General features: G+C 70.9%; 43 protein-coding genes, 1 tRNA gene and 1 pseudogene (1 of these 45 running past the window's edge). 29 read left to right on the forward strand and 16 right to left on the reverse strand.

Translation table 11 applies throughout. From position 1 onward, the window contains the following. Positions 1–47 precede the first annotated feature (47 nt). From lysS to cls, 3 genes are all read left to right on the forward strand, one after another. Positions 48–1562, forward strand: a complete 1515-nt coding sequence (gene lysS, locus ACR9ZG_RS00005; RefSeq protein WP_481282763.1) for a lysine--tRNA ligase — start codon at positions 48–50, stop codon at positions 1560–1562. Positions 1563–1622: 60 nt separating this feature from the next. After that, positions 1623–1796, forward strand: coding sequence for a hypothetical protein (locus ACR9ZG_RS00010; RefSeq protein WP_481282764.1), 174 nt, complete (start codon positions 1623–1625; stop codon positions 1794–1796). Positions 1797–1880: 84 nt separating this feature from the next. Further along, positions 1881–3344: a cardiolipin synthase gene (cls, locus tag ACR9ZG_RS00015; protein WP_481282765.1), complete on the forward strand. Its 1464-nt coding sequence runs from the start codon at positions 1881–1883 to the stop codon at positions 3342–3344. 32 nt (positions 3345–3376) lie between these two features. Here cls and ACR9ZG_RS00020 read toward each other — a convergent pair whose 3' ends face one another. Continuing rightward, positions 3377–4360 (reverse strand): pirin family protein, encoded by a 984-nt coding sequence (locus ACR9ZG_RS00020; protein ID WP_481282766.1) that lies wholly within the window; start codon positions 4358–4360, stop codon positions 3377–3379. Between the two features lie 44 nt (positions 4361–4404). On the opposite strand from ACR9ZG_RS00020, the gene ACR9ZG_RS00025 reads away from it, so the two are divergent. The 4 genes from ACR9ZG_RS00025 (at position 4405) to ACR9ZG_RS00040 (ending at position 8805) form a co-directional block, all read left to right on the forward strand. Beyond that, positions 4405–4842, forward strand: a complete 438-nt coding sequence (locus ACR9ZG_RS00025; protein WP_481282821.1) for a hypothetical protein — start codon at positions 4405–4407, stop codon at positions 4840–4842. Between the two features lie 115 nt (positions 4843–4957). Then, the gene (locus ACR9ZG_RS00030) at positions 4958–7483 is read left to right on the forward strand and encodes an ATP-dependent Clp protease ATP-binding subunit (RefSeq protein WP_481282767.1); all 2526 of its coding nucleotides are present in this window, start codon (positions 4958–4960) and stop codon (positions 7481–7483) included. Positions 7484–7575: 92 nt separating this feature from the next. Beyond that, positions 7576–8091 (forward strand): amino-acid N-acetyltransferase, encoded by a 516-nt coding sequence (locus tag ACR9ZG_RS00035; RefSeq protein WP_481282768.1) that lies wholly within the window; start codon positions 7576–7578, stop codon positions 8089–8091. Between the two features lie 45 nt (positions 8092–8136). Beyond that, positions 8137–8805: a hypothetical protein gene (locus ACR9ZG_RS00040; protein ID WP_481282769.1), complete on the forward strand. Its 669-nt coding sequence runs from the start codon at positions 8137–8139 to the stop codon at positions 8803–8805. Positions 8806–8888: 83 nt separating this feature from the next. Here ACR9ZG_RS00040 and radA read toward each other — a convergent pair whose 3' ends face one another. Further along, the gene (gene radA, locus ACR9ZG_RS00045; RefSeq protein ID WP_481282770.1) at positions 8889–10250 is read right to left on the reverse strand and encodes a DNA repair protein RadA; all 1362 of its coding nucleotides are present in this window, start codon (positions 10248–10250) and stop codon (positions 8889–8891) included. Between the two features lie 202 nt (positions 10251–10452). Between radA and ACR9ZG_RS00050 the strand changes: the two genes are divergently transcribed. After that, positions 10453–11454, forward strand: a complete 1002-nt coding sequence (locus tag ACR9ZG_RS00050) for an alpha/beta fold hydrolase (RefSeq protein ID WP_481282771.1) — start codon at positions 10453–10455, stop codon at positions 11452–11454. Positions 11455–11622: 168 nt separating this feature from the next. Here the strand turns inward: ACR9ZG_RS00050 and ACR9ZG_RS00055 are convergent, their stop codons facing one another. Further along, entirely contained in the window at positions 11623–12576 is a 954-nt protein-coding gene (locus tag ACR9ZG_RS00055) for an SGNH/GDSL hydrolase family protein (protein ID WP_481282772.1), read from the reverse strand. Between the two features lie 109 nt (positions 12577–12685). On the opposite strand from ACR9ZG_RS00055, the gene ACR9ZG_RS00060 reads away from it, so the two are divergent. The 5 genes from ACR9ZG_RS00060 (at position 12686) to ACR9ZG_RS00080 (ending at position 19414) form a co-directional block, all read left to right on the forward strand. After that, positions 12686–12775: transfer RNA gene (locus tag ACR9ZG_RS00060), tRNA-Ser, on the forward strand. A 261-nt stretch (positions 12776–13036) separates the two neighbouring features. Then, positions 13037–14086 carry a family 43 glycosylhydrolase gene (locus ACR9ZG_RS00065; protein ID WP_481282773.1) on the forward strand — a complete coding sequence of 350 codons (1050 nt, stop codon included), beginning with the start codon at positions 13037–13039 and terminating at the stop codon, positions 14084–14086. Beyond that, positions 14083–16506 (forward strand): glycoside hydrolase family 3 N-terminal domain-containing protein, encoded by a 2424-nt coding sequence (locus ACR9ZG_RS00070; protein WP_481282774.1) that lies wholly within the window; start codon positions 14083–14085, stop codon positions 16504–16506. Before ACR9ZG_RS00065 ends, ACR9ZG_RS00070 begins: the two co-directional genes overlap by 4 nt. 79 nt (positions 16507–16585) lie before the next feature. Then, a complete protein-coding gene (locus ACR9ZG_RS00075) occupies positions 16586–17803 on the forward strand; it encodes a multidrug effflux MFS transporter (RefSeq protein WP_481282775.1) in 1218 nt (405 codons plus the stop codon). Positions 17804–17887: 84 nt separating this feature from the next. Beyond that, the gene (locus ACR9ZG_RS00080; protein WP_481282776.1) at positions 17888–19414 is read left to right on the forward strand and encodes a glycoside hydrolase family 43 protein; all 1527 of its coding nucleotides are present in this window, start codon (positions 17888–17890) and stop codon (positions 19412–19414) included. On the opposite strand, the gene ACR9ZG_RS00085 is transcribed toward ACR9ZG_RS00080, so the two are convergent. The 6 genes from ACR9ZG_RS00085 to ACR9ZG_RS00110 are packed head-to-tail and all read right to left on the reverse strand — an operon-like array spanning position 19371 to position 25790. Then, positions 19371–20381, reverse strand: coding sequence for a LacI family DNA-binding transcriptional regulator (locus tag ACR9ZG_RS00085; protein WP_481282822.1), 1011 nt, complete (start codon positions 20379–20381; stop codon positions 19371–19373). The two genes, ACR9ZG_RS00080 and ACR9ZG_RS00085, sit on opposite strands and share 44 nt — an antisense overlap. Before the next feature lie 49 nt (positions 20382–20430). Then, positions 20431–21423 carry a sugar-binding transcriptional regulator gene (locus ACR9ZG_RS00090; protein WP_481282777.1) on the reverse strand — a complete coding sequence of 331 codons (993 nt, stop codon included), beginning with the start codon at positions 21421–21423 and terminating at the stop codon, positions 20431–20433. Positions 21424–21464: 41 nt separating this feature from the next. Next, positions 21465–22442, reverse strand: coding sequence for a sugar phosphate isomerase/epimerase family protein (locus ACR9ZG_RS00095; RefSeq protein ID WP_481282778.1), 978 nt, complete (start codon positions 22440–22442; stop codon positions 21465–21467). Then, on the reverse strand, positions 22439–23941 hold the full coding sequence (locus ACR9ZG_RS00100) for an FGGY family carbohydrate kinase (RefSeq protein ID WP_481282779.1): 1503 nt from the start codon (positions 23939–23941) through the stop codon (positions 22439–22441). The genes ACR9ZG_RS00095 and ACR9ZG_RS00100 overlap by 4 nt, the downstream gene beginning before the upstream one ends. Next, positions 23938–24891 carry a transketolase family protein gene (locus ACR9ZG_RS00105; RefSeq protein ID WP_481282780.1) on the reverse strand — a complete coding sequence of 318 codons (954 nt, stop codon included), beginning with the start codon at positions 24889–24891 and terminating at the stop codon, positions 23938–23940. Before ACR9ZG_RS00105 ends, ACR9ZG_RS00100 begins: the two co-directional genes overlap by 4 nt. After that, on the reverse strand, positions 24888–25790 hold the full coding sequence (locus tag ACR9ZG_RS00110) for a transketolase (protein ID WP_481282781.1): 903 nt from the start codon (positions 25788–25790) through the stop codon (positions 24888–24890). The genes ACR9ZG_RS00105 and ACR9ZG_RS00110 overlap by 4 nt, the downstream gene beginning before the upstream one ends. 89 nt (positions 25791–25879) lie before the next feature. Here ACR9ZG_RS00110 and ribB point away from each other — a divergent pair. The 10 genes and pseudogenes from ribB to ACR9ZG_RS00160 form a co-directional block, all read left to right on the forward strand. Further along, positions 25880–26500: pseudogene (ribB, locus tag ACR9ZG_RS00115) on the forward strand (3,4-dihydroxy-2-butanone-4-phosphate synthase); the annotation flags it as partial. A gap of 155 nt (positions 26501–26655) precedes the next feature. After that, on the forward strand, positions 26656–29490 hold the full coding sequence (locus ACR9ZG_RS00120) for a family 78 glycoside hydrolase catalytic domain (RefSeq protein WP_481282782.1): 2835 nt from the start codon (positions 26656–26658) through the stop codon (positions 29488–29490). Next, entirely contained in the window at positions 29487–31232 is a 1746-nt protein-coding gene (locus ACR9ZG_RS00125; RefSeq protein WP_481282783.1) for a DUF5605 domain-containing protein, read from the forward strand. The genes ACR9ZG_RS00120 and ACR9ZG_RS00125 overlap by 4 nt, the downstream gene beginning before the upstream one ends. Then, positions 31229–32032: an SDR family NAD(P)-dependent oxidoreductase gene (locus ACR9ZG_RS00130; protein ID WP_481282784.1), complete on the forward strand. Its 804-nt coding sequence runs from the start codon at positions 31229–31231 to the stop codon at positions 32030–32032. The genes ACR9ZG_RS00125 and ACR9ZG_RS00130 overlap by 4 nt, the downstream gene beginning before the upstream one ends. Positions 32033–32138: 106 nt before the next feature. Further along, entirely contained in the window at positions 32139–34766 is a 2628-nt protein-coding gene (locus ACR9ZG_RS00135) for a family 78 glycoside hydrolase catalytic domain (protein WP_481282785.1), read from the forward strand. 202 nt (positions 34767–34968) lie between these two features. Further along, positions 34969–35922: a carbohydrate ABC transporter permease gene (locus ACR9ZG_RS00140; protein ID WP_481282786.1), complete on the forward strand. Its 954-nt coding sequence runs from the start codon at positions 34969–34971 to the stop codon at positions 35920–35922. Further along, the gene (locus ACR9ZG_RS00145; RefSeq protein WP_481282787.1) at positions 35919–36743 is read left to right on the forward strand and encodes a carbohydrate ABC transporter permease; all 825 of its coding nucleotides are present in this window, start codon (positions 35919–35921) and stop codon (positions 36741–36743) included. The genes ACR9ZG_RS00140 and ACR9ZG_RS00145 overlap by 4 nt, the downstream gene beginning before the upstream one ends. 80 nt (positions 36744–36823) lie before the next feature. Beyond that, on the forward strand, positions 36824–38095 hold the full coding sequence (locus ACR9ZG_RS00150) for an ABC transporter substrate-binding protein (protein WP_481282788.1): 1272 nt from the start codon (positions 36824–36826) through the stop codon (positions 38093–38095). 60 nt (positions 38096–38155) lie between these two features. Continuing rightward, complete coding sequence (locus tag ACR9ZG_RS00155) at positions 38156–39241, forward strand: LacI family DNA-binding transcriptional regulator (protein ID WP_481282789.1); 1086 nt, start codon at positions 38156–38158, stop codon at positions 39239–39241. Between the two features lie 21 nt (positions 39242–39262). Further along, a complete protein-coding gene (locus ACR9ZG_RS00160) occupies positions 39263–41287 on the forward strand; it encodes a hypothetical protein (protein ID WP_481282790.1) in 2025 nt (674 codons plus the stop codon). Positions 41288–41314: 27 nt separating this feature from the next. Here the strand turns inward: ACR9ZG_RS00160 and ACR9ZG_RS00165 are convergent, their stop codons facing one another. Then, complete coding sequence (locus ACR9ZG_RS00165; RefSeq protein WP_481282791.1) at positions 41315–41977, reverse strand: TetR/AcrR family transcriptional regulator; 663 nt, start codon at positions 41975–41977, stop codon at positions 41315–41317. A 211-nt stretch (positions 41978–42188) separates the two neighbouring features. On the opposite strand from ACR9ZG_RS00165, the gene ACR9ZG_RS00170 reads away from it, so the two are divergent. The 3 genes from ACR9ZG_RS00170 to ACR9ZG_RS00180 all read left to right on the forward strand — a co-directional run bounded on the left by ACR9ZG_RS00170 (position 42189) and on the right by ACR9ZG_RS00180 (position 45692). Next, a complete protein-coding gene (locus ACR9ZG_RS00170) occupies positions 42189–43655 on the forward strand; it encodes an MFS transporter (protein ID WP_481282792.1) in 1467 nt (488 codons plus the stop codon). 91 nt (positions 43656–43746) lie between these two features. Further along, positions 43747–44844, forward strand: coding sequence for a serine hydrolase domain-containing protein (locus ACR9ZG_RS00175; protein ID WP_481282793.1), 1098 nt, complete (start codon positions 43747–43749; stop codon positions 44842–44844). A gap of 65 nt (positions 44845–44909) precedes the next feature. Continuing rightward, complete coding sequence (locus ACR9ZG_RS00180; RefSeq protein ID WP_481282794.1) at positions 44910–45692, forward strand: IclR family transcriptional regulator; 783 nt, start codon at positions 44910–44912, stop codon at positions 45690–45692. Between the two features lie 90 nt (positions 45693–45782). On the opposite strand, the gene ACR9ZG_RS00185 is transcribed toward ACR9ZG_RS00180, so the two are convergent. The 6 genes from ACR9ZG_RS00185 to ACR9ZG_RS00210 form a co-directional block, all read right to left on the reverse strand. Next, on the reverse strand, positions 45783–47825 hold the full coding sequence (locus tag ACR9ZG_RS00185; RefSeq protein ID WP_481282795.1) for a hypothetical protein: 2043 nt from the start codon (positions 47823–47825) through the stop codon (positions 45783–45785). Positions 47826–47959: 134 nt separating this feature from the next. After that, positions 47960–48634: an SDR family NAD(P)-dependent oxidoreductase gene (locus ACR9ZG_RS00190; RefSeq protein ID WP_481282796.1), complete on the reverse strand. Its 675-nt coding sequence runs from the start codon at positions 48632–48634 to the stop codon at positions 47960–47962. Then, a complete protein-coding gene (locus ACR9ZG_RS00195) occupies positions 48631–49677 on the reverse strand; it encodes a zinc-dependent alcohol dehydrogenase (protein WP_481282797.1) in 1047 nt (348 codons plus the stop codon). The genes ACR9ZG_RS00190 and ACR9ZG_RS00195 overlap by 4 nt, the downstream gene beginning before the upstream one ends. After that, a complete protein-coding gene (locus ACR9ZG_RS00200) occupies positions 49674–50534 on the reverse strand; it encodes a fumarylacetoacetate hydrolase family protein (RefSeq protein ID WP_481282798.1) in 861 nt (286 codons plus the stop codon). Before ACR9ZG_RS00200 ends, ACR9ZG_RS00195 begins: the two co-directional genes overlap by 4 nt. Before the next feature lie 7 nt (positions 50535–50541). Continuing rightward, positions 50542–51438 carry an SMP-30/gluconolactonase/LRE family protein gene (locus tag ACR9ZG_RS00205; protein ID WP_481282799.1) on the reverse strand — a complete coding sequence of 299 codons (897 nt, stop codon included), beginning with the start codon at positions 51436–51438 and terminating at the stop codon, positions 50542–50544. Then, the gene (locus ACR9ZG_RS00210; RefSeq protein WP_481282800.1) at positions 51435–52232 is read right to left on the reverse strand and encodes an IclR family transcriptional regulator; all 798 of its coding nucleotides are present in this window, start codon (positions 52230–52232) and stop codon (positions 51435–51437) included. Before ACR9ZG_RS00210 ends, ACR9ZG_RS00205 begins: the two co-directional genes overlap by 4 nt. 74 nt (positions 52233–52306) lie before the next feature. On the opposite strand from ACR9ZG_RS00210, the gene ACR9ZG_RS00215 reads away from it, so the two are divergent. The 3 genes in view from ACR9ZG_RS00215 to ACR9ZG_RS00225 are tightly spaced (at most 47 nt apart) and all read left to right on the forward strand, a layout consistent with a single transcriptional unit that may run on beyond the window. Then, positions 52307–54022, forward strand: a complete 1716-nt coding sequence (locus ACR9ZG_RS00215) for an IlvD/Edd family dehydratase (RefSeq protein ID WP_481282801.1) — start codon at positions 52307–52309, stop codon at positions 54020–54022. Next, positions 53931–56846 (forward strand): FAD-binding and (Fe-S)-binding domain-containing protein, encoded by a 2916-nt coding sequence (locus tag ACR9ZG_RS00220; RefSeq protein WP_481282802.1) that lies wholly within the window; start codon positions 53931–53933, stop codon positions 56844–56846. Before ACR9ZG_RS00215 ends, ACR9ZG_RS00220 begins: the two co-directional genes overlap by 92 nt. A 47-nt stretch (positions 56847–56893) precedes the next feature. Then, on the forward strand, positions 56894–57671 hold the 5' portion of the coding sequence (locus tag ACR9ZG_RS00225; protein ID WP_481282803.1) for a hypothetical protein. Its footprint extends 5 nt past the window's final position; the window shows 778 of its 783 coding nt (coding positions 1–778); its start codon is at positions 56894–56896; its stop codon lies off the right edge, out of view.

The following is a 57671-nucleotide window of genomic DNA, read 5'->3' on the forward strand; positions in this document are numbered from 1 at the left end:
CCACCACGCCCCGCCTCCCACCGCCGCAGCACCGAAACGGACCAGACATGACCGACGCGCACGCCCCCGCGACCGAGCTCTCCGACGCCGAGATCAGCGAGCAGAAGGCCGTCCGGCTCGGCAAGCGCGAGCGGCTGATCGCCGAGGCGCAGGACGCAGGAGGCGGCGCCTACCCCGTGCAGGTGCCGGTCACGACGACCATCCCGGCCGTCCGCGAGCAGTGGGGCCACCTGGCCGCCGACGAGCAGAGCGGTGAGCGGGTCGGCATCGCCGGCCGCGTCGTGCACCTCCGCAACACCGGCAAGCTGTGCTTCGCGGTGCTGCAGTCGGGCGACGGCTCGCGCATCCAGGTGATGGTGTCGCTGGCCGCGGTCGGCGAGGAGTCGCTGGCGCGCTGGAAGGAGCTGGTCGACCTCGGTGACCACCTCTTCGTCTCCGGCGAGGTCATCTCCAGCCGCCGCGGCGAGCTGTCGGTGATGGCGGACGCGTGGGAGATCGCGGCCAAGGCGCTGCTGCCCCTCCCGAACCTCCACAACGAGCTGAGCGAGGAGACGCGGGTGCGCTCGCGGTACCTCGACCTGATCTCGCGCGAGCAGGCCCGCAAGACCGTGCTCGACCGCGCGAAGGCGGTCGCGAGCCTGCGGACGACCTTCGCCGACCGCGGCTTCACCGAGGTGGAGACGCCGATGCTGCAGGTGATCCACGGCGGCGCCTCCGCCCGCCCGTTCGTCACGCACTCCAACGCGTTCGACACCGAGCTGTACCTGCGCATCGCGCCGGAGCTGTACCTCAAGCGCGCCGTGGTGGGCGGCATCGACCGGGTCTTCGAGATCAACCGCAACTTCCGCAACGAGGGCGCCGACTCCACGCACTCGCCGGAGTTCGCGATGCTGGAGGCGTACGAGGCCTACGGCGACTACAACTCCATCGCCGACCTGACCCAGACCCTGATCCAGAACGCCGCCCAGGCGGTCTCCGGCTCGCACACCGTGACCTGGGCCGACGGCACCGAGTACGACCTCGGCGGCGAGTGGGACCGCATCCGGATGTACGACAGCCTCTCCGACGCGATCGGCGAGGAGGTCACCCCCGAGACCCCGATCGAGCGGCTGCGCGAGCTGGCCGCCGACGCGGGCATCGAGATCGAGCACCCCCTCGCCGGCAAGTACGTCGAGGAGCTGTGGGAGCACCACGTGAAGGCCGACCTCGTGCGCCCGACCTTCGTCATGGACTTCCCCGTGGACACGAGCCCGCTCGTGCGCGCCCACCGCTCGCGCGAGGGCGTCGTCGAGAAGTGGGACCTCTACACGCGCGGCTTCGAGCTGGCGACCGGCTACTCCGAGCTGGTCGACCCGGTCGTGCAGCGCGAGCGCTTCGTCGAGCAGGCCCGCCTGGCCGCCGCGGGCGACAACGAGGCGATGCGCCTCGACGAGGAGTTCCTCCGCGCGCTCGAGTTCGGGATGCCCCCGACCGGCGGCATGGGGATGGGCATCGACCGCCTGCTCATGGCGCTCACCGGCCTGGGTATCCGCGAGACCATCCTGTTCCCGCTGGTCAAGTGAGCGCGGGCCTGGGAGGTGCCCGGCGCCCCTCCCAGGCGCACACGGTACGATGGCCGCATCATGGGTGAGGTCATCAGCGGAATCGTCTGGGCGCTCGCGCCGACCGTGCTGGTCGGGCTGCTGTTCTGGCTGATCATGCGCCTGATCGTGCGCGCCGACCGCAACGAGCGCTCCGCCTACGCCCGGCTGGAGGCCGAGGAGCGGGCCCGGCGCGGCCTCGCGCCCAAGCCGTAGTCCCGCCGCACTCCGCTACGGTATCCCTGGGAGGGTGCTGACGCTCCTCTGGACGAGGTCGCGCACGCGACGGAGGGGAGCGGGGTGGACGCGGGTTTCCTGACCACGGCGATCGTCGTGCTCCTGCTGCTGCTCGACTTCGTCATCCGCATCGTCGCCATCATCGTCGTCCCCCGCAACCGCAAGCCCACCTCGGCGACCGCCTGGCTGCTCGCGATCTTCCTCATCCCGTACATCGGCGTGCTGTTCTTCCTGCTGATCGGCAGTTACAAGCTGCCGAAGCGGCGGCGCGAGAAGCAGACGCAGATCAACGAGTTCATCATCCAGAGCACCGAGGGCATCGAGCGCGTGCGCCGCGACCACCCCTGGCCGCCGTGGCTGGAGGGCGTGGTCGAGCTCAACCGCAACCTCGGCGCCATGCCCCTCGTCGGCGGCAACCGGGCGAGCCTGAACGGCGACTACGACGCCTCGCTCGCGGCGATGACCGAGGAGATCCGCCGGGCGAAGCGGTACGTGCACGTCGAGTTCTACATCCTCACGCTCGACAAGACCACCGCCGCGTTCTTCGACGCGATGGAGGAGGCGGTGCAGCGCGGCGTGACCGTGCGCGTCCTGCTCGACCACATCGCGTCCCTCCGCACGCCCGACTACAAGCGGACGATCCGCCGACTGACCGCGATGGGTGCGAAGTGGCAGCTGATGCTGCCGGTGCAGCCGCTGCGCGGCAAGTACCAGCGGCCCGACCTGCGCAACCACCGCAAGCTGCTCATCGTGGACGGCCGGGTGGCGTTCATGGGCTCGCAGAACGTGATCGACCGCAGCTACAACAAGAGGTCGAACATCAGGCGCGGGCTCAAATGGAAGGAGCTCATCGTCCGGCTCGAGGGGCCCATCGTCGCCGGTCTCAACGCGATCTTCATCACCGACTGGTACAGCGAGACGGACGAGCTGCTGCGCCGCGAGACCGAGCCGATCACCGACGAGCCGGCCGAGGACGAGCTGGACATGCAGGTCGTGCCGTCCGGCCCGGGATTCGCTGGCGAGAACAACCTCAGGCTCTTCCTCGCGCTGCTCTACTACGCGCAGGAGCGCATCGTCATCACGTCGCCGTACTTCGTCCCGGACGAGGCGATGCTCACCGCGATCACCACGGCGACGCAGCGCGGCATCGCCGTCGACCTGTTCGTCTCCGAGATCGGCGACCAGGCGCTGGTCTACCATGCGCAGCGGTCGTACTACGAGGCGCTGCTGCGCGCGGGCGTGCGGATCTACATGTACAAGGCGCCGTACATCCTCCACGCCAAGCACTTCACGATCGACGACGACGTCGCGGTGATCGGGTCGAGCAACATGGACATGCGCTCGTTCCAGCTGAACATGGAGGTCGTGCTCATGGTCCGCGGGCGCTCGTTCGTCGAGCAGCTGCGCCGCGTCGAGGACGGCTACCGCGAGAGCAGCCGCGAGCTCACCCTCGACGAGTGGATGCGCCAGCCGCTGCGCTCGACCGTGCTCGACAACCTCGCGCGGCTGACATCGGCCCTGCAGTAGCGCCCGCGGCGGCGGTGTCAGCAGCTGCGGTGTCAGCCGCGGGGCTTCAGGCGCACCGTCGGGAGGGCCGGGGCGGGCAGCGCGCCGCCGTCGTACCCGCCGACCGTGCCGAAGCGACCCTCCGGATCCTCCGCGTCGATCACGTCCCGCTGCCACTCGGCGCGCGCGGCGACCACCTCCTCGTGGCTGCGGCCGATGAAGTTCCACCACATGACGATCTGCTCGCCGAGCGGCTCGCCGCCGAGCAGCACCAGCCGCGCGGGGCCCGCGGCGCCGGACTCCAGCACGACGGAATCGCGACCGGGGCACAGGTACGCCAGGTGGGCGACGGGCGTGGCGACCCCCGCGACCGTCACGTCACCCGCATCCACCAGCACGCCGTGCTCGAACGACGGGTCGAGGGGCACCTCCACCCGCCCTCCCGGAGGCAGCAGCAGCTCGGCCCCGACCAGCGGCGAGAACACCGTCGCGTCGGTGCCGCTGCCGGCGAGCGAGCCGACGAAGGTGCGCACGGTCGCGTCGCCGAGCAGCGCGGGCACCGGCTCGTGGTGCTCGAAGAAGGGGGCGACGTCGCGGGAGGCCGCGGGCAGCGCCGTCCAGAGCTGCACGCCGTGCAGGCGGGTCGTCTCCGGGGTCGACACCTCCGAGTGGCTGATGCCGTGCCCGGCGGTCATGAGATTCAGCTCGCCCGGGCGGACGAGCGCGTGGCTGCCGACGCTGTCGCGGTGCTCGACCTCGCCCTCGAAGAGCCAGCTCACGGTCTGCAGGCCGGTGTGCGGGTGCGGCGGGACGCGCATCCCACCCGTCTCCGCCACGTCGTCGGGGCCGTAGTGGTCGATGAAGCACCAGCCGCCGATGAGAGACCGCGCACGCTGGGGGAGGGTCCGCCGCACGGTCATCGCGCGCGGGCCGCCCAGCGGCACCTCGCGCGGCTCCAGCAGCTCGACGCCGCGGTCGGCGACCACCGTGTCGGTGCCGGCCGTGACCTCGGCGGGATCCCGCTCCAGGTTGCTCATAGGGGCATCCTAGATCGGCTTCCTAGAATGGTCGCGTGCCCTCGATGATCGCCCGCCCCGCCGCCGCCCGTTCGGGTGCCGCGGTCGCCCTCGCCGCGCTGACCATCGTCGCGCTCGCCGGGTGCTCCGGAGGCGGCCCGCAGAAGAAGCCGGTCGAGGACTACAACGGCGAGCCCAAGGGAGTGCAGGCTCCGCCGAGCAGCGCAGGAGGCGCCTCCTGGGCCGCCTGGCTGCCCGACGCCGACCGGTTCGGCATCGTGCTCTACGGCAGCTCGACCTGCCCGCCGAAGGTCCAGTCGATCGCGGTCACCGGCGACAACCAGCTCAAGGCGACCCTGGCCCCGGCGCCCGGCGGCGTCTGCACCCACGACTACGTGCCGCACACCACCGTCTTCGACACGCCGGAGGGCGTCTCGGACGGCTCCGACGTCTCGATCGTGCTCCCGGACGCGACCCTGACGCTTCCCGCCCGCCTCGGCTGAGAGGCCGCCGAACACCGTCACGCCCACGGCGAACAGGGGCGGTCCCGGCGGGGAGCGGTGGTTACTCTCTTTGTATCGACGCCAACCCCTGCATCGGCGTCGACGAGGAGTAGACATGTTCGAGAGATTCACCGACCGAGCCCGCCGCGTCGTCGTCCTGGCCCAAGAAGAGGCCAAGATGCTCAACCACAACTACATCGGGACGGAGCACATCCTGCTCGGCCTGATCCACGAGGGGGAGGGCGTCGCAGCGAAGGCGCTCGAGTCGCTCGGCATCTCGCTCGATGCGGTGCGCGAGCAGGTCCAGGACATCATCGGCCAGGGCCAGCAGCAGCCGACCGGGCACATCCCGTTCACCCCGCGCGCCAAGAAGGTGCTGGAGCTGTCGCTGCGCGAGGCCCTCCAGCTCGGCCACAACTACATCGGCACCGAGCACATCCTGCTCGGTCTCATCCGCGAGGGCGAGGGCGTCGCCGCCCAGGTGCTCGTCAAGCTCGGCGCGGACCTGAACCGCGTGCGCCAGCAGGTCATCCAGCTCCTCAGCGGATACCAGGGCAAGGAGCAGGTGCAGGTCGGCGGGAACGATCAGACGACCGCGCAGGCCGGTAGCCAGATCCTCGACCAGTTCGGTCGCAACCTCACGCAGGCCGCTCGCGACAACAAGCTCGACCCCGTGATCGGGCGCGAGAAGGAGATCGAGCGCGTCATGCAGATCCTGTCGCGCCGCTCCAAGAACAACCCCGTGCTGATCGGCGAGCCCGGCGTCGGCAAGACCGCCGTCGTCGAGGGTCTCGCCCAGGCGATCGTGCGCGGCGACGTGCCCGAGACGCTGAAGGACAAGCAGCTCTACACGCTCGACCTCGGCTCGCTCATCGCCGGCTCCCGCTACCGCGGCGACTTCGAGGAGCGCCTCAAGAAGGTCACGAAGGAGATCCGCACCCGCGGCGACATCATCACCTTCATCGACGAGATCCACACCCTCGTCGGCGCGGGTGCCGCAGAGGGCGCGATCGACGCGGCCAGCATCCTCAAGCCGCTGCTGGCCCGCGGCGAGCTGCAGACCATCGGCGCGACCACGCTCGACGAGTACCGCAAGCACTTCGAGAAGGACGCCGCGCTCGAGCGCCGGTTCCAGCCCATCCAGGTGGCGGAGCCGTCCCTCCCGCACGCGATCAACATCCTCAAGGGGCTGCGCGACCGCTACGAGGCGCACCACAAGGTGTCCATCACCGACGGCGCGATCGTCGCGGCGGCCAACCTCGCCGACCGCTACATCCAGGACCGCTTCCTCCCGGACAAGGCCATCGACCTGATCGACGAGGCCGGCGCCCGCCTGCGCCTGTCGATCCTGTCGGCTCCGCCGGAGCTGCGCGAGTTCGACGACAAGATCTCGGCCGTGCGCTCGCAGAAGGAGGCCGCGATCGAGGAGCAGGACTTCGAGAAGGCCGCGTCGCTGCGCGACGAGGAGAAGAACCTCCTCGGCGAGCGACTGCGCCTCGAGAAGCAGTGGCGCTCGGGTGACGTCAAGACGACCGCCGAGGTCGACGAGGGCCTGATCGCCGAGGTGCTCGCGCAGGCGACCGGCATCCCGGTGTTCAAGCTCACCGAGGAGGAGTCGGCCCGCCTGGTCTTCATGGAGAAGGCGCTGCACGAGCGCGTCATCGGCCAGGAGGAGGCCATCGCGGCCCTGTCTCGGACGATCCGCCGCACCCGCGCCGGCCTCAAGGACCCGAAGCGCCCCTCCGGCTCGTTCATCTTCGCCGGCCCGACCGGTGTCGGTAAGACGGAGCTGGCGAAGGCGCTCGCCGAGTTCCTGTTCGACGACGAGTCGGCGATGATCTCGCTCGACATGTCGGAGTACGGCGAGAAGCACACGGTCTCCCGCCTGTTCGGCGCCCCTCCCGGGTTCGTCGGCTTCGAGGAGGGCGGCCAGCTCACCGAGAAGGTCCGCCGCAAGCCGTTCAGCGTGGTCCTGTTCGACGAGATCGAGAAGGCGCACCCGGACATCTTCAACTCGCTGCTCCAGATCCTGGAGGAGGGACGTCTGACCGATGGCCAGGGTCGCGTGGTCGACTTCAAGAACACCGTCATCATCATGACCACCAACCTCGGCACGAAGGACATCTCGGGCGGCCCGGTGGGCTTCCAGATCGAGGGCGACACGCAGACCGGCTACGACCGGATGCGCGGCAAGGTCTACGAGGAGCTGAAGAAGAACTTCAAGCCGGAGTTCCTGAACCGTGTCGACGAGATCATCGTCTTCCCGCAGCTCAGCAAGCCCGAGCTGCTGCAGATCGTCGACCTGTTCATCAAGCGCCTGTCGACCCGCCTGCTCGACCGCGACATGACCATCGAGCTGACCGTCCCGGCGAAGGAGCGGCTGATCGAGGTCGGGTTCGACCCGACGCTCGGCGCCCGCCCGCTGCGCCGCGCGGTCCAGCACGAGATCGAGGACCGGCTCTCGGAGAAGATCCTCCACGGCGAGCTGAACGCCGGCGACCACGTGCACGTCGACTTCGCCGACGGCGAGTTCGTGTTCACGACCACGGCCCGCAAGGAGCCGATCGGCGCCGGCGTGAACGCCACCGCCGCCATCGGCACCGGCCCGGCCACGCCGGACCTGGCCGCCTCGGGCGACTGATCCGCCGAGTACGCAGTTTCTCCACCTGAAACCGCCGAGTACGCAGACTTTCTGCGGACTCGGCGGTTTCTGCGTGTCGGTAGGGTTGAGGGGTGAGTGGCGAAGGTTCCGGTTTCCACATCCGCCGCGCGCGGACCAGCGATGTCGCGCGCATCCAGGAGCTCGTGGAGCCGCTCGTGCAGCGACGCATCCTGCTGGGCAAGGAGAACGTCACCCTCTACGAGGCCGTCCAGGAGTTCCGGGTCGCCGAGGACGACGAGGGCCACCTCATCGGCTGCGGCGCCCTTCACGTGATGTGGAGCGACCTGGCCGAGGTGCGCACCCTGGCCGTGTCGGAGGAGTGGCTCGGCCGCGGCGTCGGCCACGCCCTCCTCGCCCGGCTGGAGGACGACGCCCGCGAGCTGGGCCTCAGCCGGCTCTTCTGTCTGACCTTCGAGGTTCCCTTCTTCCAGCGTCACGGCTTCGAGGACATGGGCGCCGAGACCGTCGACCCCGCCCTCTACGCCGAACTCGTCCGGTCGCACGACGAGGGCGTCGCGGAGTTCCTCGACCTCGCCCGCGTGAAGCCCAACACTCTGGGAAACACGCGCATGTTGAAGCGCCTCTGAGCGCGTTGCGCCGGTGACGGCCTCCGGCGCCGCTATTCTTCGGGGATGTCGACGTTCAAGAATCCTGTCGGCCCCCAGCCGAGCGGCGTCTATTGGCGCCGCCGGCTCATCGTCCTCCTCGGCCTGCTGGCCGTGGTCGTGGTCATCGTCCTGATCGTGGTGCGCCCCGGCGCCTCGAACGGCGAGCCTGCCTCTGCCCCGACCGGCTCCACCTCCTCCACCTCTCCCGCCCCGGAATCGACGGACGCCGCGTCCGGCTCCGGCGGCGAATCCACCAGCATCCCGACCGAGAGCACGACCGCCAGCGGCAACATCTGCAACCCGTCCGACGTCACGGTCGAGGCCGTCACCGACAAGGACGTCTATGCCGCCGGCGAGCTGCCGCAGCTCTCCGTCGCCATCACCAACACCGGCTCCGCCGCCTGCAAGATCGACGCCGGAACGGCCCAGCAGTCCTTCACCGTCACGAGCGGCTCCGAGGTCTACTGGACGTCCACCGACTGCCAGACCGACAAGGTCGATGCCGAAGTCCTCCTCCAGCCCGGCAAGACCATCTCGTCACAGACCCCGATCACCTGGGATCGCACCCGCTCCGACCCCGCCACCTGCCAGGCCGCCCGTGAGCAGGTGCCGGCAGGAGGCGCCTCCTACCACCTGCAGACCGAGGTCGCCGGCATCACCTCGGCGGACACCAAGCAGTTCATCCTCCAGTGATCCTCCAGTGAGCCGACCTCGCGCTGAGCTCGGCTGACCGGCCGCGTCAGAACGCCGCGCCAGAGCGCCGCTTCAACGCCGCGTCAGAACGCCGCGTCCAGCTCCCGCTCCCGTTCGGACGAGGCCGCAGCGAACCCCACCCGTAGCGCCTCGCGGATCGTCGCGCTCCTGTCGTCCACCCGGGTCGCGAAGCCCAGCCGCCCCGCCTCCGCCGCCCGCTGCTTGCCGCTGCTGACCGGCCGGATCTCGCCGGCCAGGCTGATCTCACCGAACGCCGCCAGCGTGTGCGGAATCGCCCGGTCGGTCGCCGCGGAGGCCACGGCGAGGGCGATGGCGAGATCGGCGCCCGGCTCGGTGAGCCGCACCCCGCCGACCGTCGAGACGTACACGTCCTTGTCGCCGAGCTTGATGCCCGCTCGTCGCTCGAGCACGGCGAGCAGCATGGCGACGCGGGACGCGTCCACGCCGTTGGTCACCCGGCGCGGGTTCGGAGCGGCCGTCGCCACGACGAGGGCCTGGACCTCGACCGGGAGGGGACGCCGCCCCTCCATCGCCACGGTGACGCAGGTGCCCGAGACCGGGGTGGAGCTCCGGCTCAGGAAGAGCCCGCTCGGGTCGGGCACCTCGACGATGCCGTCACCGGCCATCTCGAAGCAGCCGACCTCGTCGGTCGGGCCGAACCGGTTCTTGAGCGCCCGTATGAACCGCAGCGCGGTCTGGCGGTCGCCCTCGAACTGGCACACGACGTCGACCAGGTGCTCCAGCAGTCGCGGGCCGGCGATCGACCCGTCCTTGGTCACGTGGCCCACGAGCAGCACGGGCAGGTCCCGCTCCTTCGCCACGCGGATGAGGGTGCTGGCGACCTCCCTCACCTGACTGGGTCCTCCGGCGAGCCCCTCGCCGTTGCTGCTCGACACGGTCTGCACCGAGTCGACGATGACGAGCGCCGGCTGCACGGCGTCGATCTGCCCGACGATGGTGGCCAGGTCGGTCTCGGACGCGAGATACAGCTCGGCGTGGATCGCGCCGGTGCGCTCGGCCCGCATGCGCACCTGGTTGACCGATTCCTCCGCGCTGACATAGAGCACGCGCGTGCCCTCGCGCGCCGCCCGGGCGGCGACCTCGAGGAGCAGCGTCGACTTGCCGACGCCCGGTTCTCCGCTCAACAGGATGGCGGCGCCCGGTACGACACCACCCCCGAGCACCCGATCGAACTCGCCGATGCCGCTCGGCCGGCGCGCGACCGAGTCGGCGCCGATCTCCGTGATCGCCCGGGCGGCCCGGGACGCGTCGATGGTGACCGGCTTGAGCGCGCGCAGGACGCCCGTCGGCGCCCCGACCTCGGTGAGGGTGCCCCACTGCTGGCACTCGCTGCAGCGCCCCGCCCACTTGATGGCGGACGCCCCGCATTCCGTGCAGCGGAAGCTCGTCTGGGCTTTCGGCATGGCACCTCCTCGATCGGGTTCCACCCTACGGGCGGCCACCGTCATCGCCCGGCCGGGGACGGGCGATCCGTGGAGAAGTCGCGCCGTCGGGCGACTGTGGAGAACATCGCGCCGGTTCTCCACATCCGCCTCCCGTCGCGACTTCTCCACCGATCACAGATCGCCGCTTCTGCTCGCAAATCCGCGAGAGCACAATGGCGCCATGTCCAATCTGACCTTCACCCTCCGCAGCGGACGCCGCCTGGGCGTGACGACCCTCGGCGATCCGGACGCCGAGCGGATCGTCGTGCTCTGTCATCCTGCGCCCGGCTCATCGGTGTTCGATCCCGATCCCGACGTCTCCTCCACCCGCGACGTCCACATCATCGCGATCGACCGCCCGGGCTACGGCTCGAGCGAACCGTGGCCGCCCGGCACCTGGCCCAGCATCGCCCAGGCGGCCGACGACATCGCGGAGTACCTGCGGGCGATGAACACGACCGAGGGGCAGCTCGGCATCCATCGCCCGCGGCAGGTGGGGGCAGCGGGGTGGTCCGCTGGCGGCCGGGTCGCGCTCGCCCTGGCGGCGCGTCATCCGGAGCTGGTCGATCGGGTCGCCGTGATCGCGACGCCGGCACCGAACGACGCGGTGCAGTGGATCCCCCCACACCTGCAGGAGGAAGTCGAACGCCTGGCGGCACTGCCGCCGGACGACGCCGTCCGCACGCTGTCCCGGATGCTGCAGGGCCAGGCGGACGCGGTGACGGCCGCGGACGCCGCGGAGGACATGCCGTTCGACGCGGTGGGGGTGAGCGCCGTCGATGAGCGGGCTCTGGCGCTTCCGGGTGTCCGCGACCGGCTGGCGCGGATGCTGAGGGACGCATTCCGGCAGGGTCCGACCGGGGTCGCGGCCGACATCCTGAGCTACACGGCGCGGCCGTGGGGATTCGAGCCGGCCGACGTCCGGGCGAAGACGCTGGTGATCGCCGGGCAGGGCGATCCGATCGCGGGGAACGCGCACGCCGCCTGGTACCAGCGGCAGCTGCCGAACGCGCGCCAGGAGATGATGCCGGGCGTCGGGCACCTGGTGGTCGTGCCCGCGTGGGGACGGGTGCTGTCGCACCTCGCGCCGGGGTCCGGAAAGAAGCGCGGGGCAGCGGGCTCGGACGTGGCAGCCGGCTCGGGCGGAGGAGAGGGGGTCGAGCAGGAGGACGCCATGCGGTGAGGCGGTGCGTGAAGGGGGCGTCGGAGCGCGCACACTCCACGATTGCGGGAGGGCTCGGGCAGGCAGCGGGTGTGCTCGGGTGGTCCGCGGGTGCGCTCGGGTGCGTCCAGGCGGTCGGCGGGGGCGCTCGGATGCGTTCAGGCGGTCGGCGGGTGCGCTCGGATGCGCTCAGGCGGTCGCTGATGCGGGAGGCGAGTCCGCTTCGTCGTCGCTGCCGGCGGAGCCGTCGCTTCCTGCGGAGGCAGCGCCTCCGGCGGCCGGGACGGCGGTGGTGACCGCGGCGCTCGCAGCCGTGGACGCGCTGGTCGCTGAGGCGGTGCCGGTGGCGGTGCCGGGGCCCGTGCCTTCCACCCTCCGGAGCGCTGGGCGACGGGGGAAGCGGGACAGGGCCAGCTCGACGACGGCGGGGAGGAAGGCGGAGGCCCAGACGCGGTAGCCGTGATCGTTGGGGTGGAAGAGGTCCTCGGCGAACTGGGTGAGGATGCCGCGGATGCCCTGGCGCTTCATCGTGTCGTGGAGCGGCACGACCGTGAGGCCGCGGACGGCGGCCTCCTCGCGGAGGATGGCGTTGGCGACAGCGACCTTGCGCTCGTTCCAGGGGAGGTAGAAGTCGGGCAGGTCCGCGACGATCGCGTGGTCGGGGATGGCGGCGAAGACGCGGCGGATGCCCGCGCGGAAGGTGATCGGGTCAAAGGCGGCGATGTCGTTGGCGCCGATCGCGACGGTGACGATGTCGGGGGCGTAGGTCGCGAAGCGGGGGAGCTGGTCGGCCACGGCGAGCGCGACCGTCGCCCCTGAGACCGACAGGTTCACCACGCGGACGGAGCGGCCGGTGGCCGAGCGGATGTGGTCCGCGATGACGCCGACATAGCTGTTCTTCGGCTGGGAGGCGCCGATGCCCTGGGCGGCGCTGTCACCGATGGCGACGTAGAGGATCTCACCCTCCGACTTCGCCAGGTCGCGCCACCACTTGGAGTGCACCGGAAGCGTCTCGTTGAGGCGGGCCCGGCCGGCCGCGACGGACGCGCGCTTCTGCTGGACGGCACTCCACGCCGCCGCGCCCGCGGTGGCGGCGGCGACCGTGGCCGCGGTGGAGACCAGCACCCGCTTCACAACGCTCATGCGCTGCACAGTACCCCGCGGCTCCCGGCCGCGGACTGTGCAGATCGTGGGCGCCTGCTGGGCGTCCGCCGATTGGCGAGGCTCGCCGCGATCGTCTACGATAGTTCGCGGTACCGTGTCCGAGCGGCCGAAGGTGCAACTCTCGAAAAGTTGTGTGGGTGAAAGCCCACCGTGGGTTCAAATCCCACCGGTACCGCCACGAAAAAGCCCCCGCGATCCCGATTTCACACCGGATCCGGGGGTTTTTCGCTGTCGCGAATCATCCACGCGGGATCGCGGAGACACCGGCGTTGCGCAAAAGCGCCCGGCCGGTTGGACGGCGTCGGCCAGGCTCCGGATACTGGAAGCGCCTCGTCGCCGCCGGCCGACCCCGGTGTCGAGGGCATCGAACCACGAAGTCCGGCAGTTCCGTCCGGCGCGGCGTACCGGCCGCTGCCCGAGCCGGTGGATGGAACTCACGATGACCCACGACACCCGTACCGCCATCACGCCGGGGCGGCCCTGGCTCGATACCGCCGGCAACCGGATCCAGGCCCACGGCGGCTCCCTCATCGAGGTCGACGGCACCTTCTACTGGTACGGCGAGAACAAGGAGCGCACGACCCCCGGAAGCGGGATCTGGCACTGGGGTGTGCGCTGCTACTCCTCGACCGACCTCTACAATTGGACGGACCTCGGGCTGATCATCCCGCCGGTGCTGGACGACGAGTCCTCGCCCCTCCACCCGGCCATGAGCATGGACCGGCCGCACATCGTGCGTCATCCCGACACCGGGCAGTTCGTCTGCTGGATCAAGGTCATGTCGCCCACGGGGCAGCGCTCGACCGTCCTGATCGCGGACGACATCCGGGGTCCGTACAGCGTCGTCCGCGCCGACATCAAACCGCTCGGGATGAACGCGGGCGACTTCGATCTGGTGATCGACCCGACCGACGGCAAGGGCTACTACTACTTCGAGCGCGTGCACAGCGAGCTGATCTGCGCCGACCTCACACCCGACTACACCGACGTCACCGGGTACTACTCCACGCACTTCCCGCGGCTCCAGCCTCCGTACGTGCGTGAGGCGCCGGCCTACTTCGAGCGTGGCGGGCGCCATTTCCTCATCACCTCGGGGACGACCGGCTACTACCCCAACCCGTCGGAGGTCGCGACCGCGCCGAGCTATCACGGCCCGTGGACCGTGCTCAACGACCCGCACCCCACCGACTCCTCCCGGACGTCGTTCCAGTCGCAGGTCAGCTCCGTCTTCAGACATCCCCACAAGGAGGACCTCTACATCGCGCTCGCCGACCGCTGGCTGCCGCGCTACGAGGAGACGAGCGAGGCGGCCGTGCGGATGCACGCCGACCGCTTCCGGCCGATGGGCGGCCACGTCGACGGCGACTGGCCGGAGCTGACGGAGATCGACACCTCCATCGCGGACTACGTCTGGCTCCCCTTCCGCTTCACGGACGACGGCGCCTTCCTGGACTGGCACGACGAGTGGCGGATCGAGGACTACGCGTGAGCATCGCCACGACCACGACGTCCTCGTGGAGCGACCCCGGTCTCGATCCTGCGGAGCGGGCCGAGCTGCTGCTCGCCGAGCTCACCCTCGACGAGAAGATGGCGCAGGTCTCCTGCTACTTCCCGGCCGACATCACCGACACGGCCGACTTCGCCGAGCGGTTCCCGCACGGCATCGGCGAAGTGTCCTGTCTGGAGGCGCGGTCCGCGCGGACCCTCGACGAGGTGACCGCCTTCCAGCACCGCGTCCAGCGCGAGGCGATGGCAGGGTCCCGTCTGGGCATCCCCGCCATCTTCCACATGGAGGGGATGTGCGGCGCGTACCTGCCCGGAGCGACGAGCTTCCCGTCCGGACTCGCGCGGGGCGCGGCCTGGGACGTCGACCTGGAATGCGAGATCGCCGAGATCGTCGGCCGCCAGGAGCGGGCGCTCGGGATCACGCACACCCTCGCGCCGGTCCTCGACGTCTCCCGCGACCCGCGCATGGGACGGCACGGTGAGAGCTACGGCGAAGACCCCACCCTCGCCGCCGCTCTGGGCGTCGCGGCCGTGCGCGGGCTGCAGCGCGCCGACGCCGACGGCCGCCGCACCGAGGCGGTCGCCAAGCACTTCATTGGGTCGCACCACACCGAGGGCGGCATCCACGGCGCCCACAGCGACATCCCCGACCGCCTGCTGCAGGAGGTGTACGGCAAGCCCTTCCAGGCGGCCATCACCGAGGCGGGGCTGCTCGGCATGATGCCGTCGTACAACTCCGTCGCCGGTCAGCCCGTCTCCGCGTCGGCTCGGCTGCTCACGACGCTGCTGCGGGAGCAGATGGGCTTCGGCGGCCTCGTCGTCTCGGACTACGGCGCCATCGGCAACCTGCACGAGGTCCAGCACGTCGCCCCGTCGCTCCCCGAGGCGGGAGTCGCGGCGCTGCGCGCCGGTGTCGACGTCGAGCTGCACGTGCCGCAGGGCTTCGGCCCGGAGCTGCGCGACCGGTTCACGGAGGGACGCGCGGACATCGCCCTCCTGGATCGCGCGGTCAGGGCCGTGCTCGCCACGAAGTTCCGGATGGGCCTGTTCGAGCATCCGTTCGCCCCCGAGGCCGCCGAGCGGGATGCGCGCTTCGCAGCGGTCTCGGACGGCAGGGTCTCGCTGCAGTCGGCACGCGAGTCGATCGTGCTCCTGCGGAACGACGGCGTGCTGCCGCTGGCCGGAAGCGTCAGCAGGATCGCCGTGATCGGTTGTCACGCCGCGAGCGCACGGTTCTTCTTCGGCGGTTACACCCACTACTCGATGGCCGAGGGCAAGTTCGCGGTGCACACGTCGATGGCCGGCCTGACGGGACGGAACGACGACCGCTCGGTCGCCGCCACCGTTCCGGGAACGAGCATCGAGGCCTCCGACGGGCCCGAGTACGAGGCGTTGCTGCAGCAGCAGAAGCCCGGCATCCGCACCCTCCTCGACGAGCTGCGCGCCCGGTTGCCCGAAGCCGAGATCTCCTGGTCATACGGGTACCCGATCGCCGGCGCCGACGCCTCCGGGCATGCGGAGGCCATCGCCCGCGCGAAAGAGGCCGACCTGGTCCTCCTGACGCTCGGCGGGAAGCACGGCACCGCCTCCATCGCCTCCATGGGAGAGGGCATCGACGCCACCGACATCACCCTCCCGCCGTGCCAGGAGGAGCTGATCCGCGCGCTGGCCGACCTCGACGTCCCGCTGGTCGGCGTTCACCTGGATGGCCGGCCGATCTCGAGCGACGCGGCCGACACCCACCTCAGCGCCATCATCGAGGCGTGGAGTCCGGCCGAGTCCGGGGCGGAGGCGATCGTCGACGTCCTGACGGGCTCGTACAACCCGAGCGGCCGCCTGCCGGTCAGCGTCGCCCGCAACGCCGGCCAGGTCCCGATCCACTACGCGCACCCGTACGGCTCCGGCTGGCACCAGGGCGCCAGCGTCGGCTTCGCGGACTACGTGGATGCGCCGCACACCCCGCGCTACGCGTTCGGGCACGGGCTGACCTATACCGCCTTCGAGTACTCGGGGCTGCGCCTGTCGCAGCGGGAGGTCGACCCCTCCGGATCGGTCGAGGTGGCGTTCACGCTCACCAACACGGGGGAGCGGGCCGGCGTCGAGGTCGTCCAGCTCTACGTCCGCGACCGGTACGCCTCCCTGTCCCGCCCGGTCCTCGAGCTGGCGGGTTTCCGCCGCGTCCGGTTGGAGCCGGGGGAGAGCGCCGACGTGTCGTTCTCGCTGGCGATGAGTCAGCTGGCCCTCCTCGACTCCGAGCTCCGGTGGCGGGTGGAGGCGGGTGACGTCGACGTCCTCATCGGCGCGTCGTCCGACGACCTCCGACTCGCCGACGCCATCACGATCACCTCCGACCGGCTGGTTGACGGGGCCTCGAGGGCCTTCTACGCCGACGCCGGCGCATGAGACTCCGCGCATGACGCGTCGTCATGACCCTCCTCCGACGCGGGTGAGCCCGGCCCCGGCCGCCGGGCGAGCCGGCGTTATGGTCCCTTCACGCGCCGATCCCCGCCGGCGGTGGGTCATGGTCGTGGTGCTCGGGGCGCTGACGATGCTCGGTCCCTTCACGATGGACCTCTACCTGCCGGCGTTCCCGGAGGTGCAACGGGACCTCTCCGCCTCGCAGGCGGGCGTGCAGCTCACCCTGACGGCGACGGCCGTCGGTATGGGCGTCGGGCAGATCCTGGTCGGCCCGCTGAGCGACGCGCTCGGCCGACGGGTGCCGCTCCTGCTCGCGACGAGCCTCCACGTGCTGGCGAGCTGCACCGTGGCGCTCGCGCCCGACATCGCCACCGTGTCGGCCGCGCGCTTCGGCCAGGGCCTCGGCGCTGCGGCCGGGTCGGTCGTGACGGTGGCCATCATCCGCGACCTGTTCGGCGGCTACCGCCTCGTCCGCATGCTCGCAGCCATCGCGATGATCGGCGGCCTCGCGCCGATCGTCGCCCCGGTGCTGGGGTCGCAGCTCCTCCTGCTGATGTCGTGGCGCGGGGTGTTCTGGCTGCTGGCCGCCTTCGGGCTCGCGATCGTGATCGCCTGCGCGGTGGCGGTCCCCGAGACGCTGCCGGCGCGCGGGCGCGGCGGCGGCGAGCGGGTGACGATGCTGGCCAGGGCGCGCGTCATCCTGGCCGACCGCGTCTTCGTCGGCGTGGCCGTCATCGCGGCGATGGTGTTCGCCTCCGTGATCACGTACCTGTCGATGTCGCCGTTCATCTTTCAGGACGGCTATGGCCTGGACCCTCAGCGGTTCGGTGTGGTGTTCGCCGTCAACGCGCTCGGGCTGCTGGGCGCGACCCAGCTCTCGGCGCGGCTCATGCGATGGTGGGAGCCGGCGTGGATGCTGGCCGGCGGGCTCACCGTCATGCTCCTGAGCGGTGCGGCGCTGCTGGTGCTCGGCCTGGTGCATGCACCGTTCCTGGGCGCCGCGGCCGCGAGCTTCGTGTTCGTCTCGGCCTCCGGGTTCGCCAATCCGTGCGTCTCCGTCCTCACCCTCAAGGATCACGAAGGTCGTGCGGGAACGGCGGCCGCGATCACGGGATTCGCGAACTCCATCATCGGAGGCGTGGTGTCCCCGCTCCCGAGCCTGCTCGGGGGAGCGGGCGCCGCGAGTCTGGGCATGGTCGTCCTGGCGGCGATGATCGTCGCCCTGCTCGCGCTCTGGCTGGTCGTCCGGCCGTGGTCCGTGACACGGCTGAGCAGGGACTGAGGTTCGCGGGCCCCCTCGGGCCGACGCATTTTGCGCAACAGCGGATTCCCGGCTGGACGGGCGCGACCGTCCCCTTCAGGCTCTATGGCTATGCACCCCATCCTTCCGGGCTTCTACCCGGACCCGACGATCTGCCGAGTCGGAGACGAGTACTACCTGGCGAACTCCAGCTTCGAGTACTTCCCCGGCGCCCCCCTGTTCCGCAGCGACGACCTGCTCGCCTGGACACAGGTCGGCAACATCCTGGATCGTCGCAGCCAGTTCGTACAGGGCGTCGAAGGCCCCTCCACCGGCATCTACGGGTCGACGCTGCGCCACCACGGCGGGCGGTTCTGGTTCATCACCACCAACGTCAGCGACTTCGAACACGGCCAGGTGATCGTGAGCACCACCGATCCTGCGGACGGGTGGAGCGATCCGGTCTTCGTCCCGGAGGCCGTGGGCATCGATCCCGACCTGTGCTGGGACGACGACGGGACGTGCTACCTGACCTGGAACGCGCTGAACTTCGAGGACAGCGGGCGCGGCATCCGCCAGGCGCCCGTCGACCTGCGCACCGGGCGACTCCTGCGGCCGGACTACGCGGTCTGGCAGGGGACGGGGATGGTCGCTCCCGAAGGCCCGCACCTGTACCGCATCGGCGATCACTGGTACCTGGTGCTCGCCGAAGGGGGGACCGAGCGAGGCCACAGCGTGACGGTCGCACGGTCCAGCTCGCCGGCTGGCCCGTTCGAGCCGTGCCCCTGGAACCCGGTCTTCACGCATCGCAGCAGCGGGCATCCGGTGCAGAACGTCGGCCACGCCGATCTCGTCCAGGCGCCGGACGGGCGCTGGGCGGCCGTCTACCTGGGCGCCCGGCCGAGCGGCTCCACCCCCGGCTTCCACGTGCTGGGCCGCGAGACGTTCCTGGCGGGCATCGATTGGGTGGACGGGTGGCCGGTCTTCGACGAGAACCGTTATGCGGTCGGGCAGGTGGACACCTCCTTCGTGGAGGACTTCTCCGCTGCCGTCCTCGCCCCGGCATGGGTGAGCCCGGGAGGCGACCCCGCTGCGGTGGTCGCACCCGTGCCCGCCGGCGGCGCCCGCCTGCACGGCGGGGACGGATCGGACTCGGCGTTGCTGTGCTTCCGGGTACGGGACCTGCGCTGGCTGGCCGAGGCGCGATTCCTGCACTCCGGACGCTTCCGGGTCCGCATCGACGACCGCCACTGGTACAGCCTGGAGTGGCGGGAGGGGGAGCTCACCGCGACCGCCCGCATCGGCGACACGACGTCGGAGGTGGGCAGAGCCAGGGTGGGGTCGCACACGGTCTCTCTGCTCATCTCGAGCGTGGCGGCGAGCTCGCCGCCGGCGCCATTCGGGCATGGCGGACCGGATGACATCGTCCTGAGCTACCGCGACGACGCGGGGGTGCACGCGCTGGCGCGACTGGACGGCCGGTACCTCTCCACGGAGGTCGCCGGCGGTTTCACCGGGCGCATGCTGGCGCTGGGCGCGGCCGACGCCCGAACGATCGTCCGGTCGGTGCGCTACTCCCCGCTGCACGCAGCAGACGACGGAGCTGCCCTCAGTCCCGAGGTCGAGGCGGAAGCGTTGACTCGCGCACGATGAGCCTGGTCGCGAGCTCGATCCGCTCGAAGTGCTCCTGCTCGCGGACCCGCAGCTCGCTCACCAACTGCACCGCCCGCTGGGCCATCGCCTCCAGCGGCTGGCTGACGGAGGTGAGCGCCGGCGTGGCGAGGGCGGCCCGCGGCTCGTCGTTGTAGCCGACCACGCTCACGTCCTGGGGGATCCGCAGCCGCAGCTCCCGAGCTGCCCGGCACACGGCGAGCGCCATCTCGTCGTTGCAGGCGAAGACCCCGATCGGGGTGTTCGCCTCGGTCAGCGTGCGGCGCAGCTCGGGGGTCACCGCCGCGTCCGACCACGTGGAGTCGATCCTGCTGATCGGGACATCGCCGCGGGCATCGGCGATCGCGGAACGGAATCCCTCCTCGCGGGTCCTGCCGAAACGGAAGGCGGGCGTCCCGCACACCACGGCGAAGCGCTGGACGGCCGTGGAGGCCAGCAGCACGCCGGCATCATAGCCTCCCTGCCAGTCGGTGGTGCCGACGCTCGCCAGCTGCCCGTGGGGATCGGACTGCGGATCGAGGAGCACGATCGGGATGCGGGCCAGAGCCAGCTCGTCGAGCTGCCGGGTCGTCGGGCGGATGATCCCGAGGATCACGCCGGACGGCCGCCGGCGTGCCACCCGGGCCGGCCAGTCGTCGGCGGGGTCGTCGCGCTCCAGCGTGAGCACGAGATCGAACCCGTGATCGAAGGCGCCCTGACGGGCGCCGGCCACGATCGCGTCGGTCCAGGCGTCGTCGAAGCTGCCGAGGACGAGCTCGATCAGCCGGAGGTCGAGGGTCGTCGGGCGGCCCTTCGCCGTCTGTCCGGCGTCGTAGCCCAGCTCGCTCGCCGTCCGCAGGACCAGGTTGCGCGTGTGCGGCTTCAGGTCACCCCGACCGGTGAGAGCACGCGAGGCGGTGGAGACGGAGACGCCGGCCGCCTTCGCCACGTCGGTCAGCGTTACCCTCATCGATGCCACCGGTCGATTCTCCCTTACCGGCGCGGATCCGCGTCCCGGCTCACCCGTCGGCGAGCAGCTGCAGCGCCGTCGCCCGGTCGGTGATGAGGATGTTGATCCAGCCGCCGAGCACCGCTCCCCGGATGGCCGCGTGCTTGCGCTCGCCGCCGGCGATCCCGATGCGGCGGGGGATGGCGCGCAGCGTCTCGCTGGTGATGCCGAGCACCCGGTCGTTCAGGTCGGTGCGGACGAGCTCGCCGCCCTGGTCGAAGAAGCGGAGGCAGACGTCGCCGACGGCGCCGGCCGCGTGGAGCGCCTCCGTCTCGGTCTCGTCGACGGCGTTGCCCGACGAGGCGAGCAAGGTGGAGGGCTCGAGCGCGCCGATGCCGGCGAGGAGGACGTCGAGGTCGCGCCACTGCTCGGCCATGGAGCCCAGGTAACGGTCGTCCATGAGGGCGTCGCGCGCGGCCTTCGAGCCCACGATCCCGGGGGCGGGGAAGAAGCGCGGCGTCGCTCCGGTGACGCGTGCGAACTGGTCGGCGAGGTGGTTGGCCTGCACCTGCACGTCGGGCCGGCCCACGCCGCCGAGGACCTGCACGACTTCGCGGGAGACGCGGACCGGGCCGATCGGGGCCATCGAGTTCACGGTGGCCAGCAGCGTCTGGGACCAGGAGGAGATGCCGATCCGCTCCGCCGTCGAGAGGGCGCTCTCGAGGTAGGTGGCGGCGGCCGACCCGAGAGCGGCGAGCATCGACAGGTCGTCCGCTGCGATCGGCTCGGCCACGACGGCGTCGATCAGCCCGAAGCGCTCGGTGAGGGCCTCCTCGATGTCCGCGTAGAGCCCGGCGGGGGAGACCACCACCGTGCGGACGATCCCCGACTCCGTGGCCTGCTTGAGCAGCCGCGACACCCGGGACTGCGAGAGGTTGAGCCGCTCGGCGATCTCGGGCTGGCGCAGTCCCGCCTCGTGGTACAGCTTCGCCACCTTGGTGACGAGCGAGAGCCGCTCGTCGGCGAACGGTGCGGGGGAGGCGGGACTGGCCGGATCGGTCATGGCGCCAACTCTAGCTGCGGGCGGGAGGACGCTCTCGCTCGTCACCAGCCGTAGAGGGCGTTCTGCGCGAGCTCCAGCGCGGCGACCGCGTCCTGCCGCGACTGCGCCTCGGCGAGCGCGTCGAAGTCGAGCCGGTCGAGACCGAGCTCGACCTTCTTCAGGAAGCGGATCGCCGACTTCGCGGCGGCGACGGAGTCCTCGCGGAACGGGAACTGGTCGAGCTGCCAGACGCCCTCCCAGCCGTTCTTGCGCAGGGTGACGAAGAACTCGAACAGCTCGACCGGGTGCACGGTGCCGGCGATCATGTCGTCGTCCCACGAGCGGAGGTTGTCGTTGACGTCCATGCCGAACAGCCGGCCGTAGTCGATCGCGAGCTGGGCCGAGTCGGCGGGCGACTCGCCGCCGAACAGCGCGTGGCCGAAGTCGAGCAGGATGCCGACGTTCGGCAGGCCGATCCGCTCGATGCCGAGCAGCGTGCGGGCGACCGAGTCGAAGCTCATGTGCACGCGCGGCTCGCGCGGCTTGTACTCGATCACGAACTTCAGGTCCGGGTTCTCGGCCGCGAGCTGCCCGACGCCGTCGAGCGACGCCTTCCAGAGGGCGCCGTGGTCGACCTGGAACGGGTAGTCCCAGCCGTCCTGACCCGGCCACAGCTTCACGTAGTCGGCGCCGAACGCGCGCACCTGGTCCGCGGCCTCGGTGACGAGCTCGTGCGTGAGCCGGCGGACGCCCGGGTCGGGGTTGGTGAACGAGCCCTTGGCGAAGACGCGGGTGTAGATCTCGGGCGTGATGCCGATGACGGAGAGCCTGTTCCGGTCGAGTGCGTCCTTGATCTGCTCGTTGCTGAAGTCGCCCCCGAAGAACGGGTAGTTCAGGTCGACGACGTCGAGGTCGCCGACCTGCCCGGCGAGGTCGATGGCCTCGAGGATGGTGCGGGGCTCGCCGTAGCCGTCGGTGGCGTAGCGGTCCACGTAGGTCGCGAAGTGCCAGATGCCGGCGCCGTATCGCTGGTTGCTCATGAGTTCTCCCGGGGAGTGTCGGTGGTGGGATCGGATGGTGTCGTGGGGCGCAGCCGGGACCGCTCGACGGCGGACCGCCAGCGGGCGCCCCGCGCGGAGCGCTCCCGGAAGACGCTGCGCGGCTCGAACCGCGAGCTGTCGTCGCCCCAGGGCGGGGTGGCGTCGTCCCAGATCCCGGCGCTCTGGCCGGCGAGCCAGGCCGTGCCGAGCGCGGACAGGGCGCTGTGCCGGGGCCGGATGATCGTCCGGCCGGAGAGGTCGGCCTGCAGCTGCATGACGACGTCGTTCTCTGCGGGGCCGCCGTCGACGTGGACCTCAGCGATGCGCGTGCTGCCGCTCAGGTCGGCCGCGGCGAGGACGTCCTCGATCTGAAGGGCGACGGACTCGACGGCCGCGCGAGCGAGCTGGGCTCGGGTCGTGCCGAGAGTCAGGCCGCTGACGAGGCCGACCGCCCGGTCGTCCCACCACGGAGCGCCGAGCCCTCCGAAGGCCGGGACGAGGTCGAGCGGCGCCGGAGAGGCGGTCTCGGCGAGGTGCACCAGCTCGGCGACGTCCGTTCCGAGAAGCTCGGCCAGCCAGACGAGGGTCCCGCCGGTGGAGAGGATGTTGCCCTCGAACGCGTGCGCGAGGGTGCCGGACCGCGACCAGGCGATGGTGTTCGCCAGCGGGCCCTCCCGAACCGTGTCGCTGAGACCCATCACCGACGAGCCGGTCCCGTACGTGACCTTCACGGCGCCTTCGCTCCGGATGCCGTGCCCGAAGAGTGCGGCGTGCGAATCGCCGAAGACGCTCCTCACCGCGGCCCCGTCGAGCCCGGGATCGGCCACGGGCCGGCTCTGCGCGTCGGAGTCCACGATGTCGGGCAGAGCGGCGCGCGGGATGTCGAACACCTCGAGGAGGAGCTCGCTCCAGTCGCCGGTCCGGACGTCTACGAGCTGCGTGCGGCTTGCGTTGCCGCGCTCGATCCGGCGTTCTCCGGTCAGCTCGTGCAGCAGCCACGCGTCGACCGTGCCGAGCGTGATCTCACCCGCCTCGGCACGGCGGCGATCCGGGTCGATCCGGTCGAGGATCCAGGAGAGCTTGAGCGCCGAGAACATCGCATCGACCGGCAGTCCGGAGATGTCCCGGATCTCCTGGCCGACCAGCGACGCGTTGAGCGCCGCGGCCGTGTCGCTGGTCCGGCGGTCCTGCCATCCCAGCACCGGGCTGAGCGGCGTCCCGGTCCGGGTGTCCCACGCGACCGCCGACTCCCGCTGCGTGCTGAGCGCGACACCCGCGACCGGGGCATCGGTCTGGGCCCGCAGGGCGGCCAGCACGGACCGCACCGACCGGGCGATCTCCATGGGGTCCTGCTCGACGTGCCCCGGTGCGGGGTGGGACTGTCCGATCGGGACGGATGCGGTCGCGACCACCTCACCGGAGGCGGCGACGGCGAGCCCCTTCGTCGAACCGGTCCCCTGGTCGACGGCGAGGATCACCCCGTCGTGGTCGTTGGTCATCGGGACAATGCTCGCAGGGCGGCCGCGTGGATGTCAGGGGCGGTGAGCCCGGCGCGCTCCAGGAGGAACGACGCGCTGCCCGTCGGCGCGAACTCGCGGAAGCCGAGGATCTCGACCGGCACACGGTCCGCTCCGGAGACGACGACGGACGCGACGGCGGCTCCGAGGCCGCCGGCGACGTTCGCCTCCTCGACGGTGACGATGGCGCGGGTCTGCCGCGCGGCGCTCGTGACCGCGTCGATGTCGAGGGGAGCGAGATACACGGCGTTGAGCACCCGGGCCGAGGTCCCCTCCGCTGCGAGGAGGTCCGCCGCCGCGAGCGCCCGGGGGACCATGGTGCCCGCGGCGATGATGGTGACGTCGTCACCGTCGCGGAGCTCCTGGAAGCGGCCGCGGTCCAGCGTCTCGGTCTCGGAGGGGAGGTCCGGCACCTTGTAACGGCCGACGCGGATGTAGGTCGGCCGCGGGTTCTCCGCGGCGCCGCGGATCGCCGCGCGGGTCTGGCTCCGGTCCGCGGGCACGACGATGTCGAGGCCGGGGAGGGCGCGCAGCCAGGAGTAGTCCTCGATGGAGTGGTGGGTCGGGCCGAGCTCCCCGTACGCGACGCCCGGGCTCATCCCGCAGAGGATGACCGGCAGCCGGCTGTAGGCGACGTCGGCCTTCACCTGTTCGAGCGCCCGCCCGGTGAGGAAGGGGCCCGCGCCGCACACGAAGGGGATCAGGCCGGCGTTGGCCAGGCCTGCGCCGACGCCGACCATGTTCTGCTCCGCGATCCCGACGTTGATCAGCCGGTCGGGGAACCGCTCGCGGAACCCGCCGAGGTTGCTGGAGCCCACGGAGTCGTTGCACACGGCGACGATGCGGGGGTCCTGCTCCGCGAGCGCGATGAGCTCCTCGGCGAAGGCGACGCGGTTGTCGTAGGTCTGGACGGGGGCTTCCGTGGTGGTCATGCCAGCTCCTCGAGGGCCTGCTCGACCTGGTCGGACGACGGCACCTTGTGATGCCATTCGACCCGGTCTTCGATGAATGAGACACCCTTGCCCTTGATCGTGTTCGCGATCACGGCGACGGGTCTGCCCGTGGTGGACGGGGCGAAGGCGGTCAGCAGCTGCGCGTAGTCGTGCCCGTCGATCTCGCGGACCTCCCAGCCGAACGACGCCAGCTTCTCGTCGAGCGGGTCGAGCCGGTTGGTGTCCTCGGTGCGCGCACCCTGTTGCAGCCGGTTGCGGTCGACGACGACGGTGAGGTTGTCGAGACCGAAGTGCGCGGCGGACATGAAGGCCTCCCAGTTGGAGCCCTCCTGCAGCTCGCCGTCGCCGGTGACCACGATCACCCGGCTCCCGTCGCCGTTGAGCCTGGCCCCGATGGCCGCGCCGACACCGACCGGAAGGCCGTGCCCGAGCGGGCCCGTGTTGGTCTCCACGCCCGGCACCTTGTTGCGGTTCGGGTGGCCGTTGAGCGGCGACAGCGGCTCCATGAACGACGAGAGGCGCTCGGGGGCGAAGAAGCCGCAGGAGGCGAGGGTCGAGTAGAGCGCGGCCGAGCAGTGCCCCTTCGACAGGATGAACCGGTCGCGCCCGGCGGCGGCGGGCTCCGCGGGGTCGATGTCGAGCACGGCGAGGTACGCCACGGTGAGGATGTCGGCGACGGAGAAGTCGCCGCCGATGTGGCCGAGCTGGGCACGGTCGATCATCGTCACGACCGAGCGGCGGATGCCGTTCGCCCAGGCGTGGAGCAGCTCGTTCCGGGTCGTGGTGTCCGCCGCGGCGATCTCCGCCTTGGCCGAGAGCCAGCGCAGCCGTGCCGCATCGTCGACCGCCAGGGCGGGCGGGGAGTCGAGTTGGATCATGAGGTCCTCGTGTCGAATGCATGTTTATGCAGGAGTAAGTCGCTATTCATCATGACACCCGAATCCGTGTGATGCAAGAATTGTCAACCATGACAGAAAATGCGTGGGGCACGGATGATGCGGCCGGGCTCGCGACGCTCGATGACGCCATCGACGCGCTCCGAGCCGCCAGGCCGGTGATCGTGGTCGACGACGAGACCCGGGAGAACGAGGGCGACGTGGTCCTCGCCGCCGCGACGGCGTCGGCCGAGTGGATCGCCTGGACGGTCCGCAACAGCTCGGGCTTCATCTGCGCACCGATGCCGAACGATGTCGCCGACCGGCTCGGGCTGCCGCTCATGGTGGCGGAGAACGAGGACCCCCGCGGCACCGCCTACACCGTGACCGTCGACGCCGCCGACCGCTACACCACCGGGATCAGCGCCTCCGACCGCGCCCACACGCTGCGCGTGCTCGCCGACCCGGCGACGACCCCGCGCGGGCTCAACCGCCCGGGGCACATCCTCCCGCTGCGGGCGGCGGACGGCGGAGTGCTGGCGCGCGACGGCCATACGGAGGCCGCCGTGGACCTCCTCCGCCTCGCCGGCCTCGTACCTGTCGCCGGCATCGCCGAGATCGTCGGAGACGACGGCGAGATGGCGCGGCTGCCCGAACTGCTCGCTCTCGGCGCTCGCGACGGCGTCCCGGTGATCTCGGTGGCTCAGGTCATCGAGCGCGTGCGAGCGGGCCGGGAGGACGGGGACACTTTTGCGCAAGAAGACCCCGGGAGCGCTCGCGATCGGTGAGCATGTCTGTACCGGACCCAGAACGACGCTCCTGGGGCGCTGCCCACCGTCGGGCAGCGGCCGGCCGTCTAGGAGACAACATGCCCCGCTCATCGAGCCCGACGCCGCCCCGCTTCGAACACCGCACCGAGTCCGGTCCGATCCTGGGGATCGGCGCCGCCCGCCCACGGCTGTCCTGGACGGTTCCCTCCGCTCCGGACCGCTGGGCGCAGCGGAGGTACGAGGTCGAGATCGAGCGCACAGGCGGCATCGACCGCCGCGAGGTCGTCTCGGCCGACCAGGTGCTCGTGCCCTGGCCCGGCGAGCCGCTCGCCTCGCGGGAGCCGGCCCGCGCGCGGGTCCGCGTGGCGGACGACGAGTACAGCGGCTGGAGCGCGTGGTCGACCGTCGAGGGCGGCCTCTTCGACCCGGCCGACTGGCGCGGCTCCTTCATCTCGCCGGCCGGGATCGGCGGACTCGACGATCCGGCGCCCGTGCTGCTGAGCACGGTCGACCTGGCGGATCGGATCGTCAGCGCTCGTCTGTACGTCACGGCTCTGGGCGCCTACCAGGCCACCATCAACGGTCGCGCCATCTCCGACCAGGTCCTGGCCCCCGGGTGGACCTCCTATGCCCACCGACTCCGCTATCACGTCTACGACGTCTCCGACCTGCTCGCCCCCGGGACGAACGAGCTCGCGGTCACCCTCGGCAACGGCTGGTACCGGGGACGCCTCGGCTTCGAAGGGCGGCGGGCGATCTACGGCGACCGTCTCGCGCTCCTCGCCCAGCTGGAGGTCACGCTCGCCGACGGCACCGTGCTGGTCCACGCGACGGACGAGTCCTGGCGCGCCGTGTCCTCCGGCGTCCTCGCGGACGATCTGTACGACGGTCAGACGACCGACCTCCGGGTCGACGCGCGCGCCGGTGCGTCGTACCCGGTCGAGTCGATCCACTACCCGGTGGAGCAGCTGGTCGCCGCCGAAGGGCCGGTCGTCCGGCCGACGGAAGAGGTGCCGGCGCTGACGGTGTGGACGTCGCCGGGCGGGCGGACTCTCGTCGACTTCGGCCAGAACGTCGTCGGCTGGGTGCGCATCCGGACGGCGGGCCTCGCCGCCGGCGCCACGGTCACCGTCAGGCATGCCGAAGTCCTGGAGGACGGCGAGCTGGGCGTGCGCCCGCTCCGGAGCGCGCGTGCCACGGACACGTACGTCATGGCGGGCGACCGGGAGCGGACCCTGGAGCCGTCGTTCACCCTCCACGGGTTCCGCTATGCCGAGGTCACGGGCGTGCCGGACCTCGCCGCTGCCGACGTCATGGCGATCGTGATCGGCTCCGACCTGCGACGGACCGGGTGGTTCGAGAGCTCGAACGGCCTCCTCGACCGGCTCCACGAGAACGTCGTGTGGAGCATGCGCGGCAACTTCGTCGATCTGCCGACCGACTGCCCGCAACGCGACGAGCGGCTCGGCTGGACCGGCGACGCGCAGGTGTTCGCCCCCACGGCGTTCTTCCTCTTCGACACCGCGGGGCTGCTCTCCTCGTGGCTGGCGGATCTGGCCGCCGAGCAGTGGCCCGACGGCACCGTGCCCTTCGTCGTCCCCGACGTGATCGGGGCGGAGTCGTCGCCCTCTCCGGCGGCGGCGTGGGGAGACGCCGCCACCATCATCCCCTGGGTGATGTTCGAGCGGACAGCCGATGCCGGCCTCCTCGAGCGGCAGTATCCGAGCATGCGGGCGTGGGTGGACCGCATCGCCGAGGCCGCCGGTGACGGGCGGGTCTGGGACCGGGGCTTCCAGTTCGGTGACTGGCTGGACCCGGCCGCACCACCGGACGACCCGGCGCAGGCGATGACGGACCCTGCCCTGGTCGCGACGGCGTACCTGGCCAGGTCGGCGCACGTGCTCGCCGCCGCCGCAGCTCAGCTCGGACACGCGGAGGACCACGCACGCTACGCACACCTCGCCGCCGAGACGCGGGCCGCCTTCTCCCGACGCTTCTGCACCCCCGACGGGCGGATGGAGTCGGATGCCCCGACGGCGTACTCGGTCGCCATCGTCTGGGACCTCTTCGCCGACGCGGAGCAGCGCCGCGAGGCGGGTCGCCGGCTCGCCGACCTCGTGCGCGCCTCCGGGTACCGCATCAGCACCGGGTTCGTCGGGACGCCGGTCATCTGCGACGCCCTCACGCTCACCGGGCATGCGCGCGTCGCCCATCGCCTCCTGCTGCAGACCGGCTGCCCGTCCTGGCTCTATCCGGTGACGATGGGGGCGACCAGCATCTGGGAGCGCTGGGACAGCATGCTCCCGGACGGCACGATCAACCCCGGCGAGATGACGTCGTTCAACCATTTCGCCCTCGGCGCGGTCGCCGATTGGATGCACCGCAGCGTCGCGGGGCTCGCCCCGGTCGAGCCCGGGTATCGCCGGATGCGCATCGAGCCGACGCCGCCGGCCGACCTCGAGTTCGCGAGCGCGACCCATCGGACCCCGTATGGCGACGCCCGGGTCGCGTGGCGGCGGCGCGACGGGCGCCTCGTCGTCAGCGCTCATGTCCCCGTCGGTGCGGAGGCGCTCGTGGTGCTTCCGGACGGGTCGCAGCCCTTCAGCGTGTCGCATGGCGATCACGAGTGGGCCGTCGACGTCGTGGCGGACGGCAGCGCGTCCGCCACGATCCGCGACCTCCTGGACGACGCGCCCGTATGGAGCGTGCTGCTCCGTGAGCTCGGCGCCGCCGACATCGGGCTCGACAGCGAGCCGACGGTCGCCCGCCGGCTGCTGCCCTTCTTCGACCGACCGGTCGCAGAACTCGCCCACGCTCTCGCACCGGAGGGCGCGACGCTTCGTGAGACGCGCGCGCGAGTGCACGACATCTCCTCCCGCGTCACCGCAATCGAACCCGACCGCTCAGCGGTCCTGGAAGGAACACTCGGATGAGCAGAACACTCGACCGCTATTCGCCGCTGAGCTCGGCGCTGGACAACGAGCGCGCTCGCGCCGTCCTCGAACAGGAGGTCCCCGGCGTCGCCACCTCGCCGCTCGCGGAGGGGTTGCGCACGGCGCCTCTGGGAGGATTCCTCCAGTTCGTCCTGAAGCCTGATGCTGCGAAGGTGGAGGAGCTGCTGGCCACCTTCGGCACGATCGAGGACACCTCGGAGCAGCCGGACGAGCCCGCGCCGATCGCGCCGACCGCGGACTACGAGTCCGACAGTGTCGAGCGCGGCTCCGCCCGGGTGCGGACGCCCGGGTCGGCAGCACGCAACGAGACCGTGGAGCTCGCATTCGACGGGCCGTCGCACGGGAACCCGTTCGTCGAGGTGGAGCTGCAGGCCCGATTCGAGCAGGGGCAGGACGCCGTCGAGGTGGGCGGCTTCTACGACGGCGACGGCCGGTTCCTGGTGCGCTTCCTCCCGCCGGCGGCCGGCACCTGGACGTTCGTCACCACGTCGAACGCGCGGTCCCTCGACGGGATCAGCGGCACGGTCGAGGTGGCAGAGGGGGACGCGCGCGGTCCCGTCCGCGTGGCGGAGGGAGTGGCCTTCGCGTACTCCGACGGGACGCCGTTCGTCGGCTTCGGGACGACCGCGTACGCGTGGACGCACCAGAGCGCCCAGCTGCAGGACCAGACGATCGCCTCGCTGGCCGAGGCGCCGTTCAACAAGATCCGGATGGGGCTCTTCCCGAAGGACTACCTCTACAACAAGAACGAGCCGGAGCGGTTCGTCTTCCCGCGCACCGGCGACGGCGACGGCTGGGACACCACGCGGTTCGACCTGGACTACTTCGCGAACCTCGAACGACGGATCAGGCAGCTCGCCGAGCTCGGCATCGAGGCCGACCTGATCCTGTTCCACCCGTACGACCGGTGGGGCTTCAGCAGCCTCGGGCAGGCGGCCGATGAGCGCTACCTCACGTACGTGGTCCGCCGGCTCGGGGGTTTCGCGAACGTGTGGTGGTCGATGGCCAACGAGTACGACCTCCTGACCGCCAAGCGGCCGGAGGACTGGCACCGTCTCGCGCGGGTGGTCGCGCGCGAGGATCACGCCGGGCACCTCCTGTCGATCCACAACTGGATCCAGATCTTCGACTTCTCGGCCGACTGGGTCACCCACGCCAGCATCCAGGGCGGTACCGCCGAGATGGGCGGCCTGGTCGACGAGTGGCGGCACCGTTGGGGGAAGCCCGTCGCCGTCGACGAGTTCGGCTACGAGGGCGACCTGGACCAGGGCTGGGGCAACCTGACCGCCGAAGCAGTGGTCGACCGGTTCTGGTCGGGAACGCTCCGTGGCGGGCACCTGACGCACGGCGAGACCTTCTGGTCCGAGGACGAGATCATCTGGTGGTCGCGCGGCGGGGTGCTGCACGGCGACAGCCCGGCGCGGATCGCCTTCCTGAAGCAGATCGTCGCGGAGTCGCCCACCGGCCGGCTCGAACCGCTTCCCGGGGCCTGGGACGCGGTCACCGGGGGCGTCGCCGACGAGTACATCCTGGTCTACTTCGGCAACCACCGGCCGCGGTTCCGGGATGTCGACGTGCCGGAGGGGAGGCGTGCGGAGATCGACATCATCGACACCTGGCAGATGACCATCTCCACCCTGCCCGGCACGCACGAGGGCACCCTGCGAGTGGAGCTGCCGGCACGGCCGGGCATCGCACTGCGGCTCCGGGTGGTCCGATGATCATCGAGGGCGGCATGGTCGCGGTCATCACCGGCGGTGCGAGCGGCATCGGGCTCGGGCTCGCCGAGGCGCTGGCGGACCGCGGAGTCCGCATCGTCCTCTCGGACATCCGGGCGGACGCCCTCGAACAGGCGGTGGGCGACATCCGGTCCCGCGGCGTGGACGCGGTCGCCCAGGCCACGGACGTGTCTGACCCGCGTGCCGTCGAGCGGCTCGCCGGCACGACGATGGGGACGTTCGGCCGCGTCGATCTGGTGTGCAACAACGCCGGTCTCGTATCGCCAGGGGCGCCGCTGTGGGAGCAGGAGGCGGGCACCTGGGATCGGATGATCGGCGTCAAGCTCCGCGGCGTCATCAACGGCGTCACCGCCTTCGCGCCGCACCTCATCGAGCAGGGCAGCGGGCACATCCTGAACACGGCGTCCTCCGGCGGCCTCGCCCCCCTGCCGGATCGCACGCCGTACACCGCGACCATGCACGCCGTCGTCGGGCTCACGGAGACCCTGGACCTGGAGCTGAAGGCGGCCGCCCCGGCGCTCGGCGCCACGGTGCTCTGCCCCGGGCTGGTCGACACCCCGCTGGGGCAGAACTCCGCAGCGCTCGGAGCGATCACGCTCCCTCCCGGAACCGCGGGTTCCATCGGCGCCCTCGGAGGGGCGATGTCCGCGCGTGCGGTGGCGGAGGCGGCGCTGATCGCCGTGGAGGCCGGCCGGGTGCACGTCGCCCCGGGCGAAGGCGTCCTCGACCGCGCGCGGCGCCGGGTCGAGGGCCTCCTCGCCGACCTGGAGGCGGCGAGCTGAACCCGCCCGCCTTCTCGTTTTGCGCAACTGCCTGCCATCGGAGGACCGCCGGTGACGCCGGGCCGCATGCTGGAACGGTCCCACAGCCACGAATCCCGGAGTTCCCATGACCAACGTTTTTGATTCCGCGCGATGGATCTCGCGGGCCGCACCGGCCGAGACGCGCGTCAGGCGCAACGCGGGCAGTGATGCCGTCGAGTGGGTCGCTCCCGGGCACTCACTGGCGCAGACCTTCGACAGCCCGGGGCCGGTGGCCGCCGTGAATGTGGACATCGCGGCTCCGCGCGATGCCGACGATCCGTTCGCCGTCGATGTCCGCTTCGTGATCCGGGTGCTGAGCGCCGACGGCGAGGTCGTCGGCGAGCTGGTCGCGGACGGACCGCAGCTGCTGTGGGACCGGATGGACCGGTTCATCGCGATCACCCCTCCCGCGCCTCCCGGCCGATACACCATCGTGCTCGAGGCCGAGCGCGAGACCGTCGGCTGGTATTTCGCCGACGCCGCAGCGACGGGTGCCGACGACGGCACGGCACCCCTCCCGCTGGAGGGCCAAGCGTGGACCGACGGCGAGCCCGTCGAGGGCGTGCGCATGGCGGCCGTCGAGACGGTCCCCGCTCCGAACCCCGTCTTCCGCACGCAGTTCACCCTGCCGGCCGCAGCGTCGCAGGCGACCCTCTCCGCGGCCGTGCTCGGCTGCGGGTTCGTCACGATCAACGGGATCCGCGTCGGCGAGGAGGTGCTGGAGCCGGCCGTGACCGCGTACGACCGGTCGGTGCTCTACCGGTCGTGGGAGGTCGCGCACCTGCTCCGGCCGGGCGTCAACACGGTCGAGATCGCGGCGGGCCGGGAACGGTTCGCGGCCAGAGGCGGAGACCTCTGGGCCTGGTACCTGGCGCCGTGGCATCGCGAACCGATGGCGCTCGCCAGGATCGACGTGCGCCATCCCGACGGCGGCACCTCGGCCCTCGTCACCGACGAGTCGTGGGAGACGGCGGCGGGACCGGTCAAGGTGGACACGCTCTTCGGAGGGGAGCAGTGGGTCCTCGACGCCGCCGACCCCGCGTGGGGCCCCGTGACGGTGGTGGCCGGACCCGCTGGGGAGCTCCGTCCCTCCTCGCACCCTCCGGTGCTGGCGGGCCTGCCGCGATCGGCGGTGAGCGTCACCGCCCTCTCCGAGAACTCCTGGGTCTTCGACTTCGGGGAGGTCATGACCGGACGCATCCGCTGCACCGTCTCCGGCGCCCCCGGCACCCGCGTCACCGTCGTCTCCGGGGAGCAGCGCGACGACGGCGGGAACGTCATCTGCGACAACTACCTCGTCGCCGGCGCCGCCCAGGTGGACTCCCTGCAGCTGGAGCGCGAGACCGACGGGTACGTCTGGGAGCCGCAGTTCGGCTACCGCGGGTTCCGGTGGATGCAGGTCACGACCACTGGGCGCATCGACGTCGCACAGGTCCGTGCCGTCCCTCTCTACACACCGCTCAGCACGATGGGCGAACTCACCGTCGGCGAACCGCTCCTGGAGTGGATCGACGACGCGACCGCGCGGACGTTCAGGAACAACCTGCACGGCATCCCGACGGACACCCCCATCTACGAGAAGAACGGCTGGACGGCGGACGCCCATCTCGCCACCGAGGGCCTGCTGCATCATTTCGACCTGCGGTCCTCGTTCGGCAAGTGGCTGGACGACCACGCCGACGCGCAGTCGTCCGATGGCGCCATCCCCCAGATCGTGCCCACCCCCGGCTGGGGCCGGCGCACCGACCCGGCGTGGTCGTCCTCCGCCGTCCTCATCCCCTGGTACCTCTATCGCGAATACGGCGACCAGGGCCTGCTGGAGCGCTACGAGCCGATGGTGCGCCGGTACGCCGACGGGATGCTGGGTCGGCTGAGGAACGGGCTGTGGCCCGATCGCACGTGGGGCGACTGGCTCGCGCCGGGGCACGGGGTGCCGCCGGAGGGGATGGTCTCCGTCGGCACCATCATGTCGGTGACCGCCCTCCAGCACGTGGCCGGCATCCTCGACGCGATCGGGCGACGGGACTCCGGCGACTACCTCGATGCCGCGAAGGCGACGGCCGACGCCTACCACCGGGAGTTCTTCGACCCGGACGCCGGCCACTACCGCGTGGAGGGAGTCGGGTACCGGCAGTCCCTCAACGTGCTTCCGCTGGCGTTCGACGCCGTCCCCGCCGAGCACGTGGAGACCGTTCGCGCGAGCCTGATCCGCGACCTCGAGGACCGGACCGCCGGCCATCTCGATCTCGGCGCCGTCGGCGTCCGCCACCTGCTTCCCGTGCTCTCGGCCGCCGGGAGGGACGACCTCGCTCTGACCGTGCTCCTCCAGCGCAGCCGTCCGGGATGGGGCGTCTGGTTCGACGCGGGGGAGCGGACGCTCCTCGAGTCGTGGGACGTGGACGCCCGGTCGCGCAACCACTACTTCCTCGGGTCGGTCTCGTCCTGGATCCAGCAGAGGGTGGGCGGACTCCGGCTCACCGAGCCGGGGTGGCGCTCGTTCGAGGTGGCACCCGTGCGCGACGACAGGGTGACGCACGCGTCCATCCGGCATCGGACGCCGCTCGGGGATGCTGCTGTGCGCTGGTCGCGCGGCCCCGGTGGGATGGACGTGCGGGTGACCGTGCCTAACGGCGCGACCGCCACGGTGCCGATCGCCGGCGAGGACTGCCGGCTGAGCGCCGGGGAGCACCGGATCCGGGTCGAGGCGCCCTGATCGGCCGGCCGGGGGAGCGGGCGCAAAGGGTCAGCATCTCACGGATCCCCCGCCCCCGGCGCCGGCTTGCGCAAAACGGCCCTCTCCCGTGGTAGGGGCGGTCACCCTCGTCCTACCATCGTCTAAATGCTAATAATCCGAACACCGGTCCAAATAATGGAATCCGGATCGGGCACGTCAGCGATCGGAAAAGAAGTCAACGATGACCACAGCAACCAACGATGCGGTCGAGTCGGCGGTGCGGCCGCCGAACGCCGAGCCGCGTAAGGCCGCCCGGCGCCCGCGCCGGAACAGCGTCGGCGCGAAACTGTGGTGGTTCGTGCTCCCCGCAGCGGCGATCTACATCTACGTCGTCCTCGCCCCCACGTTCCAGGGAATCGGCTCGGCCTTCACCAACTGGTCGTTCTCCAACCCGGAAGCGGCCTTCACGGGCCTGGACAACTTCGCCAAGATCTTCCAGTCGGACGCGGGACCCGCCGCGCTGCGCACGCTCTTCATCGCCTTCGTCACGGTGGTACTGCAGAACGTGATCGGGCTCGGGCTGGCGCTCCTTCTCACCGGACGGATCGCCGGCCGGAACATCCTGCGGACGATCATCTTCGCGCCGATGGTCGTCTCGGCCCTCGTCGTCGGCTACCTCTTCAAATTCATCTTCGGACCGCCCGGGATCGGCGCGATCAACCTCGTGCTCGACTCGCTCGGGCTGGCGCAGGTCGACTTCCTCGGGAACCCGACCTCGGCCCTGTGGATCATCATCGTGACGATCGTCTGGCAGTTCACCGGCTCCACGATGATCATCTACCTCGCCGGCCTGCAGGGGGTGCCGGCAGAGCTGCTGGAGGCAGCCTCCCTCGACGGCGCCGGGTACTGGAAGCGGTTCTGGTTCGTCACCCGCCCGCTCCTGGCGCCGGCGATCACCATCAACCTCATGATCGGGCTGATCGGCGGACTCAAGATCTTCGACCAGATCTTCTCCATCACCGGCGGAGGCCCTGGCGGCCAGACGCAGACGATCTCGACGCAGATCTACCAGATCTTCAGCCAGTTCGGCGAGTGGGGAGAGGCTGCGGCGTTCGCCCTGGTGCTCGCCGTGGCGGTCGGCGTGCTCTCGTTCATCCAGTTCTCGGTTCTTCGTCGGCAGGAGCGCAACTCATGAGAAGCAGCCTCGGCGCCCGCATCGGCTCCCACACTCTCGCCTACGGGGTGACGATCGTCTTCCTCATCCCCGTCTACATCCTGGTGAACCTGGCGCTCCGCCGACCGGACGACCTGACATCCGGGCTCCTCCCGACCCTCCGGCCGACGTTCGACAACTTCGCCGGCGCCTGGAACGGCTCACCGCTGCCGGGGTCGATCATCACCAGCCTGATCGTGACGAGCGTGTCGTGCATCGTCGTGCTGGCGTTCGCGACGATGGCCGCGTACCCGCTGGCGCGGTCCACCGCCCGGCTCTCGAACGCGGTCTTCTACTTCTTCCTCATCGGGCTGCTGCTCCCCTTCCAGCTCGCCCTCATCCCGCTCTACATCCAGATGCGCGACCTCGGACTGCTCGGGAGCCTCTGGTCCCTCGTGATCGTGTACGCGGGTGTGCAGCTGCCCTTCTCGATCTTCCTCATCACGACGTTCATCCGGTCCAGCGTTCCCACGGAGTACGAGGAGGCGGCGCAGATCGACGGGTGCAGCCCGGTCCGGACGTTCTGGCACGTCGTGGTGCCGCTTCTGCGGCCGGTGCTCGGGACCTGCCTCATCCTGAACGCGGTGGGCATCTGGAACGACTTCTTCACCCCGCTGATCTACCTGTCGGGCAGTGACCAGGTCACGATCCCGATGGCGATCTACCAGTTCGTCGGGCAGTACACCAGCAACTGGCCGCTCATCTTCGCTTCGCTGATCATCTCGATGATCCCCGTCCTCGCCCTGTACCTGATCTTCCAGCGGTACGTCATCCAGGGCTTCGCGGGCGGCCTCAAGGGCTGACAGCGGCACCTCGTCCGGCGGCCTCTGCGCCGGGCCATCCCCAATCACAGCACGACCCGACACAGACAAGGACAAGATCGATGAAGATCAAGAATCGCGTGGCAGCGACCGCGGTCGTCGCACTCGCGGCGGTCTCGCTCTCCGCCTGCTCGAGCGGCAGCAGCTCCGACACCGCCGACAGCGGCAAGATCGGCGGCACCCTGACCGGAATCTTCTCCAGCGTGTTCAAGCCCACCTACGAGAAGATCGCGAAAGACTTCGAGAAGAAGTACCCCGACGTCACCGTGAAGTTCAACTACCAGGGAGGCGACGTCGGCGCCCTGGTCATGACGCAGCTCCAGGGCGGCACCGCACCCGACATCCTGACGTCCTTCCCGGGCGGCGACGCCTCCGACAACGCCGACACCGTCGCGGCGCTCGCCGCGCACGACCGCATCGTCCCGGTGACGGCGAGCTGGACGGACCAGATCCCGAAGGCGTGGGACACCTCGTTCAACTACGAGGGCAAGACCTACGCCTACCCGGGCGCCCTGCAGCCGCTCTCGGCGATCTACAACAAGAGCAAGCTGGATGAGCTCGGGCTGAAGATCCCCACGACGCTCGACGAGGTCTATCAGCTCTGCGATGACGCGAAGGCCAAGGGCGTCTACGCCTACGCGCAGGGGCTCGACGCCTCGACCCAGGGGCCGCAGTTCCTGACCTTCGCGCAGAACGCGACGCTGATCGACGGCCCGAACCCCGAGTTCGCGAACGAGCTGGCCAGCGGCAAGACGACCTACCCGGACTCGCCGTACGTGAAGCAGTTCCAGATCTACCAGAAGATGTTCAAGGACGGCTGCTTCGGCGAGGGGTCGATCGGGCGCACCCGCGACCAGGGGGCCACCGCGGTCTCGGCAGGGCAGGCACTGGGGATCGTGGACGTCGGCGCGGTCCTCACCTCGCTCGAGCAGCAGGCGCCGGACTCCACGTTCGTCATCTCGGCGATGCCCGCCACGAACGACGGCAAGAGCTACATCACCGCACTTCCCGGGTTCGTCAACACGATCAACGCGAAGGCGAAGAACCCGGCGACGGCGCAGGCCTTCATCGAGTTCATGGGAAGCCCGGAGGCGTCGCTCACCTATGCCGAGGGGTTCAACTCCGTACCGGTGCTCCCGAACGACAAGTACAAGGCGCCGGCCCAGCTCGAGGACTTCGCTGCGCTGATCGCCGACAACAAGTTCGCGCCGCTGGAGACGCTGCAGGCCGAGGTGCAGGCGGCCCTCAACGAGTCGGTCCAGTCGATGCTGCTCGGCAACGACACCCCCAAGGGCGTCGCCGAGAAGCTGCAGGCGGTCTACAAGAAGCCGTGACGGCAACCGGACGGGGTGCCGCCGATGGCGGCGCCCCGTCCGGCGTCAGGAGGCAGCGACATGGCTGAACCGACGGGCAGCGTGACCCTGCGGGATGTCGCCCGGGCCGCGGGCGTATCCATCTCGACCGCGTCGCGGGCACTCGCCGGGCGGGGCGATCTGACCCCGGTGACCCGCCGCACCGTCGTCAGCGTGGCGGGCGAGCTCGGGTACCGGCCCGGCCCGAGGAGTCATCGCCGGCAGAGCGAACTCGATCCGCGGCTCATCGAGCTCGTCCTCGGGACCTTCGACGGCCCCTGGACGAGTTCCGTCGTCGCCGGCACCAGGAAGGCCGCTTTCGCGAGCGGATACGATCTGGTGCTCACGATCGAGCGCGAGGACGCGGAGGACGACTGGCCGGCACGCATCGCGCGCCGACGCCCCTCCGGAGTCATCCTCGGCGTCATCACGCCCACCCGCGCCCAGCTTCAGGAGCTGGCCGACGCACGCGTCCCGATCGTGCTGCTCGACCCGATGGCCGATCCTCACGGTGAGCTGCCCAGCGTCGGAACGACCGACTGGCAGGGCGGATACGACGCGGGAGCGCATCTGGCCGCGTCCGGTGTGCGGCGTTTCGTCTTCGTCGCGGGCGTTCCCCGGTACCGGTTCGGGAGGGCCAGGGAAGAGGGTTTCCGGGCCGCCATCCACGACTCGTGCGACGACGCGATGATCGTCAGGATCGACGGCGAATGGGGAGCTGCCGATGTCACGAAGGAGTTCGCGGCTGCGGTGGGCAGGACCGGGACGCCGGTGGGCGTCTTCGCGAGCAATGACGAACTCGCGCTGGCCGTCTACCGCGCCGCCCATCGGCTGGGGCTGACCGTCCCCGACGACGTCGGCGTGGTCGGATTCAACGACGAGCGACGCGCGGCGGCCGCCTGGCCGCCGCTGACCTCCGTCCGGCAACCGCTTCAGGCGATGACCAGCCGTGCCGTGCAGCTGCTGAGCGAGTCCCCCTCGGCGCAGACGCTCCCGTATGAGCGGGTCGAGGTCGCATCGCAGCTGATCGTCCGGCAGTCGACGCTGCCCGTCGATCCGGCGAATACTCCTATTCACTCAAGTTTAGGATTGACGCGGGCGACGTCGAAATCTAGGCTTCGAGGGTGACCTCGACGAGGAGTAGCGAGCATGACTGACACCATCACCGGGTTCCGGATCGAGGACGAGCTCTTCCGGGAGCCCTACATCGACATCGACGAGGAGCGCTCGGAGCCGGTTCCGCACCGGTACGTGCACGGCGGATTCACCGGGACCGACACGCGGTTCTCGTTCTACTTCCCGCCGGCCGACGCCTACGAGGGGCGCTTCTACCAGCACATCACCCCCGTCCCGGAGAGCGAGCACCTCGCCCCCAGGCTCTCGGGCGAAGAGGACAAGATCGGCTTCTCGTTCTCCTCCGGCGCCTTCTTCGTCGAGACGAACGGCGGAGGCGCTCCCGATCTGCGCGAGGTGCAGCTCGACAACGACCCCACCATCGGGGCGTACCGGTCGCACGCCGCCGCGGCGCTCTACGCCAAGACGGTCGCGCAGGCGGTCTACGGACCGCACCGCACCTACGGCTACGCGTTCGGCGGATCCGGCGGCGGCTTCCGGACGATCGGCGCGGCCGAGAACACCCGCGACGTGTGGGACGGCTTCGTTCCGTACGTGATCGGGAGCCCGGTCGCGATCCCCAACGTCTTCACGGTCCGGATGCACGCGATGCGCGTTCTGCGGGACGTGCTCGACGACGTCGTCGATGTCGTCGAGCCCGGGTCCGGCCGCACGATCGACGACGTCCTCTCCGGCGAGCAGCGCGCCGCCTACGACGAGGCCACGAGGATGGGGTTCCCGCCCCGCGCCTGGTACGGGCACCGGACGATGGGGACCCAGGCGTTCGGCGTGCTCTACAAGTCGCTCGGGGCCATCGACCCGACCTACTACGACGACTTCTGGACCGTCCCCGGCTACCTCGGCGCGGATCCCGCCTCGTCCGTCCACCGTGACCGGGTGCGGCTCACGACCACGGTCAGCCGCGTCTACACGCGCCAGGAGGCGCTCGAGACGCGCCTGCTCGCGGGTCTCGTGAACGGGCCTTCCGGCGGCGTCGACGAGGCGTTCAAGGGCGCCGTCACCGGAGGGGACGTGGTCGTCGCCTTCCGCATCGCGGACGCGCCGCACACCGACCCGATGAACTCCGTCATCGCGGTGCGGACCGGCGCCGCCGCCGGGGTGGAGGCGACGAGCGCCGGCGTCGACGGCGATCTCGTCATCGTCGACTTCCCCGACCTGATCCCCGAGCTGCGGGAGCTGCGGGTCGGCGACGAGGTGAGCATCGACAACAGCAACCTGCTGGCCGCGCAGACCTATCACCGCCATCAGGTGCCCGGCCCGGAGTTCGCCGTCTGGGACCAGTTCCGGCTGCCTGACGGCTCACCGGCGTCTCCGCAGCGCCCGCTGCTGCTCGGGCCCATCATGTCGCGCGGGGCGTCCGGCACCGTCCAGTCCGGCGATATCGCCGCCAAGATGATCGTGGTCGAATCCCTGCACGACCGCGAGGCGTTCGCCTGGCAGGCCGACTGGTACCGCTCGAAGGTGCGCGAGCATCTCGGCGACGCCGCCGACGACTCCCTGCGGGTGTGGATGGTCGACCGCGCGCTGCACGGGGACGTGGCGTACCAGGAGCACCCGGCTCAGACGGTGAGCTATCTGGGCGTGCTCCACACGGCGCTCCGCCAGGTGGCGGCCTGGGCCGAGGAGGGCATCGCGCCGGCGCCCTCCACCGCGTACGAGGTCGCGGACGGGCAGATCGTCCTCCCGGCCGCGGCCTCCGACCGGGGCGGGGTCCAGCCGACGGTCATCCTCACCGCGAACGGCTCCGACCGTGCCGACGTCGCGATCGGGGAGGCGGTGCTCCTCCGGGCGGAGGCGGAGACGCCGACGCCTGCCACGCGCATCACCGAGCTGCACTGGGACGTCGACGACTCGGGGCGCTTCGGCGACCGGCAGCCGGTGGAGCCGGCGCGATCCGTCTTCGAGGAGCGACGGCACGTCTTCGACGAGCCGGGGACGTACTTCGTCACCGTGAGGGCCGTCGCCCGCGAGGACGAGAACGAGGAGTCGCCGTTCGGACGCATCCAGAACCTGGCCCGCGTCCGGGTCGTCGTGAGCTGACGGGGCGGCTCGCGCCGCCCAGGGCGCTCATGGGAGCTCGAGCATGCGGCGCTGCGCCTCCATGATGTCCTCGCCCGTGAGCATCCGGAGCCCGCGATCGAGGAGCCGGTTCGCGTCGATGGACGAGTCCACTCCGGCGAGCGATCCCAGGCCCTGCCACAGCGCGATGAACTGCGTCGCGACGTCGGCCGGGTCGAGCGCGGGGTGCACGCGGCCGGCCTTCTGCCGCGCCTCGAGGATGCGGGTGAAGATCCCCACCGCGCGGGCGTCGCGCTCCGCGAAGTACGCGGCGGCCGGATGCCCGGGGGTCATGGCCAGGCCCCGCACGAAGGCGGCGAGCCGCTCCCGCGGGCCGGCGTTGACGATGAGGGGGAAGGCGACCTGCTGCAGCAGCTCGTCCAGCGCCGCGGGGTCGATGTCCTGCTCCGCGGCGTCGGACTCCGGCCCGAAGCCGGACCCCTCGGCTGCGCGGTCGTCGAGCAGCGCGAGGGCGGCGAGCAGCAGGTGGTCCTTGGTCGGGAAGTGGTAGAGCACCGTCGCCTCGTTGGACCCCGAGCGTTCCGCGACGAGCGCCGTGGTCACCCCTTCGTATCCCCGCTCGTCCACGATCTGGAGGACGGCCTCGGCGATCGACTGGCGGCGCTCCAGGGATCGCGCGTACGGGCCGCGCTTGCTGCGGGTCTTGGTCATGCTCTTCACGATAGCCATCGCCATCCCTTGCGCAAATGCTGAGTGAATATGAGTTTTTGGATTGCGGCCGGTCGAGGCGCGTGCGTATCATCTCCGTACAGCGGCGATCCCGTACGCCGCGGTGGTGTCCAACGGAGGAACCGACATGACGACGTCGTCAACAACCGAACGATCCGCCCGACGCGAGGCGAAACGACTCGACCCGACCCGGGTGTCTTTCGGCACGCTCGTCGCGTGGTCGTCGTCGCACGCCTCGTATGCCGCCAATGTGCTGGTGCTGGGCTTCTTCACGATCTACTGCACGGACACGCTCCAGCTCTCGGCCCCGATCGTCGGCTTCCTCCTGCTGCTCAGCAGGTTCGTCGACGCCGCAGGCGCGCTCGTCGCGGGGTGGCTGGTCGATATCGCGCCGGAGACCCGCTTCGGGAAGGCGCGACCGTTCGACCTGGCGATCGTCGGCGTCTGGATCTTCACCGCGGTGATGTTCTCGGTTCCCGGCGGCCTCGGCGACGTGGCCAAGTACGTCTGGGTCTTCCTCTCCTACCTCCTCGTCACCGCGGTCTTCACCCCGCTGTTCAACGCGAATCAGCCGCTCTACATGGCGCGGGCGTTCGCGAGCAGGGACGTGTACACCAAGCTGTCGGCGCGGTCGGGCCTGATCGTCGGAGCGGTGGCCCTGCTCGCCGGCGTCTCCGTCCCGATCCTGGTCCAGCAGGCGGGCAAGACGCCGGAGGCGTGGTCGATCATCAGCATCTGCATCGCGGCCCCGCTCGCCCTGTTCGGCCTGCTGCGGTTCTTCACCATCAAGGAGGTCCGCAACACCGAGGCGGTCGACAGCCCGACCGTGAAGATGCGCGACGTCCTCCTCGTGCTGCGCACCAACCCGTACCTGTGGATGCTGTCCGGCATCACGCTGCTCGGGTCCGTGGTGGGCAGCGTCGGCGTCGGCGCGTACTACTTCCGCTACATCGTCGGCAATCTCGCGATCATGGGCATCTTCGGGATCGTCAACATCGTCGCGCTGCCCGTCCTCGCCCTCCTCCCTCCGCTGGTACGACGGTTCTCGGTGTCCCGTGTCATCGCCGCGTTCTCGCTGATCGGTGCGCTCGGCTTCTCGCTGTACTCGTTCGCCGGCGCGAACATCCCGCTGCTGCTCACCGCCGCGGTTCTGACGTCGGTCGGCGCACTGCCGGCGTCGTTCCTCGCCACGGTGCTCATCATCGACAACGCGACCTACAACGAGTGGAAGGGCAACCGCCGGCTGGAGAGCGTCGGCGGAGGAGTGCAGAGCTTCGCCCAGAGCGCCGGAAGCGGTCTGGCCGCGGGCCTGGCCGGCCTGGTGCTCGGCATCGTCGGCTACAACGGCGCGAACGACACGCAGTCCGCGACGGCGATCGGCGGGATCGTGCTGCTCATGAGCTGGATCCCGGCGGGCCTGAGCGTGCTCGTCTGCGTGATCGCACTCTTCTACCACCGGTTCGAGCGCCGGCTGCCCGAGCTCACCGAGCAGATCGAGTTCCGCAAGACCGGCGGCATCCCCGTCGGCTCGGTCCTGCTGGACCCGACGCAGGTCAACGCGAACACGAACTCCGCGCTCCTGGCGTCGGGTGAGGAGCTGGTCGGCGGCGTGGAGGCGAAGTTGCGCAAGCGTTCCAGGCGTCGCGGCGACCGTCGCTAGCTTCTGAGCAGCAGTCCATCGCATCGACCGAGAGGGTCAACGGATAACCACGTCGCAGAGCAGCACGATCGTCGAGACGGGATTCGGGCCGGTGGCCGACGCCTTCCTGTCCACCATCTCCGACGACACCAGCACCGGGGCCGCGTTGTCCATCTGGATCGACGGCGCTCCCGTGGTCGAGCTGTCGGCGGGCACCGCCGACCGCGAGACCGGGCGCCCGTTCGGGCCTGACACGCTCGCCACCGTCTACTCCTGCACGAAGGGGCTGGCGACCATCGTTGTCGGCAGGCTGCTGCAGGACGGGCGACTGCCCTCGCTCGACACCCCCATCACGGACGTCTGGCCGGAGTTCGGCGCGCACGGGAAGGGCGCGGCGACCATCGGCGACGCGTTGGCCCACCGGGCCGGCGTCGCGGCGCCCCGGGCGGACGTGGATCCGGTCGCCGGTCTGGACGAGCTGCTCGTGGCGGACCTCCTGGCCGCGCAGGAGCCGCTCTGGGAGGTTCCGAAGCACCACAACTATCACGCGATCACGCACGGCTCGATCACCGGGAAGCTCGTGCACAACGCCACGGGCGAGACCCTCGGCACCGTCTTCCGTCGGGAGGTCGCCGCGCCCCTCGCCGCGGACACGTGGATCGGGCTTCCGCCGGAGGAGGACGATCGCGTCGCCCGGATCGTCGACGACACCGCGCCCGAGACTCCGGATCCGTCGGTGGACGCCGAGACCCGGTTCTGGGGCGAGCGCATCGGCGGATTCCTCGGGCCGCTCCCGCTCCGACGGGCTCCCGGCGTCGAGCCCTTCTACCGGTACGAGCTCTCGGGAGCGGGCGGCACCTCGACGGCGTCTGGTCTCGCGCGCATCTATTCGAGCACCGTCGTGGACACCGGCGGTGTGCGCCTCCTCGAACCGGAGACGGTGGACGCGCTGCGCTCCCGGCGAAGCGGGGGTGCGCCCTACTTCGTGACGGGTCCCGCGCCGTATCAGAGCTTCGGGGCCGGCTTCATGATCCCGAGCGACTGGGACCCCTACCTCTCGGCGTCGTCCTTCGGGCACGACGGAGCCGGGGGGCAGGTCGCCTTCGCCGACATCGATGCCAGGCTCGGCTTCGCCTATGTGACCAACGAGTGGGGCGACTGGCAGCGCGGCATCGCCGTGACACGCGCCCTCGCACGCGTGCTGGGGTGAGCCGGGCAGCGTCCTGACCGGGGACGGGTAACCTTTTTCTTCTAGCGAAGAAAGAGGAGCGACTCGTGCCCGAAGCTGAGGGCGACGCCAAGCTGGTCGGCGCCGATCGTGTGCTCGCCGTGCTCGTCGCGTTGGCCGAGCGGCCGGAGGGCGCGACGCTCGACGAGCTGTCGCGTGCGGTCGACAGCTCGAAGCCGACGGTGCACCGGGCGCTGGCGGCGCTGCGCCGGGCCGGCCTCGCGGCGCAGGTGTCCCGCGGGTCGTACGTCGTCGGCGACGAGCTGATCCGGCTCGCGCTGCGCAACCACGCGGCGCGGCCCGACGCCGTGCGGGTCACCCCGATCCTCCAGGCTCTCGTCGACCGCTATGCGGAGACGGCGCACTTCGCCGTCCTCGAAGGCCCGGAGGTCGTCTACCGCGCGAAGATCGACCCGCCCCAGGGAGCCGTCCGGTTGACCTCCGAGGTCGGTGGGCGCAACCCCGCGTACCGGACCGCGGTCGGGAAGCTGCTGCTGAGTCGTCGGCTGCGGAGCCGGGAGGAGCTGGCCGAGTGGCTCGCCGGCCGGCCGCTGGAGCCTCGGACGCCGCATTCGATCACCACGGTGTCCGCGCTGTGGGAAGACCTCCAGGCGACGCGCGAACGTGGGTACGCGCTCGACGACCAGGAGAACGAGCTGGGCGTGAACTGCGTCGCCGTCCCGTTGGAGGACGACATCGCCGGCGTCGACGGCGCGATCAGTGTCAGCGCGCTCACGTTCCGGATGCCGCTGGACCGGCTCGTCGCAGAGGTGCCGAACATCGTGCGGATCGTCCAGTCGCCCCAGGGCTCGCTGGTGGCTGCTTCCTGACGAACGGAGGGGGGGGGGGGGGGGGGGGGGGGGGGGGGCGCCCCCCCCCCCCCCCCCCCCCCCCCCCTCCTCGTCAGCGCGTCCCTGAGCTCAATGGACCACGACGCGGATGCGGTCGAGGTTGCCGATCAGCGCGAACGGCTGCGATGCGTCGCCGTCGCGCTGCGAGTACACGCGGACGGCGGCGTAGTACGTGCCCGGCTTGGCGTAGCGGAACGAACCGTCGACGGTGACGACGGGCTTCGACGGACCGAACGGTGCGGGGCTGTACGTGCCCGTGCCTTCGTAGTCCCACTCGACACGCACGACGGAGCCGTAGCCGGGCGGGACCTGGACCTTCGCCGTGAGGGACACCGTCTGGCCGGCCCGGACGTCGACCCGATCGGCGCCGCGGGAGGTCAGGTCGACGCTCGGCTGGATCCCTCTGCGCTGGGCGGCGTTCGTGCCGACGCCGATCTGCGCGTCGTCGGTGACCGTGTGCTTCGTGGATGCGGCGGGCGCCACTCCACGCTCCACCCAGGCAGCGAGGTCGCGCAGCGCCTGCTCCACGAAGCCGCTGTAGGACACCACCCGCGTGGGGTCGACGCCGACGTGGTCGGCCGACTCGAAGTACCAGAGCCGGAACGAGTCGTCGTATCGCGAGCCCAGCGCCGCGCGGACCCGCTGGCTGTACCAGTCCGCCTGCCACGGGTAGGAGTCGACATCGAGCAGGTCGTCGACGGCGATGACCTTGGCCGTGATCCTGCCGGTGTAGCCCGCTCCTCCGGAGACCGAGCTGGAGATGAACTCTCCGAGCCGGACCGCCCGGACCGGGAGCTTCGGCGTGCCGTCGGGGTTGCGGTACTGGTCCCAGGCGTGGATGTCGAGTGCCGTCGGCGTCTGATAGCGGTGGTAGGCGAACAGCGCCAGCTGCCAGGAGTTGTCGACGTGCACGATCCCCCCGGGCTGCAGCAGCGCCCGCGTCGCCGCGTCCACGGCGCCGAGGGTCACGGTCTTCGTCTTCGTGTCGAGGGTGCCGGCCACCGGGCGCGCCGTGCCCTGGGCATCGGAGACCGAGAAGTCGACGCCGTTGAGGTTGGTGACCGCCGGCGCGTCGGAGAGCGTGATCCCGGTGACGGCACCCGAGGCGTCCTGCTGCACCGCGGCGATGGTGACGTCCTTCTGGAAGCGGGCGGCCCGGAAGTAGTCGCCGAGAGCGGAGCGTTCGGTGCCGAGGTACCCCGGCGCGCTCCAGAAGTCGGCGGCGTAGGTCGGGTCGATCGCCCGGACGGTGGATCCGAAGCCGAGCAGGCCGTCCGTGGTGCTCAGTCCGAGCAGGTAGTCCGGGTCGGCCCACCCCGCGAGCGGCAGCCCGAGCCGGGTGACCTCCCGGAGCACCGACGCCTGGAGCGCGTCGAGTCCCGCGTACGGATTGCCGTCGCCGCCCGGGCGCACGGCGTCCGCGATCCGTTCCGCCGCGCCCTCGAGGACGAACCGGGCGTAGGCGCGGATGAAGAAGGTGTTGGGGATGGCCATGGGCGAGCCCATCACGATGGGCACGGCGCCGTCCCAGATGCCGCTGGTGTTCTCGACGGCGCCGATCGTGGGGAAGGAACCGCCGCTGGCGCCGTACAGGTAGCCGTAGATCCGCCGGTCCGTCCGGTAATACGACGCCGCGACCGTCTTCGCGAACTTCGCGAGCGCCGCCTCCTGGCGATATCCGCCCGAACCCGCGGCGGTGACGGTGTAGGCGCCGCTGGCGGCACCGAACGCGACGTCCTCGGGAGGAGCCTCCGCCGTCTGCGTGGGATAGGTCTTCTGGAAGAAGCGACCCTTCCAGACGCTCTTCTGCGGCAGGGAGATCGTGAAGGCGGTGCCTCCGATGCGTCCGCTGACGCGGTGGTGCGGGACCGGGGCCGTCTCGTCGGTCTCGCTGGTGATCTGCGGATCGCTGTAGCCGGGGTCGACGCAGGTGGCGTCGATCTGCCACGCGCCGCCCACCTGGGTGCACGCGACCGGTTCGGCCGCGGCGGCCGCGGTGGCCGGGAACGCTGCCAGCGCGAGCGCGGCGATCGCCGCCAGCGCCCCCGCCCGGGCCGGCAGGCTGCGGCGGCCGCCGCGGTCTCGTGCCGGATGTGTCGTGATGCTCGTCATGCCACTCCTTCGTTCAACGTCGTCGTTGACCGAGACCGCGTCATGCGCGGACCGGTGTGGAGTCACCGTAACGTCGGTTTCGATAGTCGCAAATTAGTTGCGCTAATCGGAAAGAGGGGACTTGCGCCCGGCGCTCAATAGGTGGCGCGACCGCCGCTGATGTCGTACACGGCGCCCGTGGAGAAGCTGACGGCGTCCGAGGTCAGGAACTCCACCAGGGAGGCGACCTCGTCCGGCCGGCCGACCCGCTTCATCGGGATCAGGCTGGTGATGTGCTCGAGCACCTCCGGAGCCGTGTCGTCGTTCATCGGCGTCGCGAAGACGGCGGGTGCGATCGCGTTGACGAGCACGCCGGTGGTGGCGAGCTCCTTGCCGGCGGACTTGGTCAGCGCGATCACCGCCGCCTTGGACGCCGAGTAGATCGACAGGTTGGGGTTGCCGTCCTTCCCGGCCATGCTGGCGAAGTTCACGACCCGCCCCCACCCGCGGTCCACCATGCCGGGCACGAAGGCGCTCATGGTGGCGACGGTGCCGATGACGTTGACGTCGAGGACCCGGCGCCACTCATCCGGGGCAGTGCTCAGCAGCGGTTTGTTCGGGCCGACGATCCCGGCCGAGTTCACCAGGACGTCGACGGGCCCGATGCGCTGCGCCGCAGCCGCGAGCGCAGCCGTGTCGGTCACGTCCAGCCGGATGTCGGCGTCGCCGTCGATGTCCACGGTGTGCACGGTCAGCCCGCGCTCCCGGAGGCGGGCCGCGGTCGCGGCTCCGAGGCCCCGGGCTCCGCCCGTGACGACTGCTGTTCTCATCGGCTGTTCCTCTCTGTGGGGCGCGCCGGCGCGCCCGAGATGGTGATGTGGGTCTTCGGGCCGCCGCCCGGCGGGGTGGGGCTGTCGCCCGCGAGGACCGCGGCCAGCTGCTCGAGGCCGACGACCTGGGAGACCAGCGGGCGCGGATCGACCGAGCCGTCGGCGAAGGCGGCGATCGCGCCGTCGAGTCCCTGGCTGCCGCCCAGGATCCCGACCGCGGTGACGTCTTTGAGAGCGAGGGAGCGGGTGTCGATCAGGCTCGGGCTGCCGGCCAGGCCGACGTACACCACGCGCTTGCCCGGCTCCACGAGCTCGAGGGCCTTCGCCGGGAGGGAGGGCGCGTTGGAGGCGTCGACGACGGCGTCCCACGGGAGGTCCGGCAGGGTCTCCTCGGTCCAGACATCGTCGAAGCCGAGGGTTCGGGCGAAGGCGAGGGACCGCTCGCTGCGCCCCATCAGGTGCACCTCTGCGCCGGCGGCGCGCGCGAACATCGCGACGAGCAGCCCGATCGAGCCGAGGCCGAGCACGAGGGCGCGGTCGCCCGGCCTCAGCCCGGCCGCCCACACCGAGCGCAGCGCATTGCCCGCGGGCTCCACGAGGGCGCCGCTCGCGTCGTCCACCGCATCGGGCAGCGCGTGCAGATAGCCGGCGGGGTAGGCGAGCCGTTCGGCCAGCGCGCCCGCGCGTCCGCCACGGATGCCGAGCTCGGTGCGGTCCTCGCACACGTGGTGCCGGCCGTCGAGGCAGCGGCGGCACTGCCCGCAGCCGATCATCGTGTCGCCGGTGACCCTGGCGCCGACCCATCTCGGATCGACACCATCGCCGACCGCGGTCACCACGCCCATCCACTCGTGGCCGAGCCGGATCGGGAACCGCGCGTGACCCTCCTGCAGGTACTGCATCTCACCCGTGTAGAACTCGATGTCGGTGCCGCAGACGCCCGCCCGCCTGACGTCGATCAGCACTTCGCCGGGGCCGGCCGTCGGCTCGGGGACCTCCTCCACTCCGGCGTCGTGCGGCGCGCGGACGACGAAGGCTCTCATCGGGGTGCGATGACGGTCTGACGCTGGACGCCGAGCCCGTCGATGCCGAGCTCCATCACGTCGCCGGCCTGCAGCCAGATCTCCGGGCGGAAGCCCATCCCGACCCCGGGCGGGGTGCCCGTGTTGATGAGGTCGCCTGGCTCGAGCACCAGGAACTGGCTGATGTAGTGGACGATGACGTACGGGTCGAAGATCATCGTGGCCGTCGACCCGGTCTGCCGACGGACGCCGTTGACGTCCAGCCACATGCCGAGGGCGTTCACGTCGGCCACCTCGTCCTTCGTGACGAGGTACGGGCCGGCCGGGTTGAACGTCTCGGCGGATTTGCCCTTGAGCCACTGGCCGCCGCGCTCCATCTGGAAGGCGCGCTCGGAGACGTCGTTGACCAGGGTCCATCCGGCGATGTGGTCGCGGGCCTGGTCCACGGAGTCGAGGTAGCTGGTCCGCTTGCCGATCACGATGCCGAGCTCGACTTCCCAGTCCGGCTTGGTGGAACCGCGCGGGATGCGCACGTCGTCGTTGGGCCCGACCAGCGTGTTCGGCGACTTGGTGAAGAGGATCGGCTCCGACGGCACGGCCTGGCCCGTCTCTGCGGCGTGGTCGGAGTAGTTGAGGCCGACGCAGATGATCTGGTGCGGCCGGGCGATCGGGGCGCCGATGCGACGGCCGTCGAGCTGCTCGACCTCTCCGCGCTCGATCCGCTGCGCGACCACCGGGCGGATGGTGGCGATCCCGTCGTGGGCGAAGAACGCCTCGTCGAAGTCCAGGACGACATCCGACAGGTCGACGTAGCTGTGGTCGTCGACCAGCACGGCGGGCTTCTCAGCGCCGAACGCGCCGATGCGAAGGAGTTTCATGCTTCCTCTACTCGATGACGGTGGGATCGGGGAGGCCCGCCCACAGGGGTTGGGGGAGTCCGCGGACTCCCGGCGTGAGGGTGAAGAGCCGCCCCGAGAGGGGGAACTCGGCGAGCTGGCCGTCGTCCAGGTCCTGGGTGGCGGTGGTGATCACGAGCGTGTCGAGATCAGGGCCGGCGAACCCGACGCTGGAGGTGTGCGGCGCCGGCACGGAGACGGTCCGGACGAGCCGGCCGTCCGGTGCGTAGCGGCGGACCTCGCCGAGCCCCCACATGGCGATCCAGAGGTGGGACTCCGCGTCGATCGTCATCCCGTCCGGATAGCCCTCCTCGACGGTGAGGAAGAGCTCTCGCGGACCGGTGCCGCCGGTCGAGACGTCGTAGCTGCGCCGGTACACGACCCGCCGCTCCGTGTCGATGCTGTACAGGACGCTGCCGTCCTCGGTCCAGGCCAGGCCGTTGGAGAGGGTGAGGTCGTCGTCGATGACGCGCGTGCTTCCGTCCGGACCGATCTGGAGGAGCTGCTCGCTCGCGGACGGCCCGTCCAGCGACAACGTCCCCACCACGAAACGGCCGGCCGGGTCGGGCTTCCCGTCGTTGAAGCGTCGCTGCCCGTTGATCAGAGGGGCGAGCGGGTGGATGCGACCGTCCAGGTCGATCACGATCAGCCGGTGTCCGCCCGCGACCAGGCATTCGCCCCGCTCGGAGACGGCGACGGCCCCCGCGGTGTCGTGGACGGCGACGCGGTCGACGACCTCGATCGTGCCGTCGTCGAGGAGGATGCCGGCCATGACCGTGCCAGTGCGGATGTCGACCCAGAGGAGGCGGGATCTCACGGGGTCCCACACCGGTCCCTCGCCCAGGAGACAGGGATCGGCCGTCGCGGTGACCAGCTGCTCGCTCATGCGCCCTTCTCCCAACCGCCCGTCGGCTGCGCGACGATGCGCCGGATGTCGTCGGCCGCGGCGACCAGCGTCGCCAGCGGCGTCCGGTAGGCCACGGCGCTCACGCTCACGGCACCCGATGGTGTGGAGGGAGAGCCCAGGTAGACCGGGACGGCGAGGCAGTTGATACCCGCCTCATTCTCCTGATCGTCCACCGCGTAGCCGCGCGCGCGGGTCTCGATCAGCCGCTCGTGGAGCTCCTCCGCGGTGGTGGCCGTCGTCGCCGTGCGGCGTTCGAGCGTGCGATCCCCGATCCACTCCCGCACGTCGCTCAGGGTGTGCAGGCGGGTCGCGAGCAGCGCCCTGCCGACGCCGGTGCAGTGAGCGGGGTTCCGGCCGCCGACGGTGGAGGTCAGCCGGACGGCGCCGCCGCTCGGGTCGACCTTGTCGCGGTAGACCACGTCGGTGCCGTCGAGCACCGCGAAATGGATGGTCTCGCCGAACCGTGCGGCGAGCCGGTCGAGGACGGGGCGCACGCGGATGTGTTCCGGGCGCGCTTCGTGATGGGCGAAGGCCAGGCGGAGGAACTCGTCGCCGAGGATGTAGTGGCCGCGGCCGTCCTGTGCGGCGAGGCCCGAGCGCTTCAGCGCCGCGAGCGCCCGGTGCACGGTCGCCTTGGGGTGCCCGGTGCGCTGCACCATCTCCTCCAGTGAGGCGCCGGCGGGGAACCGGGCCAGCTCGATGAGCACGGCCAGCACGCGATCGGTGCCGACGAGGCGCTCTTCGCCCTCGAGCGCCGTCGGTGTGCGTGGCATTGGTGTCCTCCTCGTCGATCGCCTATGCTAGCAACAGTTTCACTATACAGATCACAATTCCGAAAGTTGGAACAATGGCGTCGACTCTTCGCAGTTCGGAGTGGTACTCCGGAGACGACCGCAACTCCTACATCCACCGGGCGTGGATGCGGCGCGGAGTTCCGCACGACTTCGACGACCGACCGCAGATCGCCATCGCCAACACCGCCTCCGATCTCACACCGTGCAACGCGCACCTGACCGAGGTTGCGCAATCGGTGAAGAACGGGATCTACGAGGCAGGCGGCATCCCCCTCGAACTCCCCGTGGTGTCACTGGGCGAGACCCAGGTGCGCCCCACCGCGATGCTGTGGCGGAACATGGCCGCGATGGCCACCGAGGAGATGCTGCGCGCCAATCCCATCGACGGTGTCGTGCTGCTCGGCGGCTGCGACAAGACCATCCCGTCGCTGCTGATGGCGGCGGCCTCGGTCGACCTCCCCGCGGTGGTCGTCCCGGGCGGGCCGATGCTCACCGGTCACTTCCGGGGAGAGGTGCTCGGGTGCGGCACGGACGTCTGGCGGCTCAGCGAAGAGGTCCGTGCCGGCACCCTCAGCGAGCAGCAGTTCCTGAAGTCCGAATCCTCGATGATCCGCAGCAAGGGGCACTGCAACACGATGGGGACGGCGTCGACCATGGCGCTGGTCGCCGAGGCGCTCGGCACCGTGCTGCCGGGCCTCGCCGGGACGCCCGCGCCGGACAGCCGCCTGCTCGAGGCGGCGCACGAGACCGGCCGGCTCGCCGTGCAGCTCGTCGCCGACGATCGCCGTCCGAGCAGCTTCCTCACTCCCGCCAGCTTCCACAACGCGATCGTGGCGCTCGCCGCGATCGGCGGCTCCACCAACGCGGTCGTCCACCTCCTCGCGATCGCCGGACGCCTGGGCATCGAGCTGACCATCGACGACTTCGACCGGATCGGCGCCGAGGTGCCGCTCCTCGTCAACCTGCAGCCGGCCGGCCGATACCTCATGGACGACCTCCAGCGCGCAGGAGGCTTCCTCGCCGTGCTGCGGGAGGTGCGCGACCTGCTCGATCCGACGGCGCTGACGATCACCGGGCGGCCGCTCGTGGACTACCTCGACGACGCGCGCATCTGGGACGAGGACGTCATCACCCCGCGGGCGAACCCGCTCCAGCCCGCCGCAGGGATCAGCGTGCTGCGCGGCTCCCTCGCGCCGGGCGGCGCCATCATCAAGCCGGCCGCGGCGTCGCCGCACCTCCTCAAGCACCGCGGCAGGGCGGTCGTGTTCGACAGCATCGAGGACTTCCACGCCAGGATCGACGACCCGGAGCTGGACATCGACGAGAACTCCGTGATGGTGCTCCGCGGGTGCGGCCCCAAGGGCTACCCCGGGATGCCGGAGGTGTCGAACATGCCGCTGCCGAAGAAGCTGCTGGAGCGGGGGGTCCGCGACATGGTCCGCATCTGCGACGGCCGCATGTCGGGGACCGCGTACGGCACGGTCATCCTGCACGTGACGCCGGAGGCCGCGGCCGGCGGCCCGCTCGCCATCGTGCGGACCGGCGACTGGATCGAGCTCGACGTGCGGAATCGGCGCCTCGACCTCGACGTCCCGGCCGAGGAACTGGCGCTGCGCGTGCCCAACGACGCGACGACGAACGGGTACGCGAACCCTCGCCGCGGGTGGGAGCGGCTCTATGTCGACCACGTCCTCCAGGCCGACCGGGGCGCCGACCTCGACTTCCTGGTCGGATCGAGCGGATCGACGGTGTCCCGTGAGTCGCACTGAGGCGGGCGGCTCGACGCGCCCGCGGCTGGCCCCGGTCGATGCGGCGCTCGTCGCCGCGATCGAGGCGGTCGGCAGCGGTGTCGCCGCGCGGGCGACCGACCGGCTGGCCTCCGCCCATGACGCGTCGCACTACCTCCTCACCCCGCAGCTGGTCGCTTCGCCGTCGTCCGCGGAGCAGGTGGCCGGGCTGTTCCGGGCGAGCCGCGAGCAGGGCGTGCCGATGACCTTCCGCTCGGGCGGCACCAGCCTCAGCGGACAGGCCGGGACCTCCGGCATCCTGGTCGACACGCGGCGGCACTTCCGCTCCATCGAGGTGCACGACGACGGTCGCCGCGTGACGGCCGGCCCCGGTGCGACGGTCCGCCTGGTGAACGCCCGCCTGGCCAGGCACTCCCGCAAGCTGGGCCCCGACCCGGCGAGCGAGATCGCCTGCACGATCGGCGGAGTCGTCGCGAACAACTCCAGCGGCATGGCCTGCGGCATCGTGGCCAACACCTATCGCACGCTGCGATCGGCCGTGCTCGTCCTGCCGAGCGGCAGCATCCTCGACACCGGTGCCGAGGATGCGGAGGCGACCCTGCGCGCGGCGGAGCCCGGGCTCGTCGCCGGCCTGGAGCGGTTGCGCGACCGGGTGCGCGGCAACCCCGCGTCGGTCGAGCGCATCCGGTCGCTGTACGCGATCAAGAACACGATGGGATACGGGCTCAATTCGTTCCTCGACCACGATCGGCCGGTCGACATCCTCGAGCACCTGGTGATCGGCAGCGAAGGCACCCTCGCGTTCGTCGCCGAGGCGACGTTCGACACGATCCCCGTCAAGCCGCACGTCGCGACCGGGCTCCTGCTGTTCCCCGACCTGGCGTCCGCCACCGCGGCGCTCCCCGAGCTCGTGGCGGCGGGCTTCGCCACCATCGAGCTCCTCGATGCGACCAGCCTCCGGGTCGCGCAGCGCGACCAGGAGGCCACCGAGGAGCTGCGCGCGCTCACGGTGGTCGACCACGCGGCCCTGCTGGTGGAGTATCAGGAGACGACGGCCGCGGAGCTGGCCGGCCGTCTGGCGGCCACGACCGCACTGTTCGACGGTCTGGACCTCGCCGCGCCCGGTGAGCTCAGCTCGGACGCCGGCCGCCGCGCGCAGCTGTGGCACCTCAGGAAGGGTCTCTACACGCTGGTCGCCGGGAACCGTCCCTCCGGCACCACCGCCCTTCTCGAAGACATCGCCGTGCCCGTCGAACGCCTCTACGAGACGTGCCAGGAGCTCACGCGGCTGTTCGACCGCCACGGCTACGAGGACTCCGTCATCTTCGGGCACGCGAAGGACGGCAACATCCACTTCATGCTCAACGAGCGGTTCGACGACCCGCGCATGCTCGCCCGCTACGAGGCGTTCACCGAGGAGATGGTCGAGCTCGTCCTCGCCCAGGGCGGGACGTTGAAGGCCGAGCACGGCACCGGCCGCATCATGGCGCCCTTCGTGCGACGCCAGTACGGCGACGAGCTCTACGACGTCATGGTCGAGGTGAAGCGGCTGTTCGATCCGGCGGGCCTGCTGAACCCCGGCGTCCTGCTGAACGAGGATCCGGACGTCCACATCCGTGACCTGAAGACCGCGCCGACCGTCGAGGAGGAGGTGGACCGCTGCGTCGAGTGCGGCTACTGCGAGCCGGTCTGCCCGAGCCGCGACCTCACGCTCACGCCGCGCGAGCGCATCGTGCTGAGACGGGAGCTCGCCGCGGCGGAGGCCGCAGGAGACGATCGACTGGCGCGCGAGCTGAAGCAGCAGTACGAGTACGACGGCGTCCAGACCTGCGCGGTCGACGGCATGTGCCAGACCGCCTGCCCGGTGCTGATCAACACCGGCGACCTGGTCCGGCGGCTGCGCGCCGAGAGCGCAGGGGCCGTCGCGCAGGCGGGGTGGAAGGCCGCGGCCACGGGCTGGGGCACCGCCAGCGCGGTCGGGGGCATCGCCATGACGGTCGCCGATGCGCTGCCGACGGCGCTTCCCCGGGCGGCCACGGCCGTGGGGCGGGCCGTGCTCGGCGCCGATGTCGTCCCCTCCTACTCCGCCGACCTGCCGAGGGGCGGGCGCAGGCGCGAGGTGATCCGTGCGGACGACCCGGTCGCCGTCTACTTCCCGAGCTGCACCAACACGATGTTCGCCCCGGTCGGCGCGTCGGGCGTGGGGGAGTCCTTCCTGCGCCTGTGCGAACGCGCGGGGGTGGCGGTGTCGACGCCGGAGGACATCCCGGCGCTGTGCTGCGGCACCCCGTGGAAGTCCAAGGGGATGACCGACGGCTATGCCGTGATGAAGGACCGGGTCCGCGAATCCCTCCGCAAGGCGACCCGCGACGGAGCGATTCCCGTGGTCTCCGACGCCTCGTCCTGCACCGAAGGGCTGCGGGTGCTGCTGGACGCGGCCGGGGAAGCGGGTATCGCGGTGATCGACGCCGTCGCCTTCGTGGACGCCGAGGTCCTCCCGAAGCTGCCCCCGAGCGAGAACAAGATCGCCTCGGTCGTGCTGCACCCGACCTGCTCCGCCGTGCACCTGGGGCTGGAGGGCGCCCTGCGACGGGTGGGCGCGGCTGCCGCAGAGACGGTCGTCGTGCCAGACGGGTGGAGCTGCTGCGGTTTCGCGGGCGACCGCGGGATGCTGCACCCCGAGCTGACGGCCTCCGCGACCCGACGGGAAGCCGAGGAAGCCGTCGACGCGGACGGCGCCGCCTACGCGTCCTCGAACCGGACGTGCGAGCTGGGGATGACGCGGGCGACCGGCCGCGAGTACGAGCACATCCTCCAGGTGCTGGATCGTGCGACGTGGGAGTGACGCTCGCGAGCGACGCGCTGAGGGTCCGGGTGGATCCCGAGCGGGGCATGACCCTCACGAGCCTCGTGGCCGGCGGCCGGGAGCTGCTGTGGACCACGGACGCGGAGTCCGATGGGATGACGGCCGGTCTCGGCGCCCTCGGCGAGGCCGGCGAGGCGTCCGTCGAGAACCTGGACTCGATCCTCACAGGCGGCTGGTTCGAGATGACTCCCAACGCGGGGCTTCCCGACCGGCCGGCCCGGCCTCCCGCGTACATGCACGGTGAGGGGGTCCGGAGCTCGTGGCGCGTCCGGTCGGAGGGCGCGGCGCACGTCGAGGCCGACCTCCTGCTGTCCTCCGAGCCCCTCGCCCTGCGCCGCCGCGTCGAGGTGCTGGGCGACGCGGTCCTCGTCACGTCCGAGCTGACGAATCGGGGGTCGGAGAGCCGCCCGGTGAGCCCCGGGGAGCACCCGTGCTTCCGCCGCGACGTCTTCGGCGGCGGTTCCCTCACCGTGCACGGAGTCGCGCTCACTGCGCGCGAGCACCCGTCGTCGATCCCCCTCCGCGCCGACGGGACGAGCGGGAACGCCGCCGTCCGGCTCACGGACCCGCGCGTCGTCCTGCGTGCCCCGGACGGCCTGGAGGTCGTGATGCGGGTGGACCTCGAAGCCCACCCGCATCTGGGCATCTGGTGGAACTTCTCTCCCGGGGGAGGCCGCGGTGTCGGCGCCTGGGACACCATCGCCCTCGAACCGCTCACCCGGTTCCAGGACGAGGTGCTCCTCCCTCCCGGGGCGACGTATTCGTCGCAGACGGCGATCGACGTCGGCTGGCGCGATGTCGCAC

Source organism: Leifsonia sp. KNZ12-8B (genome assembly GCF_056755495.1).

Bases quoted from the DNA above. Each gene is read 5' to 3' on its own strand.
- lysS (WP_481282763.1), top strand. From the start codon at position 48: ATGACCGACGCGCACGCCCCCGCGACCGAGCTCTCCGACGCCGAGATC.
- ACR9ZG_RS00010 (WP_481282764.1), top strand. From the start codon at position 1,623: ATGGGTGAGGTCATCAGCGGAATCGTCTGGGCGCTCGCGCCGACCGTG.
- ACR9ZG_RS00020 (WP_481282766.1), bottom strand. From the start codon at position 4,360: ATGAGCAACCTGGAGCGGGATCCCGCCGAGGTCACGGCCGGCACCGAC.
- ACR9ZG_RS00025 (WP_481282821.1), top strand. From the start codon at position 4,405: ATGATCGCCCGCCCCGCCGCCGCCCGTTCGGGTGCCGCGGTCGCCCTC.
- ACR9ZG_RS00030 (WP_481282767.1), top strand. From the start codon at position 4,958: ATGTTCGAGAGATTCACCGACCGAGCCCGCCGCGTCGTCGTCCTGGCC.
- ACR9ZG_RS00040 (WP_481282769.1), top strand. From the start codon at position 8,137: ATGTCGACGTTCAAGAATCCTGTCGGCCCCCAGCCGAGCGGCGTCTAT.
- radA (WP_481282770.1), bottom strand. From the start codon at position 10,250: ATGCCGAAAGCCCAGACGAGCTTCCGCTGCACGGAATGCGGGGCGTCC.
- ACR9ZG_RS00050 (WP_481282771.1), top strand. From the start codon at position 10,453: ATGTCCAATCTGACCTTCACCCTCCGCAGCGGACGCCGCCTGGGCGTG.
- ACR9ZG_RS00055 (WP_481282772.1), bottom strand. From the start codon at position 12,576: ATGAGCGTTGTGAAGCGGGTGCTGGTCTCCACCGCGGCCACGGTCGCC.
- ACR9ZG_RS00065 (WP_481282773.1), top strand. From the start codon at position 13,037: ATGACCCACGACACCCGTACCGCCATCACGCCGGGGCGGCCCTGGCTC.
- ACR9ZG_RS00075 (WP_481282775.1), top strand. From the start codon at position 16,586: ATGGTCCCTTCACGCGCCGATCCCCGCCGGCGGTGGGTCATGGTCGTG.
- ACR9ZG_RS00080 (WP_481282776.1), top strand. From the start codon at position 17,888: ATGGCTATGCACCCCATCCTTCCGGGCTTCTACCCGGACCCGACGATC.
- ACR9ZG_RS00085 (WP_481282822.1), bottom strand. From the start codon at position 20,381: ATGAGGGTAACGCTGACCGACGTGGCGAAGGCGGCCGGCGTCTCCGTC.
- ACR9ZG_RS00090 (WP_481282777.1), bottom strand. From the start codon at position 21,423: ATGACCGATCCGGCCAGTCCCGCCTCCCCCGCACCGTTCGCCGACGAG.
- ACR9ZG_RS00095 (WP_481282778.1), bottom strand. From the start codon at position 22,442: ATGAGCAACCAGCGATACGGCGCCGGCATCTGGCACTTCGCGACCTAC.
- ACR9ZG_RS00100 (WP_481282779.1), bottom strand. From the start codon at position 23,941: ATGACCAACGACCACGACGGGGTGATCCTCGCCGTCGACCAGGGGACC.
- ACR9ZG_RS00105 (WP_481282780.1), bottom strand. From the start codon at position 24,891: ATGACCACCACGGAAGCCCCCGTCCAGACCTACGACAACCGCGTCGCC.
- ACR9ZG_RS00110 (WP_481282781.1), bottom strand. From the start codon at position 25,790: ATGATCCAACTCGACTCCCCGCCCGCCCTGGCGGTCGACGATGCGGCA.
- ACR9ZG_RS00120 (WP_481282782.1), top strand. From the start codon at position 26,656: ATGCCCCGCTCATCGAGCCCGACGCCGCCCCGCTTCGAACACCGCACC.
- ACR9ZG_RS00125 (WP_481282783.1), top strand. From the start codon at position 29,487: ATGAGCAGAACACTCGACCGCTATTCGCCGCTGAGCTCGGCGCTGGAC.
- ACR9ZG_RS00130 (WP_481282784.1), top strand. From the start codon at position 31,229: ATGATCATCGAGGGCGGCATGGTCGCGGTCATCACCGGCGGTGCGAGC.
- ACR9ZG_RS00135 (WP_481282785.1), top strand. From the start codon at position 32,139: ATGACCAACGTTTTTGATTCCGCGCGATGGATCTCGCGGGCCGCACCG.
- ACR9ZG_RS00140 (WP_481282786.1), top strand. From the start codon at position 34,969: ATGACCACAGCAACCAACGATGCGGTCGAGTCGGCGGTGCGGCCGCCG.
- ACR9ZG_RS00145 (WP_481282787.1), top strand. From the start codon at position 35,919: ATGAGAAGCAGCCTCGGCGCCCGCATCGGCTCCCACACTCTCGCCTAC.
- ACR9ZG_RS00150 (WP_481282788.1), top strand. From the start codon at position 36,824: ATGAAGATCAAGAATCGCGTGGCAGCGACCGCGGTCGTCGCACTCGCG.
- ACR9ZG_RS00155 (WP_481282789.1), top strand. From the start codon at position 38,156: ATGGCTGAACCGACGGGCAGCGTGACCCTGCGGGATGTCGCCCGGGCC.
- ACR9ZG_RS00160 (WP_481282790.1), top strand. From the start codon at position 39,263: ATGACTGACACCATCACCGGGTTCCGGATCGAGGACGAGCTCTTCCGG.
- ACR9ZG_RS00165 (WP_481282791.1), bottom strand. From the start codon at position 41,977: ATGACCAAGACCCGCAGCAAGCGCGGCCCGTACGCGCGATCCCTGGAG.
- ACR9ZG_RS00185 (WP_481282795.1), bottom strand. From the start codon at position 47,825: ATGACGAGCATCACGACACATCCGGCACGAGACCGCGGCGGCCGCCGC.
- ACR9ZG_RS00190 (WP_481282796.1), bottom strand. From the start codon at position 48,634: ATGAGAACAGCAGTCGTCACGGGCGGAGCCCGGGGCCTCGGAGCCGCG.
- ACR9ZG_RS00195 (WP_481282797.1), bottom strand. From the start codon at position 49,677: ATGAGAGCCTTCGTCGTCCGCGCGCCGCACGACGCCGGAGTGGAGGAG.
- ACR9ZG_RS00200 (WP_481282798.1), bottom strand. From the start codon at position 50,534: ATGAAACTCCTTCGCATCGGCGCGTTCGGCGCTGAGAAGCCCGCCGTG.
- ACR9ZG_RS00205 (WP_481282799.1), bottom strand. From the start codon at position 51,438: ATGAGCGAGCAGCTGGTCACCGCGACGGCCGATCCCTGTCTCCTGGGC.
- ACR9ZG_RS00210 (WP_481282800.1), bottom strand. From the start codon at position 52,232: ATGCCACGCACACCGACGGCGCTCGAGGGCGAAGAGCGCCTCGTCGGC.
- ACR9ZG_RS00215 (WP_481282801.1), top strand. From the start codon at position 52,307: ATGGCGTCGACTCTTCGCAGTTCGGAGTGGTACTCCGGAGACGACCGC.
- ACR9ZG_RS00220 (WP_481282802.1), top strand. From the start codon at position 53,931: ATGTCGACCACGTCCTCCAGGCCGACCGGGGCGCCGACCTCGACTTCC.